63 protein-coding genes and 2 pseudogenes (1 of these 65 cut by a window edge) are annotated in these 53,434 nt (G+C 63.5%); 34 read left to right on the plus strand and 31 right to left on the minus strand.

Annotation, left to right across the window (positions count from 1 at the left end; translation table 11 throughout):
• Positions 1–425 precede the first annotated feature (425 nt).
• The 5 genes and pseudogenes from BHD06_RS10890 to BHD06_RS24740 all read left to right on the plus strand — a co-directional run bounded on the left by BHD06_RS10890 (position 426) and on the right by BHD06_RS24740 (position 5,809).
• Positions 426–776 carry a hypothetical protein gene (locus BHD06_RS10890; RefSeq protein WP_217805658.1) on the plus strand — a complete coding sequence of 117 codons (351 nt, stop codon included), beginning with the start codon at positions 426–428 and terminating at the stop codon, positions 774–776.
• Between the two features lie 409 nt (positions 777–1,185).
• Positions 1,186–1,362, plus strand: a pseudogene (locus BHD06_RS24730) (IS6 family transposase); the annotation flags it as partial.
• A 498-nt stretch (positions 1,363–1,860) separates the two neighbouring features.
• Positions 1,861–3,705 (plus strand): SLC13 family permease, encoded by a 1,845-nt coding sequence (locus BHD06_RS10900; RefSeq protein ID WP_080457055.1) that lies wholly within the window; start codon positions 1,861–1,863, stop codon positions 3,703–3,705.
• Positions 3,706–3,935: 230 nt separating this feature from the next.
• A complete protein-coding gene (locus BHD06_RS24735) occupies positions 3,936–5,135 on the plus strand; it encodes a hypothetical protein (protein ID WP_139784699.1) in 1,200 nt (399 codons plus the stop codon).
• A complete protein-coding gene (locus tag BHD06_RS24740) occupies positions 5,078–5,809 on the plus strand; it encodes a mechanosensitive ion channel domain-containing protein (protein WP_139784700.1) in 732 nt (243 codons plus the stop codon). The genes BHD06_RS24735 and BHD06_RS24740 overlap by 58 nt, the downstream gene beginning before the upstream one ends.
• Positions 5,810–5,886: 77 nt before the next feature.
• Here BHD06_RS24740 and BHD06_RS10910 read toward each other — a convergent pair whose 3' ends face one another.
• The gene (locus BHD06_RS10910; protein WP_176214334.1) at positions 5,887–6,906 is read right to left on the minus strand and encodes a PRC-barrel domain-containing protein; all 1,020 of its coding nucleotides are present in this window, start codon (positions 6,904–6,906) and stop codon (positions 5,887–5,889) included.
• 242 nt (positions 6,907–7,148) lie between these two features.
• Between BHD06_RS10910 and BHD06_RS10915 the strand changes: the two genes are divergently transcribed.
• The 3 genes from BHD06_RS10915 (at position 7,149) to BHD06_RS10925 (ending at position 10,189) form a co-directional block, all read left to right on the plus strand.
• The gene (locus BHD06_RS10915) at positions 7,149–7,328 is read left to right on the plus strand and encodes a PLDc N-terminal domain-containing protein (protein ID WP_080457057.1); all 180 of its coding nucleotides are present in this window, start codon (positions 7,149–7,151) and stop codon (positions 7,326–7,328) included.
• Between the two features lie 10 nt (positions 7,329–7,338).
• Positions 7,339–8,340: a YihY/virulence factor BrkB family protein gene (locus BHD06_RS10920; protein ID WP_139784702.1), complete on the plus strand. Its 1,002-nt coding sequence runs from the start codon at positions 7,339–7,341 to the stop codon at positions 8,338–8,340.
• 256 nt (positions 8,341–8,596) lie between these two features.
• Positions 8,597–10,189: a phospholipase gene (locus BHD06_RS10925; RefSeq protein WP_080457058.1), complete on the plus strand. Its 1,593-nt coding sequence runs from the start codon at positions 8,597–8,599 to the stop codon at positions 10,187–10,189.
• A gap of 4 nt (positions 10,190–10,193) precedes the next feature.
• Here the strand turns inward: BHD06_RS10925 and BHD06_RS10930 are convergent, their stop codons facing one another.
• Positions 10,194–11,288, minus strand: a complete 1,095-nt coding sequence (locus tag BHD06_RS10930; RefSeq protein ID WP_080457059.1) for an AI-2E family transporter — start codon at positions 11,286–11,288, stop codon at positions 10,194–10,196.
• Positions 11,289–11,445: 157 nt separating this feature from the next.
• On the opposite strand from BHD06_RS10930, the gene BHD06_RS23000 reads away from it, so the two are divergent.
• The 3 genes from BHD06_RS23000 to BHD06_RS10940 all read left to right on the plus strand — a co-directional run bounded on the left by BHD06_RS23000 (position 11,446) and on the right by BHD06_RS10940 (position 13,789).
• Positions 11,446–11,577 carry a hypothetical protein gene (locus BHD06_RS23000; protein ID WP_254892387.1) on the plus strand — a complete coding sequence of 44 codons (132 nt, stop codon included), beginning with the start codon at positions 11,446–11,448 and terminating at the stop codon, positions 11,575–11,577.
• Positions 11,577–12,068 carry a pyridoxamine 5'-phosphate oxidase family protein gene (locus BHD06_RS10935; RefSeq protein WP_080457060.1) on the plus strand — a complete coding sequence of 164 codons (492 nt, stop codon included), beginning with the start codon at positions 11,577–11,579 and terminating at the stop codon, positions 12,066–12,068. Before BHD06_RS23000 ends, BHD06_RS10935 begins: the two co-directional genes overlap by 1 nt.
• Positions 12,069–12,133: 65 nt before the next feature.
• Positions 12,134–13,789 carry a mechanosensitive ion channel family protein gene (locus BHD06_RS10940; protein WP_080457061.1) on the plus strand — a complete coding sequence of 552 codons (1,656 nt, stop codon included), beginning with the start codon at positions 12,134–12,136 and terminating at the stop codon, positions 13,787–13,789.
• Positions 13,790–13,793: 4 nt separating this feature from the next.
• Here BHD06_RS10940 and BHD06_RS10945 read toward each other — a convergent pair whose 3' ends face one another.
• Positions 13,794–14,525, minus strand: coding sequence for a Crp/Fnr family transcriptional regulator (locus BHD06_RS10945; RefSeq protein WP_080457062.1), 732 nt, complete (start codon positions 14,523–14,525; stop codon positions 13,794–13,796).
• 67 nt (positions 14,526–14,592) lie between these two features.
• On the opposite strand from BHD06_RS10945, the gene BHD06_RS10950 reads away from it, so the two are divergent.
• On the plus strand, positions 14,593–15,000 hold the full coding sequence (locus BHD06_RS10950) for a hypothetical protein (RefSeq protein ID WP_080457063.1): 408 nt from the start codon (positions 14,593–14,595) through the stop codon (positions 14,998–15,000).
• Here BHD06_RS10950 and BHD06_RS10955 read toward each other — a convergent pair.
• On the minus strand, positions 14,997–15,350 hold the full coding sequence (locus BHD06_RS10955; protein ID WP_080457064.1) for a phage holin family protein: 354 nt from the start codon (positions 15,348–15,350) through the stop codon (positions 14,997–14,999). The genes BHD06_RS10950 and BHD06_RS10955 overlap by 4 nt on opposite strands.
• Positions 15,351–15,353: 3 nt before the next feature.
• On the minus strand, positions 15,354–15,683 hold the full coding sequence (locus BHD06_RS10960; protein ID WP_080457065.1) for a YqjD family protein: 330 nt from the start codon (positions 15,681–15,683) through the stop codon (positions 15,354–15,356).
• 173 nt (positions 15,684–15,856) lie between these two features.
• Between BHD06_RS10960 and BHD06_RS10965 the strand changes: the two genes are divergently transcribed.
• Complete coding sequence (locus tag BHD06_RS10965; protein ID WP_074785621.1) at positions 15,857–16,027, plus strand: DUF1328 domain-containing protein; 171 nt, start codon at positions 15,857–15,859, stop codon at positions 16,025–16,027.
• Positions 16,028–16,110: 83 nt separating this feature from the next.
• Here BHD06_RS10965 and BHD06_RS10970 read toward each other — a convergent pair whose 3' ends face one another.
• Entirely contained in the window at positions 16,111–16,929 is an 819-nt protein-coding gene (locus tag BHD06_RS10970; protein ID WP_080457066.1) for a response regulator, read from the minus strand.
• Between the two features lie 139 nt (positions 16,930–17,068).
• Between BHD06_RS10970 and BHD06_RS10975 the strand changes: the two genes are divergently transcribed.
• The 5 genes from BHD06_RS10975 (at position 17,069) to BHD06_RS10995 (ending at position 20,003) form a co-directional block, all read left to right on the plus strand.
• Positions 17,069–17,227: a NepR family anti-sigma factor gene (locus tag BHD06_RS10975; RefSeq protein WP_254892388.1), complete on the plus strand. Its 159-nt coding sequence runs from the start codon at positions 17,069–17,071 to the stop codon at positions 17,225–17,227.
• Entirely contained in the window at positions 17,224–17,778 is a 555-nt protein-coding gene (locus BHD06_RS10980) for an RNA polymerase sigma factor (RefSeq protein WP_080457068.1), read from the plus strand. The genes BHD06_RS10975 and BHD06_RS10980 overlap by 4 nt, the downstream gene beginning before the upstream one ends.
• Entirely contained in the window at positions 17,775–19,526 is a 1,752-nt protein-coding gene (locus tag BHD06_RS10985; protein WP_080457069.1) for a sensor histidine kinase, read from the plus strand. Before BHD06_RS10980 ends, BHD06_RS10985 begins: the two co-directional genes overlap by 4 nt.
• 82 nt (positions 19,527–19,608) lie before the next feature.
• Positions 19,609–19,749 carry an entericidin A/B family lipoprotein gene (locus tag BHD06_RS10990; RefSeq protein ID WP_080457070.1) on the plus strand — a complete coding sequence of 47 codons (141 nt, stop codon included), beginning with the start codon at positions 19,609–19,611 and terminating at the stop codon, positions 19,747–19,749.
• 68 nt (positions 19,750–19,817) lie between these two features.
• Positions 19,818–20,003: a DUF3008 family protein gene (locus BHD06_RS10995; protein WP_080457071.1), complete on the plus strand. Its 186-nt coding sequence runs from the start codon at positions 19,818–19,820 to the stop codon at positions 20,001–20,003.
• Between the two features lie 7 nt (positions 20,004–20,010).
• On the opposite strand, the gene BHD06_RS11000 is transcribed toward BHD06_RS10995, so the two are convergent.
• The 4 genes from BHD06_RS11000 to BHD06_RS11015 form a co-directional block, all read right to left on the minus strand.
• Positions 20,011–20,595 carry an exopolysaccharide biosynthesis protein gene (locus tag BHD06_RS11000; protein ID WP_254892389.1) on the minus strand — a complete coding sequence of 195 codons (585 nt, stop codon included), beginning with the start codon at positions 20,593–20,595 and terminating at the stop codon, positions 20,011–20,013.
• A gap of 249 nt (positions 20,596–20,844) precedes the next feature.
• Positions 20,845–21,639, minus strand: coding sequence for a metal ABC transporter permease (locus BHD06_RS11005; protein ID WP_080457205.1), 795 nt, complete (start codon positions 21,637–21,639; stop codon positions 20,845–20,847).
• Entirely contained in the window at positions 21,639–22,415 is a 777-nt protein-coding gene (gene znuC / locus BHD06_RS11010; protein ID WP_080457073.1) for a zinc ABC transporter ATP-binding protein ZnuC, read from the minus strand. The genes BHD06_RS11005 and znuC overlap by 1 nt, the downstream gene beginning before the upstream one ends.
• The gene (locus tag BHD06_RS11015) at positions 22,412–22,930 is read right to left on the minus strand and encodes a Fur family transcriptional regulator (RefSeq protein WP_080457074.1); all 519 of its coding nucleotides are present in this window, start codon (positions 22,928–22,930) and stop codon (positions 22,412–22,414) included. The genes znuC and BHD06_RS11015 overlap by 4 nt, the downstream gene beginning before the upstream one ends.
• A 56-nt stretch (positions 22,931–22,986) precedes the next feature.
• Between BHD06_RS11015 and BHD06_RS11020 the strand changes: the two genes are divergently transcribed.
• Both BHD06_RS11020 and BHD06_RS24275 read left to right on the plus strand, forming a co-directional pair.
• The gene (locus tag BHD06_RS11020) at positions 22,987–23,991 is read left to right on the plus strand and encodes a zinc ABC transporter substrate-binding protein (protein ID WP_080457075.1); all 1,005 of its coding nucleotides are present in this window, start codon (positions 22,987–22,989) and stop codon (positions 23,989–23,991) included.
• Positions 23,992–24,481: 490 nt separating this feature from the next.
• Positions 24,482–24,682 (plus strand): annotated as a pseudogene (locus tag BHD06_RS24275) (S-adenosylmethionine-binding protein); the annotation flags it as partial.
• Between the two features lie 279 nt (positions 24,683–24,961).
• Here the strand turns inward: BHD06_RS24275 and BHD06_RS11030 are convergent.
• Complete coding sequence (locus BHD06_RS11030) at positions 24,962–25,390, minus strand: peptidylprolyl isomerase (protein WP_080457076.1); 429 nt, start codon at positions 25,388–25,390, stop codon at positions 24,962–24,964.
• A gap of 225 nt (positions 25,391–25,615) precedes the next feature.
• On the opposite strand from BHD06_RS11030, the gene BHD06_RS11035 reads away from it, so the two are divergent.
• The 5 genes from BHD06_RS11035 to BHD06_RS11055 all read left to right on the plus strand — a co-directional run bounded on the left by BHD06_RS11035 (position 25,616) and on the right by BHD06_RS11055 (position 30,169).
• Positions 25,616–26,302 carry a haloacid dehalogenase type II gene (locus tag BHD06_RS11035; protein WP_080457077.1) on the plus strand — a complete coding sequence of 229 codons (687 nt, stop codon included), beginning with the start codon at positions 25,616–25,618 and terminating at the stop codon, positions 26,300–26,302.
• Complete coding sequence (locus BHD06_RS11040) at positions 26,302–27,135, plus strand: alpha/beta fold hydrolase (protein ID WP_080457078.1); 834 nt, start codon at positions 26,302–26,304, stop codon at positions 27,133–27,135. The genes BHD06_RS11035 and BHD06_RS11040 overlap by 1 nt, the downstream gene beginning before the upstream one ends.
• Positions 27,132–28,106 carry a threonine/serine dehydratase gene (locus tag BHD06_RS11045; RefSeq protein WP_080457079.1) on the plus strand — a complete coding sequence of 325 codons (975 nt, stop codon included), beginning with the start codon at positions 27,132–27,134 and terminating at the stop codon, positions 28,104–28,106. The genes BHD06_RS11040 and BHD06_RS11045 overlap by 4 nt, the downstream gene beginning before the upstream one ends.
• Before the next feature lie 10 nt (positions 28,107–28,116).
• On the plus strand, positions 28,117–28,929 hold the full coding sequence (gene pcaD, locus BHD06_RS11050; RefSeq protein ID WP_080457080.1) for a 3-oxoadipate enol-lactonase: 813 nt from the start codon (positions 28,117–28,119) through the stop codon (positions 28,927–28,929).
• A 154-nt stretch (positions 28,930–29,083) separates the two neighbouring features.
• Positions 29,084–30,169 (plus strand): zinc-binding dehydrogenase, encoded by a 1,086-nt coding sequence (locus tag BHD06_RS11055; RefSeq protein WP_080457081.1) that lies wholly within the window; start codon positions 29,084–29,086, stop codon positions 30,167–30,169.
• A gap of 13 nt (positions 30,170–30,182) precedes the next feature.
• On the opposite strand, the gene BHD06_RS11060 is transcribed toward BHD06_RS11055, so the two are convergent.
• Positions 30,183–31,010, minus strand: a complete 828-nt coding sequence (locus tag BHD06_RS11060) for an ATP-dependent Clp protease proteolytic subunit (protein ID WP_080457082.1) — start codon at positions 31,008–31,010, stop codon at positions 30,183–30,185.
• A gap of 153 nt (positions 31,011–31,163) precedes the next feature.
• Here BHD06_RS11060 and BHD06_RS11065 point away from each other — a divergent pair, with 153 nt between their 5' ends.
• A complete protein-coding gene (locus BHD06_RS11065; RefSeq protein ID WP_080457083.1) occupies positions 31,164–31,505 on the plus strand; it encodes a hypothetical protein in 342 nt (113 codons plus the stop codon).
• A 5-nt stretch (positions 31,506–31,510) separates the two neighbouring features.
• Here BHD06_RS11065 and BHD06_RS11070 read toward each other — a convergent pair whose 3' ends face one another.
• Positions 31,511–32,341 carry an ABC transporter permease gene (locus BHD06_RS11070; protein ID WP_080457084.1) on the minus strand — a complete coding sequence of 277 codons (831 nt, stop codon included), beginning with the start codon at positions 32,339–32,341 and terminating at the stop codon, positions 31,511–31,513.
• A gap of 187 nt (positions 32,342–32,528) precedes the next feature.
• Between BHD06_RS11070 and BHD06_RS11075 the strand changes: the two genes are divergently transcribed.
• Entirely contained in the window at positions 32,529–33,107 is a 579-nt protein-coding gene (locus BHD06_RS11075; protein WP_080457085.1) for a GcrA family cell cycle regulator, read from the plus strand.
• Between the two features lie 16 nt (positions 33,108–33,123).
• Here BHD06_RS11075 and BHD06_RS11080 read toward each other — a convergent pair whose 3' ends face one another.
• From BHD06_RS11080 to BHD06_RS11110, 7 genes are all read right to left on the minus strand, one after another.
• Positions 33,124–33,486, minus strand: a complete 363-nt coding sequence (locus tag BHD06_RS11080) for a hypothetical protein (RefSeq protein WP_080457086.1) — start codon at positions 33,484–33,486, stop codon at positions 33,124–33,126.
• 37 nt (positions 33,487–33,523) lie between these two features.
• A complete protein-coding gene (locus BHD06_RS11085; protein WP_080457087.1) occupies positions 33,524–34,531 on the minus strand; it encodes an endonuclease/exonuclease/phosphatase family protein in 1,008 nt (335 codons plus the stop codon).
• Complete coding sequence (locus BHD06_RS11090) at positions 34,512–35,210, minus strand: molecular chaperone DjiA (protein ID WP_080457088.1); 699 nt, start codon at positions 35,208–35,210, stop codon at positions 34,512–34,514. Before BHD06_RS11090 ends, BHD06_RS11085 begins: the two co-directional genes overlap by 20 nt.
• A 45-nt stretch (positions 35,211–35,255) precedes the next feature.
• Positions 35,256–35,735: a GNAT family N-acetyltransferase gene (locus tag BHD06_RS11095; RefSeq protein WP_080457089.1), complete on the minus strand. Its 480-nt coding sequence runs from the start codon at positions 35,733–35,735 to the stop codon at positions 35,256–35,258.
• Positions 35,732–36,337: a VOC family protein gene (locus BHD06_RS11100; protein WP_080457090.1), complete on the minus strand. Its 606-nt coding sequence runs from the start codon at positions 36,335–36,337 to the stop codon at positions 35,732–35,734. The genes BHD06_RS11095 and BHD06_RS11100 overlap by 4 nt, the downstream gene beginning before the upstream one ends.
• Before the next feature lie 67 nt (positions 36,338–36,404).
• Positions 36,405–38,534, minus strand: a complete 2,130-nt coding sequence (scpA, locus tag BHD06_RS11105; RefSeq protein ID WP_080457091.1) for a methylmalonyl-CoA mutase — start codon at positions 38,532–38,534, stop codon at positions 36,405–36,407.
• Positions 38,506–39,441 (minus strand): hypothetical protein, encoded by a 936-nt coding sequence (locus BHD06_RS11110; protein WP_080457092.1) that lies wholly within the window; start codon positions 39,439–39,441, stop codon positions 38,506–38,508. Before BHD06_RS11110 ends, scpA begins: the two co-directional genes overlap by 29 nt.
• A 175-nt stretch (positions 39,442–39,616) precedes the next feature.
• Here BHD06_RS11110 and BHD06_RS11115 point away from each other — a divergent pair, with 175 nt between their 5' ends.
• Entirely contained in the window at positions 39,617–40,066 is a 450-nt protein-coding gene (locus BHD06_RS11115) for a DUF4174 domain-containing protein (RefSeq protein ID WP_080457093.1), read from the plus strand.
• 13 nt (positions 40,067–40,079) lie between these two features.
• Here the strand turns inward: BHD06_RS11115 and BHD06_RS11120 are convergent, their stop codons facing one another.
• The 8 genes from BHD06_RS11120 to BHD06_RS11150 form a co-directional block, all read right to left on the minus strand.
• Positions 40,080–40,598: a hypothetical protein gene (locus tag BHD06_RS11120; RefSeq protein WP_080457094.1), complete on the minus strand. Its 519-nt coding sequence runs from the start codon at positions 40,596–40,598 to the stop codon at positions 40,080–40,082.
• 4 nt (positions 40,599–40,602) lie between these two features.
• The gene (locus tag BHD06_RS11125; RefSeq protein WP_080457095.1) at positions 40,603–42,603 is read right to left on the minus strand and encodes an acetyl/propionyl/methylcrotonyl-CoA carboxylase subunit alpha; all 2,001 of its coding nucleotides are present in this window, start codon (positions 42,601–42,603) and stop codon (positions 40,603–40,605) included.
• A 146-nt stretch (positions 42,604–42,749) separates the two neighbouring features.
• Positions 42,750–42,986 (minus strand): hypothetical protein, encoded by a 237-nt coding sequence (locus BHD06_RS24280; RefSeq protein WP_254892390.1) that lies wholly within the window; start codon positions 42,984–42,986, stop codon positions 42,750–42,752.
• A 364-nt stretch (positions 42,987–43,350) separates the two neighbouring features.
• Positions 43,351–43,707: a hypothetical protein gene (locus tag BHD06_RS11135; RefSeq protein WP_080457096.1), complete on the minus strand. Its 357-nt coding sequence runs from the start codon at positions 43,705–43,707 to the stop codon at positions 43,351–43,353.
• Positions 43,708–43,794: 87 nt separating this feature from the next.
• Positions 43,795–43,938, minus strand: a complete 144-nt coding sequence (locus BHD06_RS23735) for a hypothetical protein (RefSeq protein WP_176214335.1) — start codon at positions 43,936–43,938, stop codon at positions 43,795–43,797.
• A 223-nt stretch (positions 43,939–44,161) separates the two neighbouring features.
• Positions 44,162–44,542 (minus strand): DUF6497 family protein, encoded by a 381-nt coding sequence (locus tag BHD06_RS11140; protein ID WP_080457207.1) that lies wholly within the window; start codon positions 44,540–44,542, stop codon positions 44,162–44,164.
• Between the two features lie 14 nt (positions 44,543–44,556).
• Positions 44,557–44,895: a hypothetical protein gene (locus tag BHD06_RS11145; RefSeq protein ID WP_080457097.1), complete on the minus strand. Its 339-nt coding sequence runs from the start codon at positions 44,893–44,895 to the stop codon at positions 44,557–44,559.
• 72 nt (positions 44,896–44,967) lie between these two features.
• Positions 44,968–46,500: an acyl-CoA carboxylase subunit beta gene (locus BHD06_RS11150; protein WP_080457208.1), complete on the minus strand. Its 1,533-nt coding sequence runs from the start codon at positions 46,498–46,500 to the stop codon at positions 44,968–44,970.
• A gap of 184 nt (positions 46,501–46,684) precedes the next feature.
• On the opposite strand from BHD06_RS11150, the gene BHD06_RS11155 reads away from it, so the two are divergent.
• The gene (locus BHD06_RS11155; RefSeq protein ID WP_080457098.1) at positions 46,685–47,905 is read left to right on the plus strand and encodes a multidrug effflux MFS transporter; all 1,221 of its coding nucleotides are present in this window, start codon (positions 46,685–46,687) and stop codon (positions 47,903–47,905) included.
• 15 nt (positions 47,906–47,920) lie between these two features.
• On the opposite strand, the gene BHD06_RS11160 is transcribed toward BHD06_RS11155, so the two are convergent.
• The 3 genes from BHD06_RS11160 to cobO all read right to left on the minus strand — a co-directional run bounded on the left by BHD06_RS11160 (position 47,921) and on the right by cobO (position 51,103).
• A complete protein-coding gene (locus tag BHD06_RS11160; RefSeq protein ID WP_080457099.1) occupies positions 47,921–49,417 on the minus strand; it encodes a D-alanyl-D-alanine carboxypeptidase family protein in 1,497 nt (498 codons plus the stop codon).
• A 240-nt stretch (positions 49,418–49,657) separates the two neighbouring features.
• Complete coding sequence (locus BHD06_RS11165) at positions 49,658–50,425, minus strand: FCD domain-containing protein (RefSeq protein ID WP_080457100.1); 768 nt, start codon at positions 50,423–50,425, stop codon at positions 49,658–49,660.
• A gap of 66 nt (positions 50,426–50,491) precedes the next feature.
• Positions 50,492–51,103: a cob(I)yrinic acid a,c-diamide adenosyltransferase gene (gene cobO, locus BHD06_RS11170; protein WP_080457101.1), complete on the minus strand. Its 612-nt coding sequence runs from the start codon at positions 51,101–51,103 to the stop codon at positions 50,492–50,494.
• Positions 51,104–51,224: 121 nt separating this feature from the next.
• Between cobO and BHD06_RS11175 the strand changes: the two genes are divergently transcribed.
• The 5 genes from BHD06_RS11175 to BHD06_RS11190 form a co-directional block, all read left to right on the plus strand.
• Positions 51,225–51,605 carry a hypothetical protein gene (locus BHD06_RS11175; RefSeq protein ID WP_080457102.1) on the plus strand — a complete coding sequence of 127 codons (381 nt, stop codon included), beginning with the start codon at positions 51,225–51,227 and terminating at the stop codon, positions 51,603–51,605.
• 95 nt (positions 51,606–51,700) lie between these two features.
• On the plus strand, positions 51,701–51,859 hold the full coding sequence (locus tag BHD06_RS23740; protein ID WP_176214336.1) for a hypothetical protein: 159 nt from the start codon (positions 51,701–51,703) through the stop codon (positions 51,857–51,859).
• A 102-nt stretch (positions 51,860–51,961) separates the two neighbouring features.
• A complete protein-coding gene (locus BHD06_RS11180; RefSeq protein ID WP_080457103.1) occupies positions 51,962–52,624 on the plus strand; it encodes a phosphatidylserine decarboxylase in 663 nt (220 codons plus the stop codon).
• Positions 52,625–52,683: 59 nt separating this feature from the next.
• Complete coding sequence (locus BHD06_RS11185) at positions 52,684–53,379, plus strand: phosphatidylcholine/phosphatidylserine synthase (protein WP_080457209.1); 696 nt, start codon at positions 52,684–52,686, stop codon at positions 53,377–53,379.
• Positions 53,380–53,399: 20 nt separating this feature from the next.
• Positions 53,400–53,434 carry the beginning of a class I SAM-dependent methyltransferase gene (locus tag BHD06_RS11190; protein ID WP_080457104.1) on the plus strand. 586 nt of this gene lie beyond the right edge of the window, so only the first 35 of its 621 coding nucleotides appear in the window; its start codon is at positions 53,400–53,402; its stop codon lies beyond the right edge, outside the window.

The raw sequence follows: 53,434 nt of genomic DNA on the forward strand, positions 1-53,434 counted from the left end.
CCCGCCCATTTGGGGCGCAACGCGGGGGTGGGGCCTCTCCAGTCGGGCTACGCCCTCCCTGCGAGCCCCCACCCCCGCGTTCTCATCCTGATTGACGCTGGATTCTCACCTTGTTTGTCGCGCGGCAGCCATCCACGCCTCGGTCTACAATCTGTTCAACTCGGAGCGCAGCCTCTACTCAAGATCGAATTTCAAACAGAACCGCGCCCTCGCTCTTGCCGAGTGGCGCAATCTCTGCACGGCGTAAAGGGCAGCAACCCTGCCCTTCCTGAGACGAGTTCGAATTGGTCTGACAGCACCTTCCAAGCAAATCCAGCGCTCCCGTCGGAATCAACGGTTGAAGTCTTCGCATCCATGTAAAGCGAAGGAGTGTGGAATGTCGTTTCCGAAAAAGGGCAAGTTCTTTCCAAAAGAAAACGGATATAATGGGAAAGGCGGTCATCAGACGAATGGATGCTTTGTCGAAGACAATCGCATTGGCGTTAAAACGGTCGCTCGGCGACAGTCGGGCGGGTGTCAAAACCGTGGCGGTCTGGACGGGTGCCAACGAGAAGACAGTGAAGAACGGGTTCTCGGGCACCTACTGTCCGAGTGGGGCGCACTTGATTTCGCTGGCGCGGCATTCTGACGAAGTGCTGGGTACCTTCTTGGCCATGGCAGGGCGCGAAGATCTGATGGTGGCCATCAAGCTCGCGGCTGCCGAAGACGCGATTTCGGATCTGCTTGATGCCGTGCGTCAGCTTAATGGTGAAGACCCAAGCGGCAAGGTCAGCTGATCAGCCGAGCGAACTGAAAGCTATTGTCCCTCAATGGCGCGCAGGATTTCGAAGCGATCCCGTGCGGTGGAAACCTGCACGGGAGAGAGTTGGGCGCATGAGCCATCTGCTCCGCTACCAATTATTTATGTTTAAAATCCATAATTTAACAGATTATCGAATCACCTTATTGACCACAGGCGTGCCGCAATTGTTGTCGAGCTTTCGGCAAATTTATCGCCCGATTCATTTAGCCGCTTCTCTGGACTTGTTAGCCGCCCCAACCCCGCACCCAGTATTTTTCATATCCCCGCCTGTCTGCCAGTTGCCCGCCGGTACCGGGTGGTACAGAGTGACCCGAAACAGGGTGGTGGGTCTTGTCAGACGAACTTGGCTTGAGCCCTTGCAAGCTGCACCCTACTCTCCCCGAATGACAAAACGCGACCCGTTCAAGTACTTCGAAACCAGCCGCGAGATCATCTGCCTGGCAGTCATGCTGTATGTCAGGTTTCCGCTTTCATTACGGAACGTCGAAGATCTGCTCCATGGACGGGGCATCGACGTCAGTCATGAAACGGTGCGGTATTGGTGGCATCGGTTTGGGCCATTGTTTGCAGCACAGGTCAAAATGCGCCGTGTGCACGGACTGAGATTCAGCCGCTGGCTGAACAATCGAGCCGAGAATTCGCGCCTCCCGTTTCGAAGGCGTGAGCGAGCGATGTTGCGGTTCAGACGAGTGCGAAGTTTGCAGAAATTCGCCGCCATCCACGCCTCGGTCCACAATCTGGTCAACTCGGAGCGCAGCCTCTACTCAAGATCAAATTTCAAGCGAAACCGCGCCGCCGCTCTCGCCGAGTGGCGCAATCTCTGCACGGCGTAAAGGGCAGCGACCCTGCCCTTCCTGAGACGAGTTCGAATTGGTCTGACAGCACCCTTTTTCAAAAAAAACGGGACGTGTCGGAAGGTATCGGGCATCATCGCGGACATGCTCGCCTGGTAATGCGGATTTGACGCGACAACGAGAATAAGCGATTGATCTGCGCGGTCGGGATGCGTTCTGCGGCTAGAGACCCAGCAACGTTAGATTTCGTGAAAGGCTGCCCGCGTGACCCTTGACCAGTTGCTCATCTTTTCGATCCTCAGCGCGACCATGGGGTTATTCCTGTGGGGTCGCCTCCGGCATGACGTCGTGGCGCTTGCGGCGCTTCTGGCCAGCGTGATCGCCGGGCTGGTTCCGACGGACACGGCATTTTCGGGGTTTGGCCATCCGGCGGTGATCACCGTGGCCTGCGTCCTGATCCTCAGTCAGGGATTGCAGAACACCGGTGCTGTGGACTGGCTGGCGCGCAGTGTGCTGCCGCGTGATGCAGGGCGGTTGACCGGCATGCTGGCGCTGATGGGGCTGGGGGCCGCGCTATCGGGGTTTATGAACAACGTGGGCGCGATGGCACTGCTGATGCCGGTCGCGGTGCAGTTGTCAGACCGGCTCGACCTGACCCCTGGGCAGGTACTGATGCCGCTCGCCTTCGGCACCATTCTGGGCGGGATGACGACGCTGATCGGCACGCCGCCCAACCTGATCGTCTCGGGCTTTCGGGCCGAGGCCGGGATGGGGCATTTTGCGATTTTCGACTTTGCCCCTGTCGGGGCGGCAGTCGCGGTGGTGGGTGTCATGTTCGTAGTGTTTATCGGCTGGCGGCTGGTTCCCGCGCGCCAATCCGCAGCCGGTGAGAGTTTCGACACCGGGGCCTATTTCACGGAATTGCGTGTGCCGCAGAAAAGCAAGGCCGTGGGCCTGACCCTGCGCGCCTTCGAGCGCGAGATCGAGGACAGCGACACGCAGATCGTGGGCCTTGTGCGCAACAAGGTCCGCATCACCGCGCCGCATGGCGGGCGGCGGATTCGCGCCGACGATATTCTGGTTCTGGAAGCCGATGTGGATACGCTGGCCGAGGCGCTATCGGTGTTCGACATAAAACTGGAAGAACAAAAGGCGTCTGCGGAGGACGAGGACGGCGAAGAAGAAACCACGACCAAGTCTGAAAGCACCGTAGACACGGATGAGGATGAGGACGACAGCCCGGCGCGCAACGACGAAATCGTTCTGCGGGAACTGGCGATCCTTCCCGGCTCTACCATTGTCGGGCGGTCGGCGAATGACATGAAACTGCGCACGCGTTACGGGCTCAATCTGCTGGCCGTTTCGCGCGCCGGGCGTGCGCCGCGCACCCGGTTACGTACGCTTGATTTGAAATCTGGCGACCTGTTGCTGGTTCAGGGAGCCTCGGAGGCGGTGTCGGGGTTTGTCAATGACACTGGCTGCGTGCCTCTTGGCGCGCGCGACCTGCGCATCCCCGACAAGCGTATGGCGATCATCGCGGGCGCGATCATGCTGGGGGCGATCGGGATCGTGACATTGGGGCTGCTGCCTGCGGCTGTTGCGTTCGCACTCGGGGTACTCGCCTCGATGGTGCTGCGCACGGTGCCGCTGCGACAGGTTTATACCGCCATCGACTGGCCGGTGATCGTGCTTCTGGCGGCCCTGATCCCGGTTGCGGGCGCGATGCAGAGCACAGGGGCCGCCGACCTGCTGGCGCGGTTTCTGGTCGATACCATCGCGCAGGGCAATGCCGTGGTTGCGCTCGGCGTGGTGCTGATCACGACGATGTTCCTGTCGGATGTAATGAACAATGCGGCCACCGCCGCTGTGCTGTGCCCCATCGCTCTGGGGATATCCGACACGTTGGGTGTCAATCCCGACAGTTTCCTGATGGCCGTTGCGATCGGGGCCTCCTGCGCGTTCCTGACGCCCATCGGGCACCAGAACAACACCCTGATCCTGGGGCCGGGCGGTTTCCGTTTCGGCGATTACTGGAGGTTGGGCCTGCCGCTCGAAGTGCTTGTGGTGGCGGTCAGCCTGCCGCTTCTGCTCGTCGTCTGGCCGTTGTGAGCCGTCTGGCACCGCAAGCAAAGCCCCTTCCGTGTCAAAGCGGCAGATCGCCCCCTTCCCGCCCCCGCCGGCGGCTCATTCTGATGTTTCTGGTATGATTTCTTGACCTGCAGGAAGTTCCCTTTAGGTCACCGCCCAGATGATCGCGGTTTGCACAATATGTGAAGCCGCAGGTGGACGGGGGCCAAATATGGTGTCCCGTCGAAACAGAATGACCAAGGTACCTGCACATGTTGAGACATTTGGCGAGCGTTCTCGTATCACTCGTTCTTGCGCTCGGCGCGGCCCATGCGCAGGAGGGGACAGGCGTCTCCGGCGACATGACAGACCGGAGGGCAAGCGTTGATCTTCTTCTCGATGTGATTGAGGACGACGCGGCACGTGCCGAGTTGATCGAGCGGTTGCGTGGGGTGGATGCGGTTCCGCCCGATGCGCCCGGCGATGTGATCGTGAAGACGTTGTCGGACGGGACCGCCCCGCCGGAGGACGCGTCCTTCGGGCGAGGGATCGCGCTGATCACGCAACAGGCAGCCGAGGATGCGGTGGACTGGGGCATGCGGTTCTGGGGGCAGTTGACGCGTGCGCCCGAGGTATTCGGTGGGCTGAGCGGCGGCGAGGCCGGTGTTCTGGCCGAGGCGCTGAGGGATATGGCACTGGTGATCGCGGGCACGGTCGTGGTGTTCTTCGCGCTGCGATGGCTTGGAAAATCGCTTTATGTCGGCATGAGCGCGTCGGCGCGGGATGGGGGCGTGACGCGCACGGCGATGCTTTTCATGGCCTCTGCGGTAATTGACGCGCTGATCGTCATACTGGCATGGGGTGCAGGCTATGCGCTGACCATTCTGGCGCTCGGTGAGTTCGGGCAGATCGGCATCCGGCAGACGCTCTATCTCAACGCCTTCCTGCTGGTGGAGATGGCCAAGGTGGCGGTGCGGCTGGTGTTGTCGCCCTCGGCAACCTCGCTGCGACCCTTGCCGATCGGTGACCGGGCGGCGTCTTACCTGTCATCGCGGATCAACCTGATTGTCGGGGTGGTGGGCTATGGCCAGTTGCTGGTTGTGCCGATCATCAACAGCAATGTCTCGTTCGCGGCGGGGCGCGCGGTCGCGGCGCTGATAGCGGTCGCGGTACTGGGCTTTGCGATCTGGCTGGTGCTGCGCAATCGCCAAGCGGTCACGGATTGGCTGTTGGGGGCGCCGGCACCCAACCTGCCTGTGCCACCCGAAGGGACGTTGCCGAAGCCGGACGACAAGCCCGCGACGGCCCCCGAACCGGGCCGGGGGGGCGCTGACCTGCCTGGCGCGGCACTGGCACTGGCCGACCCTGGCCTATCTGCTGGCCCTGTTCGTGATCGTGATGCTGCGGGCCGGCGATGCGGGAACGCACGCTGCTGGCGTTGTTGCGCAACGCCGCGGCGATCGCGCTGGTGATCATCACGCTGATGTTCGTGCTGGCCGAGATCGGGTTTGATATCGCGCCGCTTCTTGCCTCGGCCGGGGTGTTGGGCCTTGCCATCGGTTTCGGTGCGCAAAAGATGGTGCAGGATATCATCACCGGCATTTTCATCCAGTTCGAGAACGCGATGAACGTGGGTGACGTGGTAACGGTGGGCGGTGTGACCGGGACGGTGGAGCGGCTGACCATCCGCTCGGTCAGCTTGCGCGATCTGCACGGGGTGTTTCACATCATCCCGTTCTCGTCCGTCGACATGGTGTCGAATTACGTCAAGGATTACGGCTATTTCGTCTGCGACATGGGGGTGGCTTACCGCGAGGACGTCGAGGAGGCGAAACAGGCGATGCTCGACGCTTTTGCCGAGTTGAAAGGCGATCCCGAGCAGGCCGATGGCATTCTCGACGAACTGGAATGGTTCGGCGTCAACAGCTTTGGTGACAGCGCGGTGATGCTGCGCGCCCGGATCAAATGCGTGCCAGGGCGGCAATGGGGCATCGGGCGGGCCTATAACGGCGTGCTCAAGCGCGTCTTCGACGCCCGCAACATCGAGATCCCCTTCCCCCACCAGACGCTCTATTTCGGCGAGTCGAAGGATGGCGGGACGCAAAGCGTCAAGGTCGATGTCGCGAATGCAAACGCGCCTGCCTGACACCGACTGGCACGGCGACACGAAAAGGCCGGGCTCTGCAGAGCCCGGCCTGAATTCGAGACACGGATGAAAAGACCTTAGCCTTCCCACTCCTGCATGCCTTCGAGTTCCTCGCTGCTGTAACTCGTCGTTGCGCGCAGCCTGTCGGTCATCTCTTCGCCACCTTCATGCAGCGTGATCTCCTCGAAGGGAAGCGCGACCGACTTTTCGCCGAGCCCCAGGAAGCCACCCACATCGATGACGGTCTTGGAGATCTCGCCACTGTCGTTGACGACCAATTCCGAGATTTCGCCGATGCTCTCACCATCGGTGCCATATACCGAAAGCCCTTGCAGATCCTCTGCGGTCAGCGCTCCGCGCTGATCGTCGGTCAGTTCGCCCGCCTGACCGCCAGTCATCTCGGCATTGTCAGCCGCGCTATGCGTGCCCTGCTCGGAGGCGTTGGTGCTGTCGTGTTCGCCGGTCGTGTTGCCGGTGTCTTCAGTGGTGGCCCGAGCTTCGGAATTCTCGTTGGGCCGCTGCTCGTCGGAGGTGTCGCCCCAGAAGCTGTTGCCGCTGTCGCGCAGGCTCTGCTCGTCGATTTCGTCACGGTCCTCCAACGCACTACGATCACCGGTGAACACGACGAAGAACTCCTGTTGTGCCTCGGCCTCGGCCTCGGCATTATCGCCGTTATCGGATGCGACGAACTTCAGCTCGTCCATGCTTGTCTTGACGTGCTTTTCGCCGATCCCGAGAAACCCGCCCGCGTCAAGCGTGACGGCGTCGATCTTGCCATCCTTGTTCAGGATGATATCTCCAATTTCGCCCACGCGTTCCCAATCGTCGGCGGGTTCGCTGACGCTGTCCGCGATCTCTTGATCCGGTGCGTCGGCATTGCGGATATAGACATCCTGACCGATCATGTCAGAGGCGCGAACATTCATATCACCGATCTTGGCGCTCACGTCGGTTTTTGCGGCACTGTCAGTGTGGCCCTGGGACATCTCGGCAGATGTGCTGGTGTTCGCACCGCTCTCATTGGCCGAATGCGAATCTGCCATAACCGGCGCTGCCGCGAGAGCCATAATGGCTGTGGTTGCGAGAAAACGTTTCATGGTCTTGCTCCTTTCAAGTTGTATTTCGTTGGCGCCAATGCGTTCCGGCACCTCGGGATCACAACCGTCGCGGTACGCATAAGGTTTCATCCGCATCCGAAAATTTTCCCGATTTTCCGAGGGAACCAGACTGATCCCTGTGGCGTTAGCCATAGGCGCGCGGCGCGGACACGCCCGGATCTGTTCTAGAGGGCCCCAAACCAGGACGCGTGAATGATCGGAACGCAAAAAAGGAAGACACCATGCTCGAAGTGACAGGAATTGGCGGGATCATTCTATTGATCCTCGACGTCTGGGCGATCGTGTCGGTCATAGGATCGGCGGAGAGCACCGGCAAAAAAGTGCTCTGGGTGCTCCTGATCCTGCTGCTGCCGCTGCTGGGCTTCCTCATTTGGCTGGTCGCCGGGCCGCGCTCGGTATAGGCACGCAGCGATGAGCGATACATTGGCCGACGCAAGGGACGCGACACGCCCCCGGGATTTGAACGGGCGCGCCTGGTGGCGTGTCCTGCGACGGGTCGCGGGCGAATCCGACAGCCGGAACCTCGGGCTGATCGCGGCGGGCGTGGCATTCTACACCATGCTGTCGATCTTTCCCGCCATCGCCGCGCTGATCGCGATCTGGGGAATCGCCGCCGATCCGCAGACGATCGCAAGCCAGCTTGGCATGGCGCAACAGCTTCTGCCGGCCGCCGCCTACGGCCTCGTCGAGGCTCAGACTGAGGCGCTGATCCGCTCGAATGACTCGACCTTGCAGCTGACCAGCGTGATCTCGCTCCTGCTGGCGGTCTGGACCGCGCGCAATGGCGTGGCGGCGCTCGTGCGTGGGCTAAATGCCGTTTACCGCGAAGAGCACCGCCGCAATCCGCTCTGGCGCTATGTCGTGGCGATCGGGCTCACGCTGCTTCTGATCGGGGTTGCGATTATCGCCTTTGCTGCCGTCATTCTGGTGCCCATCATTCTGTCGCTGATGGTGCTGCCCTTCGGGGTTGAGGCGCTGATCAGCGCGCTGAAATGGGTGATCCTGCTGGGCGTGGTGCTCTTCTCCATCGGGTTGCTCTATCGTCACGGTCCGAACCGGCGGGGCGCGCGGGTGGCCTGGATCACGCCCGGCGCGGTTTTGGCACTTGTAACATGGGCAGCGGGCTCGGTGGCCTTTTCGATCTACCTGCGCAATTTCGGATCCCTGAACGAGGTCTACGGCTCCATCGGGGCGGTGATCGCGCTGCTTCTGTGGCTTTATCTCAGCGCCTATGTCGTGCTTCTCGGGGCGCTGCTCAATGCCGAGATCGAGCTTGAGACCGGGTGCGATACAACGATCGGCGATCCTCGGCCAGCGGGTCAGCGACGCGCGGTGGTCGCCGATCACGTCGCGGACAGCGACGGGGAGTTGCACTCCGCACAGATCAGCGCACCAGGCGCCCCCAAGACCTGAGACCGCGAAACCCGCGCTGCGCGGGAACTTTTCCCGCCGGGTGCAGTTGGTCTGATGAAGCCAGCGCACACATGCTGGTTTGCCCAGGCTTATCCCTGTCCCCACTCCCGGTGAGCCTGGGCCACCCGCCGATACCATCGGGTGCCTGGCCCCCGTCCCCAGCAGGACGGGGGCTTTTTCAAAGCAGGACCGTCCGGGCTGCGTGAGAAAAAATTTCTGGACGTGCAGAAGCCGAACAACACGTTGTAGCGAGATCATGGAAAAAGCATCGCATACCAAACCAGACGCCGACACGGAGCCCGCCATCGCAGCGAGCGTCGAGAAATTCGATGTGCTGGTCACCGCCGAAGAGGCATACCCTGCGTTCGAGCGTGCCTTTCTGACGGCCAGATCCGAGATCATCGCCAGTTTCCGTGTCATCGACCTTGCCACGCGATTACGCTCACCCGAGGCGCGCAAGATCGGCACCACCTGGATGGACCTTCTGATCCACACGCTCGATCGCGGTGTCGCGGTGCGTCTCGTGACCTCCGACTTCGATCCGGTGGCCGCGCCAGAATTGCATCAGGTGGCCTGGCGCACGCTGCGCCAGATCGCTGCAGTGCGTGAACTGACGCGGAATCCGTCGCTGATCAATTTCACGCTGGCACTGCACGACGCGCGCACCGGCACCCTGCCGCGACTGATCCTCTATCCGATCGTTCGCCACAAGATGAACCAGTTGGCCCGGACATGGACCGAGATGAGCGAGGCGGAGCGCCAACGATTCCGGATCGAGACGCCACGGTTGCAAAAAATCTGTTTCGAGGACAGCAACGGGCGGCTTTGCTTTCCGTGGCGCCCGGTCGATCTCTATCCGGCGACGCATCATCAGAAAATGGCCGTCTTCGACCGTGAAACCCTCTATATCGGCGGGCTCGACCTGAATGAGCGGCGCTATGATACCAAGCGCCATCGCCGCGCCGCCGAACGCACATGGCATGACATCCAGGCGATTGCCACGGGCCCCGTGGCGCAGGCCGCGCAGGCGCATCTGGAGAGCTTTCTGGATAGTGTTGCAGGCCGGGCAGCCCCGCCCTCCGCCGCACCGGGATTTCTGCGCACCTTGTCGCGCCGCCGTCGCGGCATGCCGCTGCGCCTCGCCCCCAAGACGGTCCTGCGCGAGATCGAGACCCAACATATCGAGGCGGTCGCGCGGGCGCGTCACCTGATCTATCTGGAGACGCAATTCCTGCGCCATCTTCCCTTGGCGCGCGCGCTGGAGAGACGGGCGCGCGCCTGCCCCGGGTTGCGACTGATCGTGGTTCTGCCCGCCGCCCCTGAGGATGCTGCCTTTGACAGCAATCAGGGCCTCGATCTGCGTTACGGCGAATACCAGCAGGTGCGCTGCCTGACGCAGCTGCAACGCGCGTTCGGCTCGGATCGATTTCTGGTGGCCTCGCCGGTGCAGCCACGCGGAACCGAGAGCGACGGGCGGGATGCGCTCGAGGACGCACCGTTGATCTACGTGCACTCCAAGGTCTCGATTTTCGATGATTTCGGGGCGATCCTGTCCTCGGCAAATCTCAACGGGCGAAGCATGAGATGGGATACCGAGGCGGGGCTCTACCTCGATCAGCCGGCCCATGTCGAGGAACTGCGCCGTCGCGTAATGGGGCACTGGCTGCCGCCGCAATCGGGCGCGGCCTATCTTGATCCGCAATCCGCATTCGGCCACTGGCGGCGGCTCGTGGAAAGCAACAGTGCGCTGCCACCCTGCCAGCGGCAGGGCTTTCTGGTGCGCTACGATTCGGACGCGGCCCGCGATATCGCCACACCGGTCCCCGGCATGCCGGAAGAGGTCGTCTGACCGCTCAACCGATGTCTTCGGCAGTGCCCTGCGACATCCCGGTGTCTGCCCCGATCTCGTTGTCGATCTCGAAAATGTCGAGCATCACCAGCACCATCACCAAGACCGGAATCGCAACGATCCCGCCGATCGGCCCCCAGATCCAGAGCCAGATCACCAGCGACACAAAAATCAGTAGCGGGTTAACCGAGATATGCTTGCCCACCATGGCAGGCGTCACGAATTGCGCCTCGGTCATGTTGAGCGTCAAAAAGATCGCTGCCGGTGCAAATATCATCAGCCCGTCAAAGACGATCAATCCCGCAAGTAACAGTCCGGCCACCACAACCATCGGCCCGGCATAAAGGATGAAATTCAACAGCGCGGCCGCGATCCCCCAGATAATCGCCGCAGGCATGCCGATCAGGGCAAGCGCCGTGCCAAGCGCTATGCCGAGGCCGGTATTGATGATGGTAATCGTCAGGAAATAGCGCGCCACCAGCCGCTCGGCGATGGCAAAGCGGCGCTGAATGATCGCGGTGTCCCGCGACGTGCCGATCCAGTGCGCGAGCCATTGATAGATGCCCTTGCGCGTGAGGAGAAAGAAGAACAGCGTCCCGCCGAAGATCAGCACTTGTGCCAGCACCAACGGGGCAAGAAACAGCGTGCTGGTGAGGGTTGGCATCGGGTCGGGTCCGTTCTCGGTCGCGCTCTCGCCTCCGCCGGGGGGTTGGGTGCCAAGCGCCTCCTCGACCTCACGGTTAACCGCGTCGAGGCCCCGGATGAGACCGCGGAACTCTCCGATGATGGCGCGCAACTCCCATTTTATGGCCGGCAGATGCTCCACCACGCGCCAGATCAGCGGCTCCACCAATATCCCCATCACGGCAATCACCGACACGCCCAGGATGAGCATGATCGCCGAGGCCAGCCCGGCAGGCAGCCCCCACCGCTCGAAAACATCCGCCATCGGCGCGAGGATGACCCCGGTCACGACTCCCAGAACCATGGGCGCGAATATGTCGGCACCGAGTTTCAACGTCCCAAAGCCGAGCGTCACTGCAATCACGATGATGGCCACCCGCACGATCGGATCACCAGTGGAATGAGGATTATGCATGCACAGATAACGCGCGCCGCTCGCAAATGTTCCCTGGCTTTTGCGCGGAACAATGTGCGGCTAGGCCGCGTTGCCCTGACAGAGCATCGCAACCAAAAGGAGTGCGTCATGAACTGGGAACAAACTCAAGGGCAATGCCCGAGTCGAATGGGCGCGATTGAGCGACCAGGACCTGGAGCGCGTCGCCGGCGAGCGAGAAAAACTCGTGGGCCTGATCCAGGAAAAATACGGGCGCACCAAGAAAGAGGCTGAAGAAGAGATCGACAATTGGTGCCGGAGGGTGTCTTGATGGCCAATCACAACGACCTCAAGCAAGACCTCTGGAAACGGCTGAACGATCAGACCGCCGGAATGATGGGGATCGAAGGCGCGGATATGCACATGCGCCCAATGACCCCCCATGCCGATGCGGCGCACAACAAAGTCTGGTTTCTTTGCGCGTCCGACAACCAGCTGACGAAGACCGGGGCCGAAAGCGGTCGCGCGCATTTCACTGCCCAAAGTCCCGATGAACGCTTTTACGCCTGCATCAGCGGCCCCATCTCGGTGCGCCGTGACCTCGACAAGCTCAACGAGCTCTGGAGTGTCTTCGCCTCGGCCTTTTTCGAAGGCGGACCGGAGGAGTCGAGCGCCGTGCTATTGGAGCTCAGGCCGGAAGAGGCCGAAATCTGGACGGTCGAAGCAAGCGGCATGCAATTTGCCGCCGAAATCGCCCGCGCGGCCTTCGGACCCAGATCGCGGCCCGATCTGGGCACGCATGACGTGGTGGCCCTGCCCTGAGCGGCGATGCGGTCTACGTAGACGACCATGACGGAACCATTCGCCCCCTCGGACGTTTGGTCGTCATGGTATCGTTTTTTCGCCTGCTGATCTTCTGCGCCACGGCCCTCATTTTCACCGGGGCCGCCGCACAAGACACGTCAGACGCCTGGTATATCGCCGAGGCGTTGAACGAGGGGCTTGGCCCCGCGCCCGATGATCTCGATCTTTCGACACCGCGCGCGGCGATGCGCAACTTTGTCGAATATTCGCGCGCGGAACGGTTCGACGCGGCAGCACATGTGCTCAATCTTTCGGGAATCGATCCCGAGCGTCAGCCCGACCGGGCAGCACGCGTCGCACAGCAGCTATATCAGGTGATCGACCGCCGTGTCTGGGTCGACTGGTCCGATTTGCCCGCGCGTCCCGATGCCAAGGTCGAGCCATCCGCTGGCGAAGGCAACACCCCGCGCGAGGTGCGCCGCGATCTGGGGATCAAGCTCTTCGAGTTGGACGGCCGCGCCTTCGAAATCCGCATTGCGCGCTACAGGGCGGGCGAGGACAGCGAGCCGGTCTGGCTCTTCACACCGCAAACCGTCGAGGATGTCGCAGCCCTGCACGACGCTTACGGGCCGCGCGCCTTCGAGCAATACATCCCCGACCGGATGAAGAAGCAGCTGAGCGGGCTGCGGATCTGGGAATGGATCGGCCTGCCGATCATGCTCGGCCTGCTCATCGGCATCGGCTGGTCGGTCAACGCGATCATCACCACGCTCTCGCACAAGGCACCTTACCGGTTCTTGCAACACGCGTTTGCACGCGCGGGCTTTCCGCTGGCGCTGTTTGCCGTGGCGATGCTGGCGCAGGGGGTGCTCAGCCTCGCGGTCTCGTTCTCCGGCCCGGTCACCAGCATCGTGCAGCCCTTGCTCGTCATCATCATGGCATCGGGTGTGGGCATGGCGGCGTTGCGCATCGTCGATGCAATCCTTGATCGGGTCACGTTGCGCTATGTGGGCGATATCGACGACACGCGCAGTCTCGACAAGCGCGAGCTTTATACCTCGATTTATGCGCTGAGACGGGTCATCGTGCTCATCATGGTGGGGTTCGCCGCGTTTTATGTGCTGGCCCGGCTCAATCTCTTTCAATCCGTCGGGATGACGCTGCTGGCTTCGGCGGGTGTATTGACGGTGCTTCTGGGCATTGCCGGGCAGGCGATGCTGGGAAATATCCTCGCCTCGCTTCAGATAGCGCTGGCCAAGCCGGTGCGGATCGGGGACAGCGTACTCTTCGAGGACGAATGGGCCTATGTCGAGAGCATCTTCTACACCTTCATGCGCCTGCGCACATGGGACGAGCGGCGGATCATCGTCCCGGTGCGCTATTTCGTCTCCAAACCCTTTGAGAACTGGTCGGTCAAGGATGCGCGGATCATGCACACCGTCCGGCTCCGGCTCGATCACAGTGCCGATAGCGACGTGCTGCGCGATCGGTTCATTGAACTGGCCCGCGAAGACGAGGGTGTCATCGAGCATGATCAGATCGCCTGCTATGTCACCGATCACAATGCGCAGGGAATGGAAATATCCTTCTACGCAATGTCGCCCGACCCCTCGACAGGCTGGGTGACAGAAATGCGGCTGCGCGAGGGGCTTTTGCGCTTCATCCGCGAAAGCCATCCCGAATGGTGGCCGCAGGAGCGCATCGAAGGCGGCGCGAAAATTGTCGCCACACAGAACTGAGCACTCAGATCAGCGGGCGCGTGACCGGGGTGCGCGCCCCGTCGAGACCGGCGATCTCGCACAACCTGTCGTAATCGAAAAACCGCAGCGTCCCTTTGCGCCACGACACCACGCCCGTCTCGCGCAGATGTTTAAGCGTCTTGTTGGTATGCACCAGCGACAGCCCGAGCGCGTCGGCCAGATCCTGTTGTCGGTAAGGCAGGGGCATCTCTGCCCCATCCACAAGCCCGAGCGCCATGCCACCATCATGCAATCGCACGAAGGCGCGCGCGATCCGCTCGATCCCGCTCATATGTCCGATCAGCGCCAGAACCTCGCCCAGAAAATGCTCTTCGACGGCGGCGATCCATGTCAGGTCGAACGCTCGTTCCGGTTGATCGCGAAACAGTGCCCAGAGCGATTTTCGGTCGAAGACGCAGAGCGTCATCGCTGTTGTCGCCTCGACGGAATGTTGCATTTCCTTCATCACCCCGGCCTGCAATCCAATGAAATCCCCGGGCAGAATAATGTTGAGAACCTGCCGGTCGCCGGATGCCATGGTCTTGTAGCGCAGGCCCATCCCTTCCAGCACGGTATAAAGCTGCGGGCTGTTCGACCCCTCCAGCATCAGGGTGGTTCCTGGATCGACCTTCAACTCTCCGGTCTTGAAATCCTGCATGAAATCAACTTCCCGGTCGTTCATCGGGGCAAAGAGTGACAGCTTGCGCAGCGGGCAGTTTCGGCAAGATGTCGCCATCGAATATTTCCTTCCCGATATGTCACAGTTAAATGCGGGGGTGCCCATTGCGCTCTATCAAAGGAGCATGCCCCAGATCGACACAATGAACAATGCAATGCCCGAAACCACGAATTCAGTGATACCCGTATTCCTTGTGCTGGAGCGCGACGCGCTGATTGCAGAGGATATCATGGGATCGCTCGCGGATATGGGACCGTGCCGCACCATCCATGTCAGAGACGCGTCCGAGATCACGCCGCATCTCAGCGCAGAGCCGCGTGTCTCGGCGGTGTTTTTGGAAATGCCCCTCACGCAGGTGGTGGTACTGGGCCTCGATCGACGTTTGGCCGAACATGGCGCGCATGTCATCCTCACCATCGGCGAGGATGACGCGGAGCATGTTCAAGCCCTTGGCTGGGGCATGCTGGTGCGCCCCTTCACCGATGAGATGCTCCGCGAGGCGCTCATGGGCACGATCAAGCGGCGGCTTTAGTCGCGCCGCTCGCGCATCGCCCGTCCGGCCTGCATGCCCATGGCAAAACCCTCGGCAAGTTGCACCAGCGGATCCTTCGGCGGCTCTGACGGGGGGGCAGCGCTGCGCGGCTCATCTGCCCCGCCGCCCTGCGCCCCGAGCGCCATCAGGCAGAACCCCAGCACAAGATAGAGAGCGCCGATCACCGTGTAGGCGACGAGCACGCCCTCATTCACGGCCAGCACGATCCACAGCGCCACGGTCAGAAACCCCAGCCCGGCAAGGCCAAAGACCACACCCATCACGCTGAACGCGGTGGCGCGCGCCGCGTTGCGCAGGCGCGCGCCCATGGTCGAGAAGAAACCGGTCATCGGTCACTTCCGCCCGGTCATGAACCCAAGCAGAAAGCCGAGGCCAACAGCCAGCCCGACCGCCGCCGCAGGCTGATTGCGCACCTGATCGGCGGCCTGTTGGCCCATTTCCTCGGCGCGGTGTTGCGCGTTGTGCATCTGTCGTGCGCCCGCGTCACGCAGGTCGGCGGCCTTCTGGCGGGCCTGTTCGCTGGCCGCCTCGCGCGACGACCGGCCCAGACCCGACAACGTCTGCGAGATGTCGGAAATATCCTGCCTCAGCGTCGCGATCTGCTCCGAAAGTTGGTCCATGTCCTTTTGCGGCGATGCGTCGGTGGTTTTCGATTGTGCCATTCTGCGGCCCTCCGTTTTGGGTTGCGTTGGCTGGTCAACGCGCGCGCGCCCGGGAAGTTCCAGAAAAACCTGTCAAGAATCCGGGTCGTACCATGGCTATGGGATTTTCCTCGGAACCATTTGCCGCGTCTGGGGGTTTTCAACGCAACGGCAATTCAGCAATGGAGGCTTTCATGCTTTACTGGGCACTCATCTTTCTCGTCGTCGCACTTGTCGCCGGCGTTTTTGGCTTTGGCGGGATCGCCTCGGCCTCGGCGGGGATCGCGCAGATCCTGTTCGTGATCTTCCTCGTTCTCTTCGTCGTGGCGATGGTCGTCCGCGCGCTCAAGGGCCGCTCGCCCTGATCGGGGTCGGGCCATGAGTAAACACATGCATAAGCCCCGCACCTCGCTGGTGCGGGGCTTTTCCTGATATCACGGGCAAGCGATCAGCCCTGCAATGTCTCCGTGCTGGCAAAGAACATCGCCTGGCTCACCGCCGACAACACCTGTTCTTCTGAATAAGGCTTGGTGATCAGGAACGCCGGTTCGGGCCGTTCGCCGGTCAGCAGACGTTCGGGGAAGGCGGTGATGAATACCACCGGCACCTCGCCGATCTCTTCGAGAATATGGTTGACCGCGTCGATGCCCGAGGATTTGTCGGCCAACTGGATATCGGCGAGGATCATGTCCGGCGGATCGCGCCGTGCGAGCGTCACCGCCTCGTCGCGGGTTCGCGCATTGCCGGTCACTTCGTGGCCCATGCTCTCGACGATGGCGGTGATGTCCATGGCGATGATCGCCTCATCCTCGATCACCATGATCCGCCCGCGAATGTCGCCCGACATCTCGCGATGCGCGATGTCAAGAAACTCGCGCGCCTCGTCGGGGCTGACATCGAGAATGGCGGCAATACCGTCCGTCTGGAACCCCTCGATGCTGTGCAGCAAGAGCGCTTCGCGTGTGTTGGGCGTCAGACGCGAGAGCCGCCGTTGCGCCCGGGCTTCGGCATCGTGCGCCTCGCCAGTCTCTTCCACCGGGGCACCGGACGAGACCCAGATCTGGTGAAAAGCCCGAAACAGCGCCACCTTGTGCGACAGGCCCGCCTCGAACAGGCTCTTATCGGCCAGAAGCGCCTCAAGCGTGGCCACCGCATAGTGATCGCCGGTCTTTTGATTGCCGGTCAGCGCGCGCGCATAGCGCCGCAGATAGGGCAACTCTTCCGCGATGTGCTGCGCGAGGTCAGGCTGGCTTTGGGTTTCCGTCATGGCATCCTCGAAAAAATGTTGCTGTGCATGGAACCAAACGCGGATTGGCGTGTTAGGTTCCCGCCAGGGCGAAAAAAAACGCCCTCTCTAGCATGGCAGAAAAAGCGGCACGATGACAAAAAAATGCAGGACCTCAAGATTGCAACAGCAGATCGACGACAATCTTCGGCGCGTCTATTCGGACACGGTGCAAGAACCGTTGCCGGACCGTTTCTCGCAATTGCTCGACAAATTGCGCGCGCAGGAGAGCGAAGAACCCCAGGATAATTCCGATCAATCGCCAAAGGATGACTCGTGACCTCCAGTTCCGATCCCAGAGACGAGCTGGTCGAGCATTTGCCAGCCATGCGCGCCTTCGCGATGAGCCTGACGCATAATCCGGCAACGGCAGATGATCTCGTGCAGGACGCGGTGGTCAAGGCATGGGGCAATTTCGACAAGTTTCAGCCCGGCACCAATCTGCGCGCCTGGCTCTTCACGATCCTGCGCAACACGTATTATTCACTCTATCGCAAGCGCCGCCGCGAGGTCGAGGACCCCGACGGCACGATGGCCGGGCAGTTGTCGGAAAAACCCGCCCATGACGGGCATCTGGCGATGACCGATTTCCGGGCGGCGTTCGCCAAGCTCACCGACGAACAGCGCGAGGTGCTGGTGCTCGTGGGCGCCGAGGGCTTCTCGTATGAAGATGCTGCCGAGATGTGCGGCTGTGCCGTCGGCACGATCAAGAGCCGCACCAACCGCGCCCGCAAGCGTCTGGCCGAATTGATGCATCTGGACGACGAGGATGAGCTTGAGATGACCGACCCGGCCACGCTGGCCGTCGTACAAGGAAAGCCCGCAGCATGAACACGCGCCCGGTGCTACCCCGGCGCGCGCTCAAACCCCGCCTTGCCACACGCCTGATCCTCGTTCTCAGTATCGCCATTCTGCCGCTCGGGCTGATTTCGGTCTATCAGACGAACAAGGTCTTGCAGGAGCGTCAGTCGCTTTCCGAATCCGCGCTTCTGCAACGCACGCAGCAAGCGGTGGGCGAAAGCCGCGAGGTCATCCGTTCGGCGATCAGCTCCGCCAAGACATTGGCGGTGCAGCTCTCGGCGCTGCAATCCTCGAGTGACACCTGTAGCGCGGTGATGTCCGAGGTGGTGAAGCGCTCGGATAATTTTACCTTCGCAGGCTACCGCGACAATGCGCGCGGACTGATCTGCGCCTCAAGAGACGTGAGCGCCAATACCGACAGCCCGCTCGCCGCGCTGCCGGAAATCGACCAACAGAGCGAGGCGGTACTGATGCGCCCGCTCGAATTCCTCGGCGGCATCGCCACGTTCAGCGTCACTGTGCCGGTCATTGACGAGGGCCGCTTTGTCGGCACGGTTTGGATCGCGGTACCGGTTTCTGCCCTCAACGGGGCGCTTTCGCAGGCAGGCGAGAACGTCAATCTGGTGCTCTTCAAGACCGATGGCGACATCATCGCCACCGAAGATTACAACGAGAACCGGCGCTCCGTACTACCTACCGAATACAGCCTTCAGGGTCTGGCGGCCTCCGGGCGGCAGACATTTCGTGGCCAGAGCCGCGAAGGCGAAACCCGCGATTTCGCGGTCGCGCCCATCGTCTCGGGGCAGGTCTTTGTCCTCGGCAGCTGGATGCCGCAGGGGCGCGGGATCCAGATGCCGATCCTGGAACAGGCGCTGGCGCTCTATTTCCCCTTCGCGATGTGGGCGATCACCATCGGCGTGGCCTATGTCGGCGTGCACCGTCTGGTGATCCGCCACGTCCGGCGGCTGCGCTCGTGGATGCGGCTCTATGCCAGCGGTGGGTATGACGATCTTGGCGACGCGCGGCTCGATGATGCGCCAGAGGAGTTGGAGGTCATGGCCGACGCCTTTCGCGCGATGACGCGGCGCCTGTCGGAACAGGACCGCCGCCGCGAAGAGGATCTACAGGAAAAGACCGTGCTGCTGCGCGAGGTGCATCACCGGGTCAAGAACAACCTGCAACTGATTTCCAGCATGATGAACATGCAGATCCGTGCCACCGACAGCGCCGAGGCACAGCGCCTGTTGCGCCGGGTGCAGGACCGGGTGATGGCGCTCTCGGCGATTCACCGTTACCTCTATCTCGCGCCCAAACTGTCGCTCTTGCGCGCCGACAAGCTGCTCGAGGATATCATCCAGCAACTTGTCATCGTTGGCACCCTCGCCGAAAGCGGACAGCGGATCAACGTAACGACCGAACTCGACCAGGTCGAGCTCAACCCTGATCAGTCGGTGCCGCTGTCTCTGCTGGCGACCGAGGCGGCGATGAACGCGGTCAAGTATTGCGGCGTCAGCGCGGATGGCGAGGCGTGGATCAACATCGCGCTGAAGGCGCAGGAAGATGGCATGCTGTGCCTGAGCATCGTCAATTCACGCGCGACCGAAGGTAGCGACACCTTGAGTGAAGAGATCGGCAGCACTGGGCTTGGCTCCAGCCTGATCAAATCCTTCGCCACCCAGATCAACGGTACGCTCGACACCCAGGACTTGCCGGAACGCTTCGAGCTGCACGTCGTCTTTCCGATCGCCTGGCACGAAGACGTCGACGAGGACATCTGAGCATCTGAACTATCACGAATTTCCCGGGAACCATCTCGGTCCTTGGCGCGTTCATCCATCAGTAATGACAGTGGAGGTCACCATGATACGCGCACGCATTTCACTTCTTTCTCTCATCGCTTTCGCGTTCGTCAGCGCCTGCGAAACGATAGAAGGGGCCGGGCAAGATATCCAGAGCACCGGCGATGCGATTTCCGATACCGCCAGAGATGCCGATGATTAATAGTCCTGAGCGGCCCGCAGGGAAACCCCGCGGGCCCTTTTTCTGTTGCGCAACCAGGAGAACCGTAAATGCCAGCCCGATCCGAAGCCCAGCAGAAAGCCGCCGGGGCCGCCCTCGCAGCCAAGCGCGGAGAGACCCGCGTTTCGGATCTGCAAGGAGCCTCGAAAGAGATGTACGAGACGATGACCGAGTCAGAGCTGGAGGACCTCGCTTCAACGTCGCATGACGATTTGCCCGAGCGCAAGGAAACCTGAGCGCGGCTCAGAGCAGCGCGACAAGCCCGCCCGTCACCCCGGTCGCGAGCATCACGCCGATCAACACGAGTAACCCATCCCCCATGAACATGCCCGTTGCCATGATCGCGATGATTGCGCCCAGGATAGACGAGGTGAACGGAATCAATTCCAGCAGCGGCATCATTATCCCGAATATCAGGCAAATCGCCTGCGGCAACCGCGCCAGCGGCGGCGTCACAAGCCCATGCAGGCGCCGTCTGGTGAATGTATCGAGCCATCGCGCGGGCCGGGTGAACCACCGCATCGCCCCGCGCGCACGCTCGGTGCTTATGGTCGCGCGGCGCAGCCATCCCGGCAGCCACAGTCGGGGGCGTTCAAGGATCTGTTGCAGCGACACCGTCGCGATCAGCAATCCGCAAACGCTTGAAAGTCCGGGCACACCGCTCAGAGGAGAGACCAGCGCCAGCGATGGCACGATCAGGAGCGGCGTGTAGCTTGCCACTCCGAGTGCGTCGATCACCTCGCCGACACTTGACACCTCGCCAACAAGCGCGTTGCGCGCCTGTTCGACCACATCACTTGCAGTGCGCGGTTCGGTAGGGGAACGCACATTACTCTCCATTCCAGTCGTGAAAATCTGATAGGTCAACGCGGCACGGGGCACCTCGGTTCCCCGGCCTCCAAATAAGCTGCATGCTGCGGAACTGCGGCCGCAGGACATCGACGAGACCTGCGCGACGCGCCGCCCCTAACACCGACCGCTCGACAAATGACCGGGATGCGTTCCGCCCATTGCGGCCCCGGTTGAAACAGGCCCCCGGAACGTTTCTGAACCTCACCACCGGCGGCAGTCGGCGTGTCATTCGCCGGGGCGCAGGCCTCGTAGGATGCTTGTGCCAATAAAGGCGATGGCGGCGACGCAGACGATGGATGGACCGGCGGGCGTGTCGAACGCATAGGCCGATTGCAGGCCGATCACCGCCGCAGCCCCGCCGATCACCGCCGCCGCCATCGCCATCTGCTCGGGCGTGCGCGACAGGGGGCGGGCGGCAGCGGCGGGGATGATCAGCATGGCGGCGATCAACAGGACGCCCACGACCTTGATTGCCACCGCCACGGTGATCGCCAGCGCCAGTGTCAGGATGAGCTGTTCGCGTCTCGGATCGATGCCGCCGGCATACGCAAGCTCTTCGCTGATGGTCGAGGTCAACAGTGCCGACCAGCGCCAGCCGATCAACCCGACGACCAGCGCCGCGCCGCCCCATATCACCGCCAGATCGCCACGCGACACCGCCAGGATATCGCCGAAGAGATAGGCCATGAGGTCGATGCGGATGCCCGACAGGAAGGACACCGCGACCAGCCCGAACGCGAGGGCAGAATGCGCCAAAACGCCCAGCAGCGTGTCCATCGCGTAACCGCGACCGGTCAGCAGCGTCACGCTCAGCGCCATGGCAAGCGCCACTGCCACCGCCCCGGCGAAGATGGATATCTGAAGCGCCAGCGACAGGGCCACGCCCAGTATCGCGGCATGGGCGGTCGCATCGCCGAAATAGGCCATCCGCCGCCAGACCACGAAACTGCCCAGCGGGGCCGCCGCAAGGGCGACGCCAACGCCTGCCAGTGCGGCACGGGTCATGAAATCATCGAGCATCATTCGGCGGCCTCGGTCTCATTCTCGGATGGCGTGTGGGTGTGACCCTCGCCATGGGTGCAGGTGTCGTCATGGGCGTGGTCATGCTCGTGTCGGTAAAGCGCCAGCGCGCCGCCGGTGCCGGTGCCAAAAAGTGCGCGGTACTCCGGCGCGGCGGACACGATCTCGGGGGTTCCTTCGCAACAGACATGTCCGTTGAGACAGACCACCCGGTCCGAGGCCGCCATCACCACATGCAACTCGTGGCTGATCATCAACACCGCGCATCCAGTTCTCCGGCGCACCTCTTCGACCTGAATATAGAAGGCCGCGGAGCCGGGCTGGTCCAGCCCTTGTGTCGCCTCGTCCAGCAACAGCAGGTCCGGCTCATTGATCAGCGCGCGCGCCAGCAGAACGCGCTGGAATTGACCGCCCGACAGGGCCGACATCTGCCGTTGCCCAAGGCCCGGCACGCCAGCTCGGTCCAGCGCCTGCGCGCAAACCGTGCGCGTGACACCCCCGGGCAGGCGCAGGAAGCGCTCCACCGTGATCGGCAGGGTCGGATCGATATGCAGTTTCTGGGGCACATAGCCGATGCGCAAACCGGGTTTGCGCCTGATCCGCCCGGACGCCGGGCGCACCGCGCCGATAAGCAAGCGCAGCAGCGTGGTCTTGCCGGATCCGTTGGGCCCGACGATGGTGACGATTTCGCCCGGCTCAACCGAAAGGGACACATCGTTCAACACCCGGTTCGCGCCAAAACCGGCGCTGATATTTTCGACCGAAACAAGGCTCATGCGTCAGCCTTGTCGGCGCAAGCGGGGCAGACGCCCTCTGCCTCGACCACTGTCCGTTCTATCGTGAAGCCCGTGGCACGCGCTGCGTCTCCGAGGGCCCCGCGCGCCGGGGATGATTGCGCTTCGGCCACGGACTGGCAACGCCGACAGATCATGAAGGCCGGCGAATGACTTGCCCCGGGATGAGCGCACGCGATGAACGCATTGAGGCGCTCGATCTTGTGCGCGAAGCCGTTTGCGACGAGAAATTCGAGCGCCCGGTAGGCTACGGGGGGTTGCGAGCCGAAACCCGCCTCGCGCAGCCGGTCGAGCATCTCGTAGGCGCCAAGCGCGCGATGCTCCTGCAAGAGGATTTCCAGCGCCTTGCGCCGAACCGGCGTGAAGCGCAGGCCCTCGGTCTGGCAATGTGCCTCGGCCGCCGCGACGGCGGCACTGATGCAACTGGCATGGTCATGTGCCTCGAACCCGATCGGATCGGTCGCTACGTCCTTTCCCGGTCGAGCGGTACTTGTCATGTTATCTCATTTCCTGTATCCGGAGCGTGACGTTATACAATCACATGGAGTCAGATATGTCCAGAATGCTCGTGCCGCTGTCTGTTGCAACCGCGCTGCTTGGTGGCACGGCAATGGCGGATGTGCCACGCGTTGCCGCCGATATCGCGCCGGTGCATTCACTGGTTGCGCGCGTGATGCAGGGGGTGGGCACGCCCTCGCTGATCGTGGCGCCGGGGGCAAGCCCGCATGAGTATAGCCTGCGCCCGTCCGAGGCTGCCGCATTGCAGGAGGCGGATCTGGTGTTCTGGATCGGCCCCGATCTGACACCGTGGCTCGAGGATGCGACCGAAACGCTCGCCGGACATGCAACCGTCACGAAACTGCTCGAGGTCGAGGGCACGCTGGAATTGCCGTTCCGCGGAGGCGCGCTGTTCGAGACGCATGCGCATGGGGAAGAGGATCACGAGGGACACGACGATCATGACCACGGCGAACATGAGGGACACGACGATCACGGGCACGACGATCACGGGCACGACGATCACGGGCACGAAGGCCACGACCATGGCGCGCATGATCCTCACGCCTGGCTCTCGCCCGACAACGGCGCGGTCTGGCTGAACACCATCGCGGCGCGGCTTTCCGCCGCCGACCCGGACAATGCGGGCAACTATTTTGCCAACGCCGCTGCGGGACGCGATGAGCTGGCCGCCTTGAGCACCGAGATAAATGGCATTCTAGATCCGGTGCGCGGGCGCAATTTCATCGTCTTTCACGACGCCTACCAGTATTTCGAACAGGCCTTCGACATCCCCGCGTCGGGTGCAGTATCCATGTCCGACGCGTCGGATCCCAGCCCCTCCCGAATCGCCGAGGTCCAGGCGCGCGTGCGGGAACAAGGTGTGACCTGCGTCCTGTCGGAACCTCAATTCAACCCCGGCATCGTCGCAGCGGTCATGGACGGTTCCGAGGCGCGCACCGGCGTGCTTGACCCGCTAGGGTCCAACCTCCAGCCCGGCCCGGACCTCTATGGAAAGGTGCTTCGCAATCTTGCTACGGCACTGGCGGGCTGTCTCTGATTTGTTGCGCTTGTTGATGTCCTTGAGACTGACCGTCTCGCGCATCAGCGCGGCGACAGCATCGTGGTGGCCCTCGGGGATGACCGAAGGGTCGATATCGGGCCGGGCCGACATGTCCCGAATATGCCCCGAACCGCCTGGAAACACATGCCAATTCACCCGCACGAGTCACTCCGCAGCAGCCGGTCTTCGCGCCTCCCGCGCGCGGACCTTGCACCAATCCAGGCCCGCGAACAGGGCCTCGAACTGCGCCCGGTTCAGCGCCATCACACCGCTCCTGATCGCAGGCAGATAATCAGCCTTGCCCGAACTGTCCGGGAATTACTGAAACGGCTGTCCGGCAGTTAGCGAGATGGTGCCGGTCGGTGCGGATGACATCGGCGCGCCTGACCTTTTCATTCCCAAAAGGGGAAAACACACCGTCTGATAGATCGTCACGAAGAGAACGAGCAGCACACGGCCGTTTTCGAAACCGTAGCGGAAGGCGGCGCGTCGGCAGGCCAACCTCTTCGGCACTCGCAAACGCGACGAACACTATGAAATCATCGAAGCCTGTAGCTGGGGGCCCTATCTGGAACTGTTCGGGCGCGGTCGGCGCGAAAACTGAACGGTCTGGGGCAATCAGGCCGATGCCGATTACAAACCGACCTGGAAGACCTACGGGTACAATTCCGGCATGGCGGCCGAATAGCGCTGCGCGAACTGCTGTAGGACAGCTCAAAAGGGCTTTTCGCGACTCGTCGCGCCCAGCCGGAGCCGATCAGTCCCGCCGCGCTCCACGAGACATATCGGCTATTCAGCTACCGCGGCGCGGCGACCTCCCCCGCACCGTCAGTGATGGGCAAGCTGCTTTACCGGCTCGTTGCCGGGCACATGGCGGCCCGCAGTCCCGTGCGCGCCACAGGGATCACGCCGGATTGCGTGACCGAGGGGTGAGGGCCCCCAAGAGGTGCCCTCACTCTATGGTCGCTCAGGTGATGTCTACCAGTTCGATGGCAAAGGTCAGGTCCTTGCCCGCCAGCGGATGGTTTGCGTCGAGGATCACCTGCTCTTCGGTCACCTCGACCACAGTCACCGGCATCACCTGCCCCTGCGGCGTCTGCACCTGAAGCTGCGTGCCCAGATCGAGTGGAATATCCTCGGGGATCTCGGCGCGCGGCACGGCCTGCTGCGCATTGGGGTCGGGATGGCCATATGCCTGGTCGGCGGATACCTCGACGGTCTTCTTCTCGCCGACCGCCATGCCTTCCATCGCGGCATCGAGGCCGGGGATGATCTGGCCGGAGCCGACTACGAATTCCAGCGGGTCGCGGCCTTCGCTGGAATCGAAGGTCTGACCGTCCGTGAGGGTGCCGGTATAGTGAACGCGAACTGTATCGCCCGATTTGACTTGCGTCATGGCTGTTCCAATCTGTTGTATCTGGGGATTGAGTGAGTTTGCAAGGCCGCGCCGATCGCGCGGGTGCTTGTGTGGCTGCCGCGAATCGTAACCGCGCGGCCCGCAATTTGCAAACCGATCATTGGCCGCTCACTTTGGCGTGTGCGCATGAGGCCTTTTCCCCCCGCCCCGTCCATGCCAGTCTGCGCGCGAAATCACCCGCACCATCACCCAAGAGGGGATACCATGCCGATCACCACCTGCATTTTCGATGCCTATGGCACACTTTTCGACGTAGCCGCTGCCGCGCGCAGCGCCGCAGCCGAGCCGGGGCGCGAGGTCTTCGCCCGCCACTGGCCCGCCATCGCCGAGAAATGGCGGCTCAAGCAGTTGCAATACACCTGGCTGCGCACCGTGATGGGCGAACATGTGGGCTTCTGGCAGATCACGCAGGACGGGCTCGACTGGGCGCTTGAGGCCGAAGGTCTGGGCGATGACGCCGAGTTGCGCGAACGCCTGCTGCAACTTTACTGGGAACTGGCGACCTACCCGGAAGTCCCCGCCATGCTCAAAGCCCTCAAGGAGGCGGGCAAGGATACCGCGATCCTGTCCAACGGCGCGCCCGACATGCTCGACGGGGCGGTGAAATCGGCGGGTATCGGCCCGCTTCTGGATGATGTGCTCTCGGTCGAGAGCGTCGGCATCTTCAAGCCTGCCCGCGTGGTCTATGACCTTGTCGGGCAACGCTTTGGCTGTGCCCCCGAAGAGGTGCTTTTTGTCTCCTCCAACGGCTGGGATGCCTGCGCCGCCGCCGGCTATGGCTTCAACACCGTCTGGGTCAACCGCGCGGGCGACCCGGTGGACCGTCTGCCCGCCGCCCCCGACCGGCAATTGTCGGACCTGTCCGGCATTCCCGACCTGGTGCGGGGCTGATGGCGCGGTTCACCACGTCGGATGGGCTCTCGCTCCATTACACCGATGCAGGCCATGGCCAGCCGGTGCTGTGCCTTGCGGGCCTCACCCGCAACAGCGCCGATTTCGGCTTTCTCACGCCGCATCTCTCGGGCTGCCGGGTGATCTGCATGGATTATCGCGGGCGCGGGCAATCCGATCACGCGGCTGATTTCATGTCCTACAACATCTTGCGCGAGGGGCAGGATGTGGTCGAGCTGCTCGACCTTCTCGGGATCGACCGCGTCACCCTCATCGGCACCTCGCGCGGCGGCCTCATCGCCATGGCCCTCGGCCACACCGCCCATGACCGGCTGGCCGGTGTCGTCCTCAACGATATCGGCCCCGAGGTCACGGCGGAAGGCATCGAACGGATCATGGAGTATGTCGGGCGCGCACCCGACCTGCCCGATCTCGACGCCGCCGGTGGCGCACTCGCCCATGTCAACGCGCGGGCCTTTCACGGCGTGCCACTGGCGCGCTGGCGCGCACAGGCCGAGGCGATGTTCTATGAGAAACCCGGAGGCGGGCTGGGCCTGCGTTATGACGCACGGCTGCGTGACGCGTTGGTCGGTCAGGCGGGCGCCGGCGAGGCCCCGGATCTCTGGCAGCTTTTTGATGCGCTGGACGGCATCCCCCTTGGCGCGATCCGGGGCGCGAATTCCGATCTGCTGAGCGAGAAGACGTTCCAAAAGATGCTGGATCGCCGACCCGACATGATCGCCGCCACCGTCCCGGATCGCGGCCATGTGCCGTTTCTCGATGAGACCCAATCCCTCACCGCAATTCGCACCCTGCTGGACCAGACAAAATGACCGACATCACCATGATCCGGGCCGCGAGCGTCCGGCTTTCTGGGCATGCGCGCCGCACGCCGCTGCTCTCCTCGCCCTTTCTGGATGAGATCGCCGGGCGGCGCGTGTTCATAAAACCCGAATGCCTGCAACATACCGGCAGCTTCAAGTATCGCGGCGCGCGCTCGGCGATCTCGGCGCTCGATCCTGATTTGCGCGCCCATGGCGTGATCGCCTATTCCAGCGGAAATCACGCACAGGGCGTGGCGCTCGCGGCCAGCGAATTCGGCGTGCCTTCGGTCATCATCATGCCGGCGGACGCGCCCCGCATGAAGATCGACAACACGCGCGCGCTCGGGGCCGAGGTGGTGCTCTACGACCGCGCGGGCGAAGATCGCGATGCCATCGGGGCCCGCATCGGCACAGAGCGCCGCCTGACCCTGATCAAACCCTATGACGACCCGCAGGTGATTGCCGGCCAAGGCACCACCGGGCTTGAGATCGCCGAGGATGCGGCCGCGCTTGGCATCGAGACGGCGGATGTGCTGGCCTGCTGCGGTGGCGGCGGCCTCACCTCGGGGATTGCCCTGGCGCTAGAGGCCGACGCGCCCGGCCTGCGCGCACGGCCCTGCGAGCCGGAGGGATTTGACGACGCCGCCCGCTCGCTCAGCGAGGGGCGGATCCTGCGCAACGCGCAGACCGCGACCGGCCTTTGTGACGCCATCGTCACACCGCAACCGGGAGAGATCACCTTTCCCATCATGCACCGTCTTTGCGGTCCTGGCCTCGTGGTGAGCGACGACGAGGCGCTGCACGCCATGGCGCTCGCCTTTTCTCGGCTCAAGCTGGTGGCCGAACCCGGCGGCGCGGTGGCCCTCGCGGCGGCGCTCTTCCGCCCAGACGAGATCGAGGGCGACGCGGTGATCTGCACCATCTCCGGCGGCAATGTCGATGCGGATGTGTTTCAAACGGCCCTCGGCCGGTTTACCTGAAGGAGCCAAGATGCCTTTCACAGAGTTCGATGATGTAACGCTCCATTACCTCGACGAGGGCAATCCGACAGGCCCGCCCCTCGTGCTCGCCCATGCGCTCGGCACCGGCACGCTTTTGTGGGACAACATCCTGCCGCTGCTGCCGCCCGGCCTGCGCGTGGTGCGCTACGACGCGCGCGGCCACGGTCAATCCTCCACCCCGCCTGGCCCCTATTCCATGGGAGCATTGGTGCGCGACGCGGAACGGCTGATGGATCACCTTGGCTTGCGCGATGCGATGTTCGTCGGCCTCTCGATCGGCGGCATGGTCGCACAGGGGCTCGCCGTGAAACGCCCCGATCTGATCCGTGCACTGGTGCTCTCCAACACCGGGGCCAAGATCGCCACGCCCGAGATCTGGGGCGAGCGCATCGCCACCGCCCGCCGCCCCGGCGGGATGGCGGACCTCGCCCGCGGCTCCTGCGAGCGGTGGTTCCCCCGCGCCTATGTCACGGCCGGTCATCACCTGCCGTGGTACGAGCATCTCTGCGCCCACGACCCCGAAGGATACGCCGGGTACGCCGCCGCCATCGCCGGCACCGATTTCTACACGCCCACCTCCGGGCTGCGCATCCCCACCCTGGGCATCGCGGGATCCGAAGACGGCTCCACCCCGCCCGACCTCGTGCGCGAAACCGTCGACCTCGTTCCCGGCTCGCAATTCCGCCTGCTGCGCGGCACCGGCCATGTGCCCCCCGTGGACGCGCCCGCCGATTATGCCGCCTGCCTTGCTGAGTTCATCGCCGCCACAGGACATCTGCGCGCGGTGCCGTCAGGGCCCTGATGTGGAGGACGGCCCTGGAACTGCCGTTGGATCAAAGCACCCGCGCGATACGCGGTCGAAGACCGCCGCGCATCGACGGGCCGCCTCCCCCGCATAATTGCCCTTGAACCCTCAGGCGAATCCCCCTCACCTGTGAAAAACGAGGGGGAAATTCATGCATACCATCAAGGCCGCCGTCTGCCATGACTTCGGCGCACCGCTCACTGTCGAGGACGTCCACCTGCGCCCCGCCGAGGCGGGCGAGGTTTTGGTCGATCTCGACGCGGTGGCGATCTGCCATTCGGACATTTCCTATGCCGATGGCGGCTGGGGCGGATCGCTGCCGGCGGTCTATGGCCACGAGGCGGCGGGCCGCGTGCGCGGCATTGGCGCTGGCGTCACGGGCCTGACAGACGGCGACCCGGTCGTCGTCACCCTCATCCGCGCCTGTGGCCAATGCCCAAGCTGCGGCAGCGGCAGGCCAACCGGATGCGAGACGCCCTATGACGGCGATCACGGGCCGCTGACCATGCCCGATGGTGGCAAGCTGCATCAGGCCATGGCCTGCGGGGCCTTCGCCGAGAAGGTCGTGGTGCATCACAGCCAGGTTGTGAAACTGCCCGAAGGGATCGACATGGCGGCGGCGTCCCTGCTGGCCTGCGGGGTGATCACCGGCGTCGGCGCTGTGGTCAACGCGGCGCATCTGCGCGCAGGCGAGGACGTGGTGGTAATCGGCGCGGGCGGTGTCGGCCTCAACGCCATTCAGGGCGCGCGCATCGCGGGTGCGCGGCGCATCGTGGCGGTCGACATGAGCGACGAGAAACTCGCCATCGCGCGCGAGTTCGGCGCGACCGACGGCGTGCTTGCCACTGAGGAAAAGCCGTGGCGCGCGGCCAAGGCGGCGATGGGCCGCGGGGCCGACGCGGTTTTGGTGACCGTGGGGGTCGCGCGCGCCTATGACGAAGCGCCGCGCTATCTTGCGGGCGGGGGCCGGATGATCATGGTCGGCATGCCCCATACCGGCGCCGAGAGCCGTTACGAGGCCGCCAATTTCGCCGCCATGGGGCAGGCGCTTGTCGGCTCCAAGATGGGCGAGGCGGTGATTCGCCGCGACATCCCGTGGATGGTCGATCTCTACGAACAGGGGCGGCTGAAACTCGACGAGCTGATCTCGGGCCGCTGGCGGCTCGACCAGATCAACGAGGCGATCGCCGACACCAAGAGCGGCTCGGCCAAGCGCAACGTGATCATGCTGCGTTGAGCCCGCGCCGTGCTCAGCCCATGCGCCGCCCCGGTGGCTCGAATGGCAGAAACTCGACCGCCGACTGCTTGACCGGGGCGGGGTAGAGTTTCATCAGGTCGAGCACCTCCTGCGGCAGGCCGACGGAGACTGCGAGACCGAGATCCGTGGCCTCTGCCGGGGTCAGGGCATAGTCATGCGTCCATGTCCCCGAGGTAAGCGTGTCGGCCAGCGCTTCGGCCTTGGCGCGCTCCATGCGCGGGGTCATGATCTCGACCGCGCCGCGCTTGACCTGCGCGGTGGCCTTTTCACTCACATCAGCAAGAACAAGGGCAAGGTCCGAGACATGTTCCACCGGCTTGGCGTCGCGCGCAGCCAGGATAGAGGCCGCCGAGATCCCCATGATCTGCGGGTCGATGGGGCCGAGCATGGAAAACTCGCCCATCACGATCTCATCGGCGGCAAGTGCGATGAGCGTGCCGCCCGACATCGCGTAGATCGGTACGAAGACCGTCACCTTGGCAGGATGCGCCTCGACCGCGCGGGCGATCTGCATGGCGGCAAGCACGAGGCCGCCGGGGGTGTGCAACACCAGGTCGATGGGCATGTCGCGCGGCGTGGACTTGATCGCGGAAATGATGGATTGCGCATCCTCCAGCCCGATCATGCTGGACATGCTGAATCCGAAGAGGCTGCGTTTTTCCTGCCGGTGGATCATGGTGATGACCCGGCTGCAGCGGCGCTTCTCGATGCTGCGGATGGCCTGTACGCGACGCAGGGCGTACATTCGACCGGTCAGGACCGGTTGCAGGACCAACGCCAGAAAGACGAGGAAGATGAGGGTGGAGAAATTGACTTCCATTCTGCCCGCGCTCTTTCCATGATATATAGTGATGATGCAGTGTCGCAGGGCTTGATGCGGATGTGAATTGAAAAAGCTCCCGCGATGCGGCAAACATCACGGGCATGACTGCCCCGCAAGCGGGCAGCGCGAATAACGCGAGAGGCACGGGCAATGAAACAGATCATGATGCTTGGCGTGATCCTGAGCCTTTCGGGCTGCGGCGGCGTCAACCGGTTTGACGGAGACACACGCGGGGCGAGGCCGATGGCCTCGGGGCCGCTGTCGGATGCCTGCCTGCAATCGGACCGCAAGGCGCGCTCAAGGGCGCTCTGCGGCTGCATTCAGGCGGTGGCCAACGACACGCTGAGCGGGCGCGATCAACGCCGCGCCGTGGGCTTTTACAGCGATCCGCATTCCGCGCAGGAAATCCGGCAGTCCAACCGCTCGGGCGACGAGCGCTTCTGGAGCGCCTATATCGCCTATGCAGAGAAGGCAGAGCGGATCTGCCGCTGACCGACTCACGCCTTGAGCCGGTAGCCGCGCGCCAGCATCTGCCACGCCAGCAAGCAAACCGCGAGGGTCGCGCCCGCACCGACAGCGAGGCCCAGCATCGGCGCGCTGTCCGAGACTCCGATCACCCCGAAGCGCACCCCGTCGATCAGGTAGAAGACAGGGTTGAAATGCGTGATCGAATAGAGCGCGGGCGGCAGCGCCTCGACCGAGTAGAAGGTGCCCGACAGGAAGGCCAGCGGTGTGACCACGAAATTGGTGATCGCCGCCATCTGGTCGAACTTGTTGGCGAATATCCCCGCGACGATGCCAACAGCGCTCATGAACGTGGCCCCCAGAAGCACGAAGAGAATCGCCCAGAGCGGATGCGCGGGCACAATCCCGAGCACTGCGAACAGCCCCGCGCAGATCGCCAGCGCCACGAACACACCGCGCCCGATGCCCCCCGCAAGATAGCCCAGCACCAGCTCGCCGCCCGACAGGGGGGGCATCAGCGTGTCGACGATATTGCCCTGCACCTTGGAGATTACGATCGACGAAGAGGTATTGGCAAAGGCGTTCTGGATCACCGTCATCATCAGGATGCCCGGAGCAATGAAGGTGGTGAAATCCACGCCCATCACATCGCCCCGGCGTGGTCCGATGGCGATGGAGAAGATCACCATGAACAGGCCCGCCGTGATCAGCGGCGCCAGCAGCGTCTGCGTCCAGACCGAGAGGAAGCGGCGGTTCTCGCGCTCGGCCAGCGTCAGCAGGCCCAGCCAGTTGACACGTCCGAAACGACGGGTGCCCATCTGGGCCTGGCCCGGGGCGGCTGTCTCTGTGGCGTGGTCTCTCATGACGGCTCCCTTGGTTGTGTTTTTCGTCCAAACCGTCGCAGGACGGGCGGCGCGGTCGATTCGATGCCTTGTAACTCACACACCAGTGATTAGAATAGGGCCTCGATCCGAATGACAAGGCGGCGGGCCAGTGGCCGGGCCGCCTTTTGATGCCGTTAGATGCAAGACCTGATGCAAGGAAGCCCCGATGTCGTGGAATGACGAACGCGTAGAGCTGTTGAAAAAGATGTGGGGCGAGGGGCAATCCGCCAGCCAGATCGCCAAGGAGCTGGGCGGCGTGACGCGTAACGCGGTGATCGGCAAGGTGCATCGCCTCGGCCTGTCCAACCGCAACGGCTCCGGGGCGGCCTCGGCAGCGAGCGAGGCCAAGACCGCACCCGCCGCCGAGGCCAAGCCCGCGCCGAAGCCAACCCCCAAGCCCGCGCCGAAGCCAGCCCCCAAGCCCGAGGCCCCGGCAGAGGCGGCACCGGCGCCGGTCTCGCGGATCAAGGCGATCATCCCGGCAGGCCAGCCGCTGCCGCCGCAGCCCTCGGCCAACGAGATCGACCCCGAGGCGCTCGCCAAGGTGAGCGAGATCGAGAAGAAGGCCAAGCGGCTGACCCTGATGGAGCTGACCGAGCGCACCTGCAAATGGCCGGTGGGCGATCCCGCGACCGACGATTTCTGGTTCTGCGGCCTGCCCGTGCAAGCCGGCAAGCCCTATTGCGAGGCGCATGTGGGTGTTGCGTTCCAACCGATGTCGAACCGCCGCGACCGCAAGAGGTAAGCGCGGCACGCAGGCGTTACAGTTCGATTTCGCCCTCCGGCGGGGTGTCTCGCATCTCCTGCGGGGTCTTGCGGCGGATGATGATGTCACCGTTGGGCAGAACCTCGGGGGCGTGATAGGCGCTCAGATCGCCGACCTGATCCATCAGGTCGCGCAGCGCCGGGCCCATCTCCTCGACGAACTGCCGCAACGCGGGTTCCATCTCTTCGGCGCGGTCCTGAAATTCCTCCAGCGCCGGGCCCATCTCGCGGCGGATCCCCTCCCAGAAGAGCCGCGCGCCCTCTTCCATAAGCGAACGGCCCTCATCCTCGGCCTCCTGCGCGAGGGCGGGAGCGGAGAGGGCAAGCGACAGGGCAAGGATCAGATGACGGTATTTCATATGTCCAATATAACACCCCCCGGTGGCGATTTTAAGATCACAGCTCGATATCCAGCGTCAGCGGAAAATGATCCGACGCCGTGAGCAGCGCATCGCGCATCAGCGGCGTGCGCCAGCAGTCGGGGTCGTCGAACGGATGCCAGATGCGCCAGACCGGGCGGCGCGCCATCAGATCGGGCGAAATCAGGATATAATCCAGCAGCGCCTGCATATAGCGTTTCTGATCACGCAGGTAGAACCGCGAGGTGCTGTGGCTTGCCCCGATCCTCTGCGTCAGCGCCGCGCGCGCATGCGGATCATAAAGGGATTGTGCCGCGTCGTTCCCCTCGCCCGCGATGATCTCGACCGAGGAGCGGCCGAAGAGATGCTCGTATTCATCCAGCCCCGGGCCGTCATTCAAGTCGCCCATCACCATCAGCGCATCGCCCGCCGCCAGATGCGCCTCAACCCGTTGCCGCAGCCAGACCGCCTGCGCCAGTTGCTTGCGGCGGTTGGCAATCCCGATGCGCATCGCCTCGTCGCGGCTCTTGGCCCCGTGCGGCGCCTTCGATTTGAGATGTGTGCCAATGAGCCGAAGCGTGTGGCCCGACGCCATCGTCACCGCCACCTCCAGCGGCGGTTTGGAAAAGCTGACCCGATCGGCGCGGTCATCAACATCGAGATCGATGCGGAACTGCCCGTCAAAGCGGGGCATGTCATCCTCTTGCGGGTCATGCGCGGCGCTTATCACGTCCGGATCATAAAGAAGCGCAATCTCCTGCTGCGTGTCATTGGCAAAACCGATCAGCGCCCGCCGCGCCCGCAGCCCGGCCCAGCCTGCGAACACCTCCAGCGCCGTCACGGTGCTGCGCCGCGCGTTATGATCAGGGGCCTCGATCACCATCACCGCATCGGCGTCGAGCGCACCGAACACCACCCGCAGCGCCGCCAGCTGATCGGCCCGTGTCACGTCGTAGCGCGCCGACCACTGCGCATCGTCGAGCATCCGCCCGGCATCGTCAAAGAGCGCGTTGAACCATTCGACGTTATAGGTGGCGATCCGCATCGGCCCGCGCCTCGCTGATCTCCTCCCAGGCGCGATTGATATCGACCAGCCGCTTTTCGGCCAGCTTGACCGCCTCTTTCGGCACGCCGCGCGCCTGCATCCGGTCGGGATGGCAATCGCGCACCATCCGCCGCCAGATCTTGCGGATCTCCGCCAGCGGCATATCCGCCGCCACCCCCAGAACCGACCAGGGATCGGGATGCTCGCCTTCGACAAAACGCGACCGCAACCGGCGAAACCGCGCCTCTTCCAGCCCGAAAATATCGGCCACGCGCGCAAGAAACGCATCTTCCTTGGGGTGATAGACGCCGTCGGCAAGCGCGATATGAAACAAACCCTCCATCAGGTCGGCAAGAGTATCGGGGGCCTCCTGAAACATCCGCGCGATGCGGCGGGCATAATCCTCGTATCCGGCCACGTCCTGCCGGGCGAGGTTGAAGACGCGGGCCGCGTTATCCTCTTCCTCCTGCGCGATCTGGAACACCTCGCGAAACGCCGTCACCTCGTCGCGCGTCACCAGCCCGTCGGCCTTGGCCATCTTGGCCGAGAGCGCGATCACCGCGATGGTAAAGGCCACGCTGCGCTCGGGCGGGCTGCGCAGGCGGTCGAAAACAGCCGTCAGGCTCTCGCCCTTGGCCAGCGCCTGCAACGCCTCTGATATGCGGGTCCAGATCGACATGGCCGAGACCCTACCGCCAATCGCGCGCGCTGTCAGCGCAAACCGTCACAGCCGCTTGTGCAAAAGCACCAGATCCATCCAGCGCCCGAATTTCTGCCCCACCTCGGGCAGGCGCGCACCTTGGGTGAAGCCGATGGCGCGGTGAAACGCAATGGCCCCCTCGTTTTCACCGCTCACCGCGGCGATCAGCACATGGATGCCCTGCGCACGTGCCTGCGCCTCCAGCCGAGCCATAAGCGCACGACCCACACCGCGCCCGCGCGCACCGGCCCCGAGGATCACGCTATGCTCAGCGGTTTTGGCATAGCCGGGCCCGGCGCGAAACGGGCCGTAAGTGGCAAAGCCGAGGATTTGGCCCGCCGCCTCGGCCACGAGGAAGGCATCGCCGCGCGTGGCCAGATCATCCGCCAGCCCACGTACCGTCTTTTCCACCGTGGTGAAGGTCACAGAGGTGTCGCGAATGAGCGGGTTCCATATGTCGAGGATCGCAGGAATATCCTCGTTCGCCGCCCTGCGGATGATCATTCCAGCACCCTCACACCGTGCGGCGTGGCGATCTCGGCGCGCAGGCCCGGTGCGCCCGGCTCGAACACCACGCGCGGATCGCTCAGATCGCTCAACTCTACGCGCAACGCGCCCGCCTCGGGATGCGCCACGACCAGCCGCTCCAGCCGCGCCCCCGAAGCCGCCAGCCGCGCCGACGGGTGCCCGCCCGCCTGCCATTCGATCAGCGCCGGAAAGCGGTTGTCGAAGGGCAGCACACCATCCCCCGGAACCGCCATACGCCAGCGCAGATCGCCGCGCGCCAGATCGACCGCCTCGCCCGCCGCCGGGTGGCACGCAATCACCGTATCCAGATCATCGACGGCACAGATCCAGTTCGAGAGGCGCGGCGCGCCATGGAACCGGTCGAGATCGAACCAGCGCGGATAACCGGGCGCAGGGGCCTCGGGATCGGTCGCGATCACCTCCAGATAGAGGCCATCGGCCAGCCCCATCAGCAGGTTATGCGTGCCGAAATACGCATGCCGCCCACCGGGCTGCAAGGGCAGTCCCAGCCGGTCCTCGACCACGGCGCGCCCCTCGTCGAGGGTCTGCGCCGCCACCGCCAGATGATCCAGCCGCATGCTCCGCTCCTTCTTCTTGGTCCAAATGCTCCGAACGACACTGCGGCGGGGCCGAACCCTGCCCGGCTCAGCCCCGCGCGGCCCGGATCAGACGCAGGATATCCTGCGCCGCCTCGGGGATATTGGTGCCGGGACCGAAGATTGCCTTGACGCCCGCCTTTTTCAGGAAGTCGTAATCCTGCTGCGGAATGACACCGCCGCAGATCACCAGGATATCACCCGCGTCGCGCGCCTCCAGCGCTTGGATCAGGCGCGGTGCCAAGGTCTTGTGCCCCGCCGCCTGAGAGCTGATACCGACCACATGCACGTCATTGTCGATGGCGTCTTGCGCGGCCTCTTCGGGCGTCTGGAAGAGTGGACCGACATCCACGTCAAAGCCGATATCGGCGAAAGCCGTGGCGATCACCTTGGCCCCCCGGTCATGGCCGTCCTGCCCCATCTTGACCACCAGCATGCGCGGTCGCCGCCCCTCTTTCTCGGCGAAATCCTCGACCGATTTCTGAATCGCGGCAAAGCCCTCATCGCCCTCATAGGCTGCACCGTAAACCCCGGCCAGCGTCTTGATCTCGGCGCGGTGCCGTCCGAATTCCTTCTCCAGTGCCATGCTAATTTCCCCCACAGTGGCGCGGGCGCGCGCGGCCTCGACCGCCGCGTCCAAGAGGTTGCCGCCCTCACGCGCGCGACGTGTCAATTCACCCAGTGCCGCGTCGCAGGTCGCCTGATCGCGGTTTGCGCGGATACGTTCCAGCGCCTTGATCTGGCCGTCGCGCACCTTGACGTTATCGACATCGAGAATGTCGATCGGGTCTTCCTTCTCCTTGCGATACTTGTTGACCCCGACGATCACCTCGTCACCGCGGTCGATCATCGCCTGCCTTGTCGCCGCCGTCTCCTCGATGCGCAGCTTGGGCATGCCACTCTCGACCGCGCGGGTCATGCCGCCCATTCCCTCGACCTCCTCGATCAACTCCCAGGCCTTTTCCGCCAGATCGTGGGTCAGTTTTTCCACATAATAAGAGCCCGCCAGCGGGTCGACCACATTGGTCACGCCGGTTTCCTCTTGCAAAATCAATTGCGTGTTGCGCGCGATCCGGGCGCTGAAATCGGTAGGCAGGGCAATCGCCTCGTCAAGCGCGTTGGTGTGCAGCGACTGCGTGCCGCCCAGAACCGCGCTCATCGCCTCATAGGCGGTGCGCACCACGTTGTTGTAAGGGTCCTGCTCCTGCAGGCTCACGCCGCTGGTCTGGCAATGGGTGCGCAGCATCTTGGATTTTTCCGATGTGGCACCAAACTCGGTCATGATCCGGTGCCAGAGCAGCCGCGCGGCGCGCAGTTTGGCGGCCTCCATGAAGAAATTCATCCCGATGGCGAAAAAGAACGACAGGCGCGGCGCGAAGCTGTCGACATCCATCCCGGCTTCGATCGCTGCCTTCACATATTCGCGGCCATCGGCCAGCGTATAGGCCAGTTCCTGCACAAGGTTCGCGCCCGCCTCCTGCATGTGGTAGCCGGAAATCGAGATCGAGTTGAAGCGCGGCATATGCTCCGCCGTATACTGGATGATGTCCGACACGATCCGCATCGAGGGCGCAGGCGGGTAGATATAAGTGTTGCGCACCATGAATTCCTTGAGAACGTCATTCTGGATGGTGCCCGACAGCGCCGCCTTGTCGTGCCCTTGCTCCTCGCCCGCGACGATAAACGATGCCAGCACCGGGATCACCGCGCCGTTCATGGTCATCGAGACGCTGACCTTGTCGAGCGGGATGCCGTCGAAGAGGATCTTCATGTCCTCGACCGAATCGATCGCGACGCCGGCCTTGCCCACATCGCCCTCGACCCGGGGGTGATCGCTGTCATAGCCGCGATGCGTGGCCAGATCGAAGGCCACCGAGACGCCCTGCTGCCCGGCAGCGAGGTTGCGGCGGTAAAAGGCGTTCGATTCTCCGGCCGTGGAAAAGCCCGCATATTGCCGGATCGTCCAGGGCCGCCCGGCATACATCGTGGCCTTGACGCCACGGGTGAACGGCGCCTCACCGGGAATGCCGCCCAGATGCGGCAGGTCGGCCACGTCCTCATGGGTATAGAGCGGCTCGACCTCGATGCCTTCGAGCGTCTTCCATGTCAGCTCGTCCAGCGGTCGCCCGCGCAACTCACTCTCTGCGATCCTACGCCAGTCGTCTTTCTTCGATGCCATTGTCTTGTCCTCTTGTCGTGCGGCCGTCGGGCGGATGTTTCCCCGCCTCGTTCGGTCCGGTTTCCTCTATCAGTCGGGCCAGACCATCCGCCCCGGCCATCAGCCAGAAGAGATCGTCTGCATAGGCCTCTTGCAGGGCCTGTTTCTGGTATTGATCAAAGGGCTGCCAACGCCCCTCCCCCTCGGGCAAAAGGCCAGCATCGCCACCGCGCGCCGCCACCGCCCGGCGCAGTGCGGCAAGGTCGGGCGCGCGGTTCAACCAGACGCGCGCCGCGTGGTGCGGCACCTCTGGCAGCCCGGTCATGTGGTGCAGCAGGTCCTCGGGCCGCGAGCCATGGCGCTCATGCGGCAGCACCACGAGATCGACGCCTGGCAGCGCGCAGGCCATATCGCCGATCACCTCGCGCCAGTGCCGATTGACGGTGATCAGGCGGTCGAGATCGCCCGCCTCCGGCAGGCGGTGCCCGCGCGCGACGCCATAGGCCAGCGCCGAGGACCACCAGGCATCCTGTCCCCGGATTGAGACCGCCACACGGCTGATCCGCCCGTCAAACGCATGGGCAAAGCGCGCCATCCGCTCGCCCGCACCGTCATAGAGCCGTCCCTGCCGCAAGTTGCGGCGGGCTGCGCCGATCATGTTCTCATCGCTCACCACGATCCGGCGCAGACCGGCCTTGCGCGCCTGTGCCAGCCGCAGCGCGATGCGCCCGCGCGCGCGATCCATCTGGCGGGCCGCGCTGTCGCCCCCGGGAAGGGGAATGACCCCGGTCAGGATACCTTCGCGCGTGACGTCGGGCCCCCAGTAACCGAAACCCTGCGCCGCGAGCGCGGCGGCATTGGCGCGCATGTAATGTTGAAAGCTCGTGGTTGCGGTGCGATGCGCCCCAAGGTGCAGGATGATCTCCATGGCCGGTCTCGCCTTTTGCCGATTTGCCACACGCCCCGTGCGGCGCATGATCCCGGACCACAGACTGCCCGCGAAACCTGACGATCCGATTAATCCGCGCGATTCCGTCTCCCCCCTGCATTCCCTCTTCGCAATCGCGCGCGCAGGGCCTATATCTTGCCCAGCAGGAGCCCCCATGAAACACATCTTATCATTTGTTTTCGCAGTCTTTACCGCCAGTGCTGCCCTCGCGCAGCAGGATGGCGGCGCAGGCCTCGACGGCATGATCGTCAAAGCGGATGAGATCAATTTGTACGAATTGAAATGGGTGAAACGTCCCCTTGTCGTGTTTGCCGATACGCCCAACGATCCACGATTTATCGAACAGATGGAATATATCGAGGGTCGGATTTCGGCGCTCGACGCGCTTGACGTGATCGTCATCACCGACACCGATCCCGCAGCCCAGACCGACATCCGGCGCAAACTGCGCCCGCGCGGCTTCGGGCTTGTGGGCATTGCCAAGGACGGGTCGATTTTCCTGCGCAAGCCGGCACCGTGGCACGTGCGCGAGATCATGCGCTCCATCGACAAGCTGCCCGCACGGCAACGCGAATTGCGCGAAGGCTCGGTCGGCGACAGTTGATCACGCTTCACCATCACGCCTCTCCCTGCACGACAATCAGATATCCCGCCGCCCGCGACATCAGGATCAGCGCGCCGCGCGTGTTATCCCAGGCCAGAACCGTCCCGGTCTCGTCGAGTGCATGGCGAAACGCGCTCTCGGTCAACTCAGTCATGCAGGCCCGCGCCTCCAGCCCCGCGCGCCGCATCGCCATGCCTGTGGGGCGGTGGTGATTGGCCATGGCCACCATCGCCATGTCCGCCCCCTGCCCCGGCATGTCGAGCGCCGCCGCGCCGCGAGCCGCAATCTCACGCTGCATCCCGTCCACGCTGTCAGTCACCGGCAGGGCCGATTTCACCTGCCCGGTGACCAGATCGTAAAGCCCCACTGCACAACCCCGCCGGGCCTCAAAGGCCCGCATCTCGCCAAGGGAAAACCATTGCCCCAGCCATACCCGCTGCGCCGCCTCGTCCTCTCGCTGACAGCCCGCCACAAGGGCAAGCGCCGCCAGACAGGCGAGCGCCACAGGGTTATGAGACAGGGTGCGGGTCATCCCCTCACTCGAATTCCATGATCACGTCATCCACCGCGAGGCTGTCGCCCGGCCCGGCATTGACCTTCGACACCACGCCGCGGCGCTCCGCGCGCAGGATGTTTTCCATCTTCATCGCCTCCACCGTGCAGAGCGCCTGCCCCTCCTGCACCTCGTCGCCCTCGGCGACGTTGACCTTGACGATCAGCCCGGGCATCGGACAGAGCAGCAGTTTCGATGTATCAGCGGCAAGTTTCTCGGGCATTAACGCCGCCAGTTTCGCCTGCCGGGGCGTGCGCACATGCACCTTGAGGTCGGCGCCGCGGCTGCGGATGCGGAAGCCTTGAGTGATCTTGCCCACCTTGAGCACCAGCGCATCGCCACCCACATCGAGCCGCGCCAGCGTGTCGCCCGGGGTCCAGTCGCTGCTGACGCGCAGGGTGGTGCCATCGTTGAATCGCACGCTCGCGCCTTCGCGGTCGGCGGCCACGGTCACCGGATAATCCTGCCCCTGAAGGCTCACCACCCAATCCTCGCCCACATGCCGCTCGTGGTTGTCCATCCGCCCCGAGACCCGGGTGCGCCGGATTTCCGCCACCCGGTGCATCGCCGCTGTGCTTGCCGCGATCCGGCGCAGCACGTCCTCGGGCAACTCCACCCCGCTGAAGCCTTCGGGATATTCCTCGGCGATGAAGGCGGTGGTCATGTCGCCGCTCACGAATTTCGGATGATCCATCACCGCGCTGAGGAACGGCAGGTTGTGACCGATCCCCTCGACCTCGAAGGCGTCGAGCGCGTTGCGCATGCCGTCGATGGCCGCCGCGCGCGTCGGGGCCCAGGTGCAAAGCTTGGCGATCATGGGGTCGTAATACATGCTGATCTCGCCGCCCTCATAGACGCCGGTATCGTTGCGCACCACGGCGCCCTCGATATCGATCTCCTCGGGCGGGCGGTAGCGGGTCAGACGACCGATCGAGGGCAGGAAGCCGCGATACGGATCCTCGGCATAGAGCCGGTTCTCGATCGCCCAGCCGTTGATTTTCACATCGTCCTGAGTGAGCGCCAGCTTTTCGCCATAGGCCACACGGATCATATGCTCGACCAGATCGACACCGGTGATCAGTTCGGTCACCGGATGCTCCACCTGCAAGCGGGTGTTCATCTCGAGGAAATAGAAATTGCGGTCGCCATCGACGATGAATTCCACCGTGCCCGCACTGGCATAGCCGACGGCATGGGCAAGGGCCAGGGACTGCTCGCCCATGGCGCGGCGGGTCTCCTCGTCAAGGAACGGGCTCGGGGCCTCTTCCACGACCTTCTGATTGCGGCGCTGGATGGAGCATTCACGCTCGTTGAGATACACGCCGTTGCCATGGCTGTCGCAGAGCACCTGAATCTCGATATGGCGCGGCTGTGTGACGAATTTCTCGATGAAAATCCGGTCATCGCCAAAGGAACTTGCCGCCTCGTTCTTGGAGCTTTGAAAACCCTCGCGCGCCTCCTCGTCACTCCAGGCGATGCGCATGCCCTTGCCACCGCCGCCGGCGCTGGCCTTGATCATCACCGGATAACCGATCTCGTTCGAGATCTTCACCGCCTCGTCGGCGTCCTCGATCAGACCCATATAGCCCGGAACGGTGCTGACATCGGCCTCCTGCGCGATCTTCTTGGAGGTGATCTTGTCGCCCATCGCCTCAATCGCCTTCACGGGTGGGCCGACAAAGGCCACGCCCTCGGCCTCTAGCGCCTTGGCGAATTTCGGGTTCTCCGACAGGAAACCATAGCCGGGATGCACCGCCTCAGCCCCGGTCTGGCGAATCGCCTCCATCACCTTGTCGATGACGATATAGCTCTCATTCGCGGGGGGCGGGCCGATATGCACCGCCTCATCCGCCATCTGCACATGCAGCGCGTTGCGGTCGGCGTCGGAATAGATCGCCACCGTCGCAATGCCCATCTTGCGCGCCGTTTTGATGACGCGGCAGGCGATTTCGCCCCGGTTGGCGATCAGGATCTTCTTGAACATGCTATCGGTCCCCTCTTGCAAGTCTTGGCCGCGCGTGAGCCCGCGCCTGGCCGGTTTGGCTCTTGACATGAAAAAGGCCACCGCTGCCCGAAGCAGCGATGGCCGGAATGGCATCGGTCCGCGCAGCGCGCGGGGTCCGGATCAGATCATCTGCAGCGCCCCGGATAGGCCTGACAGTACACCACGTTGCCCGCCGCCCCGACGGCCGCACCCGTGAGGACGCTACCACCCACCACGGCCCCCGTGACCGCCCCCGCGCCGCCGCCCAAAAGGGCCTGTTCTGGCACGCTGTCGCCACAGGCGGACAGCCCGGCAAGGGCAAGCAAGGCAAGAGGCAACACAGCTTTTGCGTGTTTTTTTCTTGGCGTTCTTTGTAGCGGCATGATCCGGCGTCTCCTTGTGCGTCTGGCTTTCGGTCCGAACCACAAGACGACAGGCCGCGCGCCGCGTCAAAGCCATTCCACGCCGCAGAGCCCGCACCGGCAATCCGCCGCCTACTGGGCCAACTCATTGTATTATTGAAAAAAGTGGGCGGCCTGCGCGTCTCTGCGCAGGGCCGCCCATTAGGGGAAGGGTAACGGACATGACAAAACGTCAAAACCGCTGGGGAACGGGTCTCCATTACCTCATCTACAGTCGCATGACGGCCATCAAAGGCCAAACCGAAACGGCGAAGCCGCCATGCATCGGCGGCGCTTTGCGCATTATTGCACGCCTTGCGCGAATTCATGCCGACCCCGAGGGCGCTCACGGGCTCTGCTCCTCGAACACCTCGGGGAAGGTCGCCTGCGCCACCTCAGGATCGAGGCGCAAGAGCGCGTCGTAGCTCTCTGGATCGAAAGGATCTTCTGCCGGTTTGACCTCGCGACCAAACAGCCAGCTCAGGCGCCCGGCATCAAGGTTGCCGCGCTCAAAAGGTGCGTCGCCGAAACACTCCCAGATCGCGCGCAAGAAGCCCGCATCGGCCCGCTTGTCGGCAGGACGGCGATCGCGGTAACGCTCGCGCGCAGTCAGCGGCGTGGCCCCCTTGGGATTGGCGCGGCGTATGGTGAATTGATAATCCGTACCGGGCAGACGCCCGGGAAATCCGCGATGCTTCAGCATGAGGCTCCCTCCCGATTACAGGGGAGCCGCGCGGTTGTCGGCTGCGGAGCGGGCGCGAACGCCCGCTCCGAACCAAGCCCGTCGGGCTTACTTGTACTTACCGGTGCTGACCGGCTCGGTCGAGATGGGCTCGGGCTCAACGACCACGAACTCTTCTTCCGCAGGTTGTGCGCAGGCTGCGACAAAGGCCACGAGGCCGATCGCGAGAACGCTCTTGATGCTGTTCGACATGTATTTCTCCTGTCTCTCGTATCTTCGTAAACAGGCGCGCGCAGACACAGGTCAGACGCCCGCCATGTGGGCGAGGTAAAGGTCGCTTGGATGCCACCCTCGTTTAAGCTAAAGGAATTTGCAAGATTTGAATACATCGAAAGCGCAAACCAACGCGCATGTGTCCACAAAGCCGCAGTGCGGCACCCCGATGAAAATCCCCGCCCAACATATTGTGCTCGCATCAAAACATCTCCCAATTGCAGGTGCCGCCCAAAGGGCTGAACGCCTCGAAAACCTGTGTGACAGCGGGATCGTAAACCCCGAATTCCGATGGTCTGTCGGCCAGCGAAATCACGATGCGCCCCGGTTGCGGACCGATATTGGATATCCTCGGCAGCGCATATCGGGTGCAGAGCCATTCCAGGTCCGTCATCACCGTCTCGAGCGCCTCGCCGCCGCCTTCCAACCCCTCCGCCACAAACCGAAAGCGATAGGTCAGACCACCGCCAGCGGGCTGGTCCGTCAGCACCTCCTGCACCCGCGCCTCCCGCCCCGAGGGCAGCCGCAGCGCCTCCTCCTGCGCCGCGGCTGCGGGGGCCTGCGTCAGCAGCACGAGCGCCATGCCCGCCGCCTGCTTCACCGCCCCGACCCCGTCCAGCGCGCCACGCGCGCCGGATCCTCGAAAAGGGCCGTGATCCGCGCCTCGGCGGCTGCGCGGGCGACACGCCCCGTCACCGCACCGCCCGCGCGGACCCGTAGGCCATCCGTCTCCCGCCAGATACGCACCACGGGGGCAAAGCCGCGCAAATGCCGCAAGGCGCGCCACATGTCCTGCCGCAGCCGATGCGCCACTCGGGCGCGCGACGCCTCGGGCAGGTGCCCCTCGACCGCCAAGTCGAACCGCGCAGGGACGCGCCGCGTCAATGTCACTGAGCCGTCCTCCTCTTCGATCAGATGCCAACGGTCCTTGTTCATCCTGCCACTCGGGGTTTCTTTTTGGCTGAAATACTCCGGGGGTTTGGGGGCTGGCCCCCAATTCGTCCGCCCTCAGAGCGGGATGTTGTCGTGTTTTTTCCAGGGCAACTTCTTCTTCTTGTTGCGCAGCGACGCAAAGGCCCGGCTCACCCGCATCCGCGTGCTGCGCGGCTGGATCACCTCGTCGATGAACCCGCGCTCGGCAGCAACGAAGGGGTTGGCAAAGCGGTCTTCGTAGCTCTTGGTATGCGCCGCGATCTTCTCGGCATCGCCCAGATCCGACCGATAGATGATTTCGGTCGCGCCCTTGGCCCCCATCACCGCGATCTCGGACGTGGGCCAGGCATAGTTGAAATCGGCGCGCAGATGCTTGGAGGCCATCACCACATATGCCCCGCCATAGGCCTTGCGGGTGATCACCGTAACCTTGGGCACCGTCGCCTCGCCATACGCATAAAGCAGCTTGGCCCCGTGCTTGATCACCCCGCCATATTCCTGCCCCGTGCCGGGCAGAAAGCCGGGCACGTCTACCAGCGTCAGGATCGGGATTTCGAAACAGTCGCAGAACCGCACGAAGCGCGCCGCCTTGCGGCTGCTGTCGATGTCGAGACAGCCTGCCAGCACCATCGGCTGATTGGCAACGACACCGACGGTCTGCCCTTCGAGCCGGATGAAGCCGGTGATCATGTTCTTGGCAAATTCGGCCTGTATCTCGTAGAAATCACCCTCATCGGCGATCTTGTGGATCAGTTCCTTCATGTCATAGGGCATGTTCGGATTGTCGGGGATCAGCGTGTCGAGGCTGGCCTCGACACGCCCCGGCTCGTCGAAGAACGGGCGTTTGGGGGGCTTCTCGCGGTTGTTGAGCGGCAGGAAATCCACCAGCCTGCGGACCTCTGCAAGCGCCTCCACATCGTTCTCGAAAGCCGCGTCCGCGACCGAGCTCTTGCGTGTATGCGTGACCGCCCCGCCCAGTTCCTCCGCCGTGACCTGCTCGTTGGTCACCGTCTTGACCACGTCGGGGCCGGTGACGAACATGTAGGAGCTGTCTTTGACCATGAATATGAAATCGGTCATCGCAGGCGAGTAAACCGCGCCTCCGGCGCAAGGGCCCATGATCACGCTGATCTGCGGCACCACGCCCGAGGCCTCGATATTGCGCTGAAACACCTCGCCATAGCCCGCAAGACTGTCGACGCCTTCCTGAATGCGCGCGCCGCCCGAATCGTTGATGCCGATCACAGGTGCGCCGTTTTCGACGGCCATATCCATGATCTTGCAGATCTTCTGCGCATGGGTGGCGCTGACCGAGCCGCCCAGCACGGTGAAATCCTGGCTGAACACATAGACCTGACGACCATTGATCGTGCCCCAGCCGGTGATCACGCCATCGCCATAGGGTCGGTTCTTCTCCATGCCGAAATCGGTGCAGCGATGCGCCATGAACATGTCGAATTCCTCGAAACTGCCCTCGTCGAGCAACAGTTCGACGCGCTCGCGCGCGGTCAGCTTGCCGCGCCCGTGCTGCGCCTCGATGCGGGCCTCGCCGCCTCCCAGCCGCGCATCGGCGCGGCGGCTTTCGAGTTCCTCCAGAATGTCTTTCATGGCGCTCCCCTTTTCTCTCTTGGCGCGCAGCATAAGGAGTGCGGCGCGCAGGACCAAACAGAATCCGGCAAATTTGCAAACGCTTGCAAAACGTCAATTGCAAAATTGTAAACTTGCTAATCAACTCCGGTTTTGCAACCTGACCCGATGGACATCCCCGAGCCCGCATCCTAGCCATGTGGGCATGAGCCCGGAACCCCGCGTCCGTTTCCTGGACCGCGCCACACCACCGCATATCTCGACACTGATCCTGCTTGCGGGGCTGTCGGCGCTGGCGATGAACATTTTTCTTCCCTCCCTGCCGGGCATGGTCGCGTATTTCAAGACCGAATACCGACTGATCCAGCTTTCAGTGGCGCTCTATCTGGGCGTCAACGCGGCGCTGCAACTGCTGATGGGGCCGATTTCCGACCGTTGGGGGCGGCGCCCGGTCATCCTGTGGGGGCTGGGCCTGTTCCTCGTGGCAACCCTCGGCTGTCTCGCGGCGCCCAATGTCTATGTTTTTCTCACCTTCCGCATGGTGCAGGCCAGCGTCGTCGTGGCGATGGTGCTCTCTCGCGCGATCGTGCGGGACATGGTGCCGCAGGACCGCGCCGCCTCGATGATCGGCTATGTGACCATGGGAATGGCGGTGGTGCCGATGATCGGCCCGGCCTTTGGCGGAATACTCGACGAGATCTTTGGCTGGCAGGCGAATTTCTGGCTGCTCTTCATTCTCGGCGCAGCGCTTTTCGCGCTCTGCTGGCGGGATCTGGGTGAAACCGCCCCGTTGACTGGGCGCACCCTGATGCAACAGTTCCGCGATTATCCCGCGCTGCTGACCTCGCGCCGCTTCTGGGGCTACGCGGCGGCGGCGGGGCTGTCTTCGGGGTCGTTCTTTGCCTATCTCGGCGGCGCGCCATTCGTGGGCGATCGGGTGTTCGGCCTGCCGCCGTCGACGCTTGGGCTACTCTTCGGTGCGCCCGCCATCGGCTATTTTCTCGGTAATTTCGCCTCTGGGCGCTACTCGATGCGCGTGGGTGTCAATCGAATGGTACTCTGGGGGGCGCTCTTCAACGCCGGTGGCATCGGGCTGAACCTGACGCTCTTCTACCTCGGCTTCGGCTCGCCGCTCACGTTCTTCGGGCTGATGACCTTCATGGGGCTCGGCAACGGCATGGTGATCCCCAATGCCACCGCCGGCGCGCTGTCGATCCGGCCCGATCTGGCCGGCACGGCAAGCGGGCTTTCGGGGGCTCTGATGATCGGACTGGGGGCCGCGCTCTCGGCGCTGGCGGGCATGTTGCTGACACCGGGCAGCGGGGCCGTCACGCTGCTGTGGATCATGTTCGCGACCGGGGTGGCGGCAGTGATTACGATCCTGCTAGTGATCCGTCGCGAACGCCGGTTGCGGCTGGCGGCCTGACGCGCGGACGTTGCCTCAGCCTGGCCCGATCATGAAGCAGGTCATCTGCTTGGCCTGCAGACGGCGGCAGGCCAGATCGGCGCTTTCGCGGGTCATTCCCATGAAATTCGCATCGAACCCGGTGGGCCGACGCACAACCTTGCGCAGGCTGCCATCTAGCGTGTTCATCTCCGAAAGGGCCGTCTTCAAGAGCACCTGACGAGCCTTGTATTCATTGGGGTAACGCCCGACATTCACCCCCCAATGCCGCCCGTCAGAGGTGGAGACACGGGTCACGACCTCGGCCACCGGATCGGCGGTTGTTGCGGGGAGGGCTGCGGCCGCAAGCGCGAGGTCTTCGGGGCGTGGCTCTGGCCGGACCGTGGCGGGCACGGCCTCGGCAATGGCGGCACTGCCCTGCGCGACATCGGCGGTTTCGGGGATCTCCTGCTCTACAGCCTCGGCGATGCCGATCTGCGCGGCCTGGAGGGCGCGTTCGATATCACCACTGTCGGCAATGACAGCGGGCGGCAACGTGGCTCCGGGCCGGGGCCGGGGGCGCAGGCTCTTGCGGACAGCAGCGGCGGCGGCAAGGCGCACGGTCTTGCCCGCAAGCGCCGGGCGCGCCTGACCTGCCGCGATCATCACCGGCTGGGTGCCCATCTTGCCCATGTAAGCCGGACGAGCGGGACGCGCGAGCGCCACCCGGCTCGGAGATTTACTGAAGCCGAGATCGAGCAATTCGGCGACCTTGGCATTGCGCGTGGCGGTCGAATTGCCGCCGAACACGGTGGCGATGATCCGCTTGCCACCGCGCTCGGCACTGGCCGTGAGGTTGAAGCCCGCCGCGCGGGTATAGCCCGTCTTGATGCCGTCGGCACCTCTGTAACTCTCGAGCAGACGGCGATTTGTATGGCTGACCGAGCGCACGCCCGCATACGTCGTGATGCGCGAGAATAGATTGTAATATTCGGGATAGTCGTAGAACAGGTGCCGCCCCAAGATCGTCATGTCGCGGGCGGTCGACAAGTGCCCGCTCTCGGTCAGGCCATGAGCGTTCTTGAAGGTGGTGCGGGCCATCCCGAGCGCCTTGGCGGTGCGGTTCATGCGCCGGGCGAATTGCGCCTCGGACCCCTCGATCGCCTCGGCGAGCGCAGTGGCCGCGTCATTGGCGGACTTCACCGCCGCGGCACGGATGAGATAGCGCAGCGCGATGGTCTGACCGGGACGCAGGCCGAGTTTGCTGGGTGGCTCGCTGGCGGCGAATTTGGAAATCCGCACCTTGTCGTCAAGACCGATCTCACCGTTTTCGACCGCCTCAAACACCACATAGAGCGTCATCATCTTGGTCAGCGAGGCCGGATGCAGCCTTGTATCGGCATTGCGTGAGTAAAGAACCTTGCCATTGCGCGCATCCATCACCAAACCCGCATATGGTGCCGCTACCGCGCTCAACGGCACGATCACCAACATCCAGAAGGTTGCGAACGCCAGCAGACCCCAACGGATCGGCATCCTGCCCCGTGTTTTCATAGAACTGCTCTTTTACTGCCTCGCGCCGCCGATTTTTCGGCTGACTTGTTTTATGAAATTAGCGTAGCACAAGAGCTTTTTCTTTTAAAGCGTTCATTCACAAGGAAATTTCGCCTGCCCAATGGCACGTGGAGGCAACATGTAGTAGTCACCCCGCGCGTATCCTCAAGATCAACCACAGGGTGCATCATGGAGGTAGAGTTAACCCTGTCGGATCACGGAAAATTGTCGCGCGCCCGATCAGCGGGATTGTTCGTGCTCGAAACGCTGACGCGCGATTGCCTCGTTGCGGTCGGCCTTTTGCTGATCGGCAAGGGCCTTTTCCACATAGTTGAGATGGGCGTTGATGGCCGCGCGGGCGGCGTCGGGATCTCGCGCCTGAATCGCGCTGTTGATCGCTCGGTGCTGATCGAGCAGAGCACCGCGCGTGGTGCGCTGCTTGAACATCACCTGACGATTGTAAAACACGCCCTCGCGCAGCAGCTGGAACATCGAACGCATCATATGCAGCATGATCACGTTATGGCTGGCCTCGATGATCGCCATGTGAAACTCGGCGTCGAGGCGTGCTTCATCCGCCGGATTGGTCTTCTTATGGGCGGCTTCCATCTTGTCCATGATCGCCTGAATCACCTGCAAATCGGTATCCGAGGCGAGGCGTGCGGCGCGGCAGGCGGCCAGCCCCTCGAGATCGCGGCGAAATCCGATATAATCAAACACCGCCTCGTCGTGATCGGCGAAGAGCCGGATCAGCGCGTCGGAAAAGGCACTGCCCAGCACATCCGCAACGTAGATGCCGGCCCCCGCCCGCGTGGTCAGCAGCCCCTTCTCCTGCAATTCGGCAATTGCCTCGCGCAAGGACGGGCGCGAGACGCCGAGTTTTTCGGCCAACTCGCGCTCGGCCGGCAGGCGTTCGCCGGGGCGCAGGATACCGCGCAGGATCAGCTTCTCGATCTGCCGTGTCACCGCTGCGGAGAGCTTCTCCGGAGTCACTCTTTGAAATGGCATACGCACGCCCCTTGAAAATTGGTTATACGATATGACCAACTTTTACTTGCGGCAAGCGGCGTGATATCAGAACTCCACCCCCGGCTGTGCCTTGACGCCCTGGCTGCGGAACGGATGCTTGATCTCCTGCATCTCGCTGACGAGATCGGCAAGCTCGATCAGTTCCGGCTTGGCGCTGCGCCCAGTCAGCACGACATGGGTCATCGGCGGCTTTTCCTCGGCCAGAAACAGCAGCACGTCGTCGAGGTCGAGATAGTCGTAGCGCAGGGCGATGTTGATCTCGTCCAGCAGCACCATCGCGTTGGCCTCGTCGCGGATCAGTTCCTTGGCCTTTTCCCAGGCGGCCTGGGCCATTTCGGTGTCGCGCTCGCGGTCCTGCGTCTCCCAGGTGAAACCCTCGCCCATGGTGTGAAACGCGCAGACATCGCTGAACCGGTCCTTGAGCAGGCTACGCTCACCGCTTGGCATGCTGCCCTTGATGAACTGCACCACGGCGCATTGCATGCCGTTGCCGATGCACCGCATGATCATGCCGAAGCCCGAACTGCTCTTGCCCTTGCCGTTGCCGGTATGGACGATGATCAGGCCCTTTTCCTCGGTCTTGGTCGCCATCATCCGGTCACGGGCGGCCTTGATACGCTTCATCTTTTCGGTGTGGGCCTTGGGGTCAAGGGCCATGCGGTCTCTCCTGTGTCGAACTGCGTTGCAAGGAACGTTTGGCAGAGCCGCGCGCGCGTGCAAAGGATATTCGTGATCGCCGGGAAAGCTCTTGTTAACCGATCCGCGCGCAGGCTGCGGCATGCGTTGGCCGTTTGTTGTCCTTTGTTTGCTGCTCGCCGCCTGCAACGCCCCCGGACCGGGGTTTCACGGCGTGGTGCCGGTGCGCGTGGCAGTTGGGCAGAGCATGTTCGACGTGCGCATCGACGGGCTCTGGGCGCAGGCGATCCGCCTCACCCCGGAATGGGCCCCGCGCCCGGCCGCCGTCATCCCGCGCGCAGTGGCGGCGATGGAGGGGGTCAGCGGCTGTCGCGTGGCGCGGCTTGGCGGCGATCAGGCTGTGATGGTGGCGCAACTCGATTGCGGCGCGGGCGCGCCGCCGCCTGCGCCGCCGAGCTTTACCTGTCAGGTCGAGAAACTGGGGCATGGCGAGGCCGATCTGATCTGCCAACCGCGCCGTTGACACGGCGCGATGCTGCTTGATCGCGCGCGGTTTTGCAGCCAGAAGGGGCGTATCGCGCCCCTCGTCGGGGGCGCAGAGCCGAAAGGGCGAGATTCATGGATTACAAGGCAGCAAGCGCACCGAAAAAGGGCTCCAACGCCCCGCGTCACAAGGAACACAACGCGCCCGGGTCGCAAAAGAACCCGTTCGGCAAGCGCCCCTCCAAGGAAGAGCTCATTGCGCGGCTCAAGGCAAAGGCCACCAAGAAGGGTTGAACCTGACCGCACGGGCCCGATGGCGCCTGCCCCGGCCTTGCATCTTTGCTCCAAGGGCCTTAGGCGCTTGCGGGAGTGACCGCGCCCAAGGAGCCCGTCCACATGAAGATGCACGAGACCTTCATCAAGCCAATGCACCCCGACGGGCGCAAGTTCGTGGCGATCTTTGCCGCAATCACGCTGGTCCTGTTCATGCTCTGGGATGTGCTGGGATGGATGGGCGTGGGCCTCACCGTCTGGTGCTACTACTTCTTCCGCGACCCCGAGCGCGTGACCCCGCAACGCCCCGGCCTGATCGTCAGCCCGGCGGACGGCATCGTGTCGCTGATCGAGCCCGCCGTGCCGCCCGCCGAACTGGGTCTGCCCGATACGCCGCTCACCCGCGTGAGCGTGTTCATGAGCGTCTTCAACTGTCACGTGAACCGCGCCCCGGCGGCGGGCAAAGTCCATGCGGTCGCCTATCGCCCCGGCAAGTTCCTCAACGCCTCGCTCGACAAGGCGAGTGCGGATAACGAGCGCAATGGCATCGTAATCGAGATGGACGACGGTCGCCTCTTGCCGGTGGTGCAGATCGCCGGGCTGGTGGCGCGGCGCATCATCTGTTTCGTCGGCAAGGGCAGCGCGCTGTCGCGCGGCGAACGCTTCGGGCTGATCCGCTTCGGCTCGCGGCTCGATGTCTACCTGCCCGATGGGGTGGTCCCGCAAGTGCGTGTGGGGCAGACCATGGTGGCCGGTGAAACCGTCATGGCGGAGCTCAATCGGTGACCAAACCCCCGCGCAATCCTCCCCGCAAAGAGGTCACGCTGGCGCAACTTCTGCCCAACATGCTGACCGTGGCGGCGATCTGCGCGGGTGTCACGGCGATCCGGATGGGGGTGCAGGGCGACTATGTGCGCGCGGTGCAGCTTCTGCTCATCGCTGGGGTGCTGGACGGGCTAGACGGGCGGCTGGCGCGGCTTTTGCGCAGCAGCAGCGCGATGGGTGCCGAACTGGATTCGCTTGCCGATTTTCTCAACTTCGGCGTCGCGGCACCACTGGTGGTGTATTATTGGGGCCTTCAGGATGTGGCGCGTCAGGCCGGCTGGATCGCGGTACTGTTCTTTGCAGTCTGCTGTGTGATGCGGCTGGCGCGGTTCAATGTTTCGGCCAAATCCGAGGACACCAAGGGGGGATCGGGGGCCTATTTCGAGGGGCTGCCGTCGCCTGCGGGCGCGCTCCTGGCGATGTTGCCGATGTTTGTCACCTTTGCCATTCCGGGTATGTCGACCCCGCCCGCCCCGCTGATCGGGCTTTACATGGCCGGGGTGGGCCTTCTGATGATTTCGCCGGTGCCGATCTGGTCGTTCAAGAAAACCAAGATTTCGCGCGAGAACGTGAAATATTTCCTGCTCGGCTTTGCCTGCGTCGCCGCCGCGCTCGTGCTCTTTACCTGGGCGGCGCTGATCGTGATGTGTCTGGCCTATGTCGCGATTGTCATCTGGGCGTCCTTGATCTGGTATCCGAAGGACCGATCTGGGTGAGAGGTGAAGCGAGGTGAGCGATGGAACTTGAAGCGGTAAAGAACTCCTACGCCCG

The organism is Roseovarius sp. A-2 (genome assembly GCF_002072155.1).
GTDB lineage: Bacteria > Pseudomonadota > Alphaproteobacteria > Rhodobacterales > Rhodobacteraceae > Roseovarius.

Excerpts from the sequence above, each read along its gene's own strand:
- BHD06_RS11045 (WP_080457079.1), top strand. The coding sequence starts at position 27,132 with ATGACCGACATCACCATGATCCGGGCCGCGAGCGTCCGGCTTTCTGGG.
- BHD06_RS11015 (WP_080457074.1), bottom strand. The coding sequence starts at position 22,930 with ATGACAAGTACCGCTCGACCGGGAAAGGACGTAGCGACCGATCCGATC.
- BHD06_RS11140 (WP_080457207.1), bottom strand. The coding sequence starts at position 44,542 with ATGGCGCTCGTGCTGCTGACGCAGGCCCCCGCAGCCGCGGCGCAGGAG.
- BHD06_RS11100 (WP_080457090.1), bottom strand. The coding sequence starts at position 36,337 with ATGCGGCTGGATCATCTGGCGGTGGCGGCGCAGACCCTCGACGAGGGG.
- BHD06_RS11160 (WP_080457099.1), bottom strand. The coding sequence starts at position 49,417 with ATGAAAACACGGGGCAGGATGCCGATCCGTTGGGGTCTGCTGGCGTTC.
- BHD06_RS11150 (WP_080457208.1), bottom strand. The coding sequence starts at position 46,500 with ATGAAAGACATTCTGGAGGAACTCGAAAGCCGCCGCGCCGATGCGCGG.
- BHD06_RS11090 (WP_080457088.1), bottom strand. The coding sequence starts at position 35,210 with ATGTCGATCTGGACCCGCATATCAGAGGCGTTGCAGGCGCTGGCCAAG.
- BHD06_RS24740 (WP_139784700.1), top strand. The coding sequence starts at position 5,078 with ATGCGGGAACGCACGCTGCTGGCGTTGTTGCGCAACGCCGCGGCGATC.
- BHD06_RS10985 (WP_080457069.1), top strand. The coding sequence starts at position 17,775 with ATGAACACGCGCCCGGTGCTACCCCGGCGCGCGCTCAAACCCCGCCTT.
- BHD06_RS11165 (WP_080457100.1), bottom strand. The coding sequence starts at position 50,425 with ATGCCATTTCAAAGAGTGACTCCGGAGAAGCTCTCCGCAGCGGTGACA.
- BHD06_RS24735 (WP_139784699.1), top strand. The coding sequence starts at position 3,936 with ATGTTGAGACATTTGGCGAGCGTTCTCGTATCACTCGTTCTTGCGCTC.
- BHD06_RS11040 (WP_080457078.1), top strand. The coding sequence starts at position 26,302 with ATGGCGCGGTTCACCACGTCGGATGGGCTCTCGCTCCATTACACCGAT.
- BHD06_RS11120 (WP_080457094.1), bottom strand. The coding sequence starts at position 40,598 with ATGACCCGCACCCTGTCTCATAACCCTGTGGCGCTCGCCTGTCTGGCG.
- BHD06_RS10915 (WP_080457057.1), top strand. The coding sequence starts at position 7,149 with ATGCTCGAAGTGACAGGAATTGGCGGGATCATTCTATTGATCCTCGAC.
- BHD06_RS11125 (WP_080457095.1), bottom strand. The coding sequence starts at position 42,603 with ATGTTCAAGAAGATCCTGATCGCCAACCGGGGCGAAATCGCCTGCCGC.
- BHD06_RS10955 (WP_080457064.1), bottom strand. The coding sequence starts at position 15,350 with ATGACCGGTTTCTTCTCGACCATGGGCGCGCGCCTGCGCAACGCGGCG.
- BHD06_RS11155 (WP_080457098.1), top strand. The coding sequence starts at position 46,685 with ATGAGCCCGGAACCCCGCGTCCGTTTCCTGGACCGCGCCACACCACCG.
- BHD06_RS10925 (WP_080457058.1), top strand. The coding sequence starts at position 8,597 with ATGGAAAAAGCATCGCATACCAAACCAGACGCCGACACGGAGCCCGCC.
- BHD06_RS11080 (WP_080457086.1), bottom strand. The coding sequence starts at position 33,486 with ATGAAATACCGTCATCTGATCCTTGCCCTGTCGCTTGCCCTCTCCGCT.
- BHD06_RS10930 (WP_080457059.1), bottom strand. The coding sequence starts at position 11,288 with ATGCATAATCCTCATTCCACTGGTGATCCGATCGTGCGGGTGGCCATC.
- BHD06_RS10940 (WP_080457061.1), top strand. The coding sequence starts at position 12,134 with ATGGTATCGTTTTTTCGCCTGCTGATCTTCTGCGCCACGGCCCTCATT.
- BHD06_RS10995 (WP_080457071.1), top strand. The coding sequence starts at position 19,818 with ATGCCAGCCCGATCCGAAGCCCAGCAGAAAGCCGCCGGGGCCGCCCTC.
- BHD06_RS10920 (WP_139784702.1), top strand. The coding sequence starts at position 7,339 with ATGAGCGATACATTGGCCGACGCAAGGGACGCGACACGCCCCCGGGAT.
- scpA (WP_080457091.1), bottom strand. The coding sequence starts at position 38,534 with ATGGCATCGAAGAAAGACGACTGGCGTAGGATCGCAGAGAGTGAGTTG.
- BHD06_RS11185 (WP_080457209.1), top strand. The coding sequence starts at position 52,684 with ATGCTGACCGTGGCGGCGATCTGCGCGGGTGTCACGGCGATCCGGATG.
- znuC (WP_080457073.1), bottom strand. The coding sequence starts at position 22,415 with ATGAGCCTTGTTTCGGTCGAAAATATCAGCGCCGGTTTTGGCGCGAAC.
- BHD06_RS23735 (WP_176214335.1), bottom strand. The coding sequence starts at position 43,938 with ATGTCGAACAGCATCAAGAGCGTTCTCGCGATCGGCCTCGTGGCCTTT.
- BHD06_RS10945 (WP_080457062.1), bottom strand. The coding sequence starts at position 14,525 with ATGGCGACATCTTGCCGAAACTGCCCGCTGCGCAAGCTGTCACTCTTT.
- BHD06_RS11180 (WP_080457103.1), top strand. The coding sequence starts at position 51,962 with ATGAAGATGCACGAGACCTTCATCAAGCCAATGCACCCCGACGGGCGC.
- BHD06_RS11075 (WP_080457085.1), top strand. The coding sequence starts at position 32,529 with ATGTCGTGGAATGACGAACGCGTAGAGCTGTTGAAAAAGATGTGGGGC.
- BHD06_RS10910 (WP_176214334.1), bottom strand. The coding sequence starts at position 6,906 with ATGAAACGTTTTCTCGCAACCACAGCCATTATGGCTCTCGCGGCAGCG.
- BHD06_RS23740 (WP_176214336.1), top strand. The coding sequence starts at position 51,701 with ATGGATTACAAGGCAGCAAGCGCACCGAAAAAGGGCTCCAACGCCCCG.
- BHD06_RS11030 (WP_080457076.1), bottom strand. The coding sequence starts at position 25,390 with ATGACGCAAGTCAAATCGGGCGATACAGTTCGCGTTCACTATACCGGC.
- BHD06_RS11135 (WP_080457096.1), bottom strand. The coding sequence starts at position 43,707 with ATGCTGAAGCATCGCGGATTTCCCGGGCGTCTGCCCGGTACGGATTAT.
- BHD06_RS11115 (WP_080457093.1), top strand. The coding sequence starts at position 39,617 with ATGAAACACATCTTATCATTTGTTTTCGCAGTCTTTACCGCCAGTGCT.
- BHD06_RS10990 (WP_080457070.1), top strand. The coding sequence starts at position 19,609 with ATGATACGCGCACGCATTTCACTTCTTTCTCTCATCGCTTTCGCGTTC.
- BHD06_RS11060 (WP_080457082.1), bottom strand. The coding sequence starts at position 31,010 with ATGGAAGTCAATTTCTCCACCCTCATCTTCCTCGTCTTTCTGGCGTTG.
- BHD06_RS10960 (WP_080457065.1), bottom strand. The coding sequence starts at position 15,683 with ATGGCACAATCGAAAACCACCGACGCATCGCCGCAAAAGGACATGGAC.
- cobO (WP_080457101.1), bottom strand. The coding sequence starts at position 51,103 with ATGGCCCTTGACCCCAAGGCCCACACCGAAAAGATGAAGCGTATCAAG.
- BHD06_RS11175 (WP_080457102.1), top strand. The coding sequence starts at position 51,225 with ATGCGTTGGCCGTTTGTTGTCCTTTGTTTGCTGCTCGCCGCCTGCAAC.
- BHD06_RS10890 (WP_217805658.1), top strand. The coding sequence starts at position 426 with ATGGGAAAGGCGGTCATCAGACGAATGGATGCTTTGTCGAAGACAATC.
- BHD06_RS11065 (WP_080457083.1), top strand. The coding sequence starts at position 31,164 with ATGAAACAGATCATGATGCTTGGCGTGATCCTGAGCCTTTCGGGCTGC.
- BHD06_RS11070 (WP_080457084.1), bottom strand. The coding sequence starts at position 32,341 with ATGAGAGACCACGCCACAGAGACAGCCGCCCCGGGCCAGGCCCAGATG.
- BHD06_RS11145 (WP_080457097.1), bottom strand. The coding sequence starts at position 44,895 with ATGAACAAGGACCGTTGGCATCTGATCGAAGAGGAGGACGGCTCAGTG.
- BHD06_RS11035 (WP_080457077.1), top strand. The coding sequence starts at position 25,616 with ATGCCGATCACCACCTGCATTTTCGATGCCTATGGCACACTTTTCGAC.
- BHD06_RS11110 (WP_080457092.1), bottom strand. The coding sequence starts at position 39,441 with ATGGAGATCATCCTGCACCTTGGGGCGCATCGCACCGCAACCACGAGC.
- BHD06_RS10965 (WP_074785621.1), top strand. The coding sequence starts at position 15,857 with ATGCTTTACTGGGCACTCATCTTTCTCGTCGTCGCACTTGTCGCCGGC.
- BHD06_RS10970 (WP_080457066.1), bottom strand. The coding sequence starts at position 16,929 with ATGACGGAAACCCAAAGCCAGCCTGACCTCGCGCAGCACATCGCGGAA.
- pcaD (WP_080457080.1), top strand. The coding sequence starts at position 28,117 with ATGCCTTTCACAGAGTTCGATGATGTAACGCTCCATTACCTCGACGAG.
- BHD06_RS10935 (WP_080457060.1), top strand. The coding sequence starts at position 11,577 with ATGGCCAATCACAACGACCTCAAGCAAGACCTCTGGAAACGGCTGAAC.
- BHD06_RS11020 (WP_080457075.1), top strand. The coding sequence starts at position 22,987 with ATGTCCAGAATGCTCGTGCCGCTGTCTGTTGCAACCGCGCTGCTTGGT.
- BHD06_RS11005 (WP_080457205.1), bottom strand. The coding sequence starts at position 21,639 with ATGCTCGATGATTTCATGACCCGTGCCGCACTGGCAGGCGTTGGCGTC.
- BHD06_RS11095 (WP_080457089.1), bottom strand. The coding sequence starts at position 35,735 with ATGATCATCCGCAGGGCGGCGAACGAGGATATTCCTGCGATCCTCGAC.
- BHD06_RS11085 (WP_080457087.1), bottom strand. The coding sequence starts at position 34,531 with ATGCGGATCGCCACCTATAACGTCGAATGGTTCAACGCGCTCTTTGAC.
- BHD06_RS11055 (WP_080457081.1), top strand. The coding sequence starts at position 29,084 with ATGCATACCATCAAGGCCGCCGTCTGCCATGACTTCGGCGCACCGCTC.
- BHD06_RS10950 (WP_080457063.1), top strand. The coding sequence starts at position 14,593 with ATGCCCCAGATCGACACAATGAACAATGCAATGCCCGAAACCACGAAT.
- BHD06_RS24280 (WP_254892390.1), bottom strand. The coding sequence starts at position 42,986 with ATGCCGCTACAAAGAACGCCAAGAAAAAAACACGCAAAAGCTGTGTTG.